Origin of the sequence: Ectobacillus ponti (genome assembly GCF_024294785.1) — a bacterium.
GTDB classification, from domain to species: Bacteria; Bacillota; Bacilli; order Bacillales; family Bacillaceae_G; genus Ectobacillus; species Ectobacillus ponti.
Window position 1 is genome coordinate 114378 of record NZ_JANCLT010000003.1, and the last position, 57671, is coordinate 172048.

The window sequence follows — 57671 nt, forward strand, 5'->3', positions numbered from 1 at the left end:
CGATGCAGCTGTGGAAACCTTCCAGGACTTGTCCAAAACAAGCCTCAGCCAGGTGAACCCGCCGGCGCTCGTGAAGCTTTTCTTATATACGCACCCTACAATTCTGGAGCGCATTGACTACTTGGATGGGAAGAAGTGAACATGGCTCAGGCAGATGAACTGTCTGAGCTTGCTTGTATGTGAAATTGTATAAAAATTCATTTTGGTTTATTGCTTGGAAGGATATTACATAGAACCCGTTGTACTCGTTATAAGAAAGAAGCCATTGCCATATAAATTTCCTGTAAGGATTACATAGCAGGAGCTAGTTGTGTTACACAAAATCACTGTGTTATTTTCTGTTAAAATTTTCTAAAAGGTCTTCCTTTTCAGAAAATTTGTTATATAATATGAACAGGTAAATGTTTACTGTTATAAAACAGTTGGGAGGGAGTTTATGACGACACAAACATCGGGCGTAACCATTCTGGGGCACGTCACAAAGGAGCAGGAAGGCATTCTGACACCGGAAGCACTTGCATTTTTAAAATCGCTTCATGATCAGTTTAACGGCCGGCGCCGGGAGCTGCTGCGGCAGCGGCGGGAGCGGCAGGAAGCAATCAATAGAGGGCAGCTGCCGCGCTTTCCAAAGGAAACAGCGCATATCCGGAGCAGTGAATGGACCATTGCGCCGCTTCCGGAGGACTTGCAGGACCGCCGTGTGGAAATTACGGGTCCGGTTGACCGCAAGATGGTCATTAATGCGCTGAATTCCGGCGCGAAGGTATTTATGGCAGACTTTGAGGATGCCAACTCTCCTCTGTGGGCAAACAACCTGGACGGACAAATCAATATGCGCGATGCCATCAGGAGAACGATCTCATTCACGGGGCCAAACGGCAAGGAATATAAGCTGAATGAGAAGACAGCGGTGCTGATGGTGCGTCCGCGCGGCTGGCATCTGAATGAAAAGCATGTGCAGGTGGATGGGGAGCAAATGTCAGGCGGCCTGTTCGATTTTGGCTTGTACTTTTTTCATAATGCCCATGAGCTGCTGAAGCGGGGCAGCGGCCCGTATTTTTATCTGCCAAAGCTGCAGAGCCATTTGGAGGCAAGACTGTGGAATGATGTGTTTGTCTATGCCCAGGAGGTGCTTGGCGTTCCAAGGGGCACCATTAAAGCGACGGTGCTGCTGGAAACGATTCATGCCGCCTTTGAAATGGATGAAATTTTGTACGAACTGCGCGAGCACTCTGCCGGCCTCAACTGCGGCCGCTGGGATTATATTTTCAGCTTCCTGAAAACGTTCCATAAGCGTGAGCAGTTCCTGCTGCCTGACCGGGCACAGGTGACCATGACCGTGCCGTTTATGCGGGCCTACTGTCTGCGCGTCATTCAAACGTGCCACCGCCGCAATGCGCCGGCCATGGGAGGCATGGCCGCCCAGATCCCAATTAAGAACGATCCGGAAGCAAATGCCATTGCTTTTGACAAGGTGCGGCAGGATAAGGAACGCGAAGCCATGGATGGCCATGACGGGACTTGGGTTGCCCATCCGGGTCTTGTGCCGGTTGCCATGGAAGTGTTCAACCGGGTGATGAAAACACCAAACCAGATTCATAGAAAACGGGAAGATGTGCACGTAACAGAGGAGGACCTTCTCACCGTTCCTGTGGGAACGATTACAGAGGAAGGCCTGCGGACAAATATTAATGTCGGCATTCAATATATTGAGTCCTGGCTGTGCGGCCGAGGGGCAGCGCCTATCCACAATTTGATGGAGGACGCAGCGACAGCCGAGATCTCCCGGACGCAAATATGGCAATGGGTGCGCCACCCTGAGGGCAGACTGACGGACGGACGGAAGGTGACGCTGGAGCTTGTGGCGCAGCTGCAGGATGAGGAAATGGAAAACATCCGGCGGGAGCTGGGCAGAGAGCGCTTTGCGCAGGGCCGCTTCCCGGAAGCTGCCTCCTTGTTTACAAAGCTGGTCCGGGAAGAGGAGTTTATGGAATTTTTAACAGTGCCGGGCTATGAGATTTTATAACGGCAGCATGCCGAATTTATAGATAAAGGGGATAGAAGCATGAGAGATGAGAGAGTACAGCAGCTGCAGGAAAGCTGGGAGCTGGATACACGCTGGAAGGGGATTGCACGGCCATACTCCGCGGAAGATGTTATTCGTCTGCGCGGTTCCATTGACATTGAATACACGCTGGCGCAGCGGGGTGCCGAGAAGCTGTGGAAGCAGCTGCATACAGAGGACTACATTAACGCGCTGGGCGCCTTGACGGGCAATCAGGCGATGCAGCAGGTAAAAGCGGGGCTGAAGGCGATTTATCTGAGCGGCTGGCAGGTGGCAGCCGACGCCAACCTGGCGGGCCATATGTATCCGGATCAAAGCTTGTACCCTGCCAACAGCGTGCCGGCAGTCGTCAAGCGCATTAACCAGACGCTGCAGCGCGCCGACCAGATACAGCATATGGAAGGAAGCGGCGACATTGATTACTTTGTGCCGATTGTTGCCGATGCGGAGGCTGGCTTCGGCGGACAACTGAACGTATTTGAGCTCATGAAGGGCATGATTGAAGCGGGTGCAGCCGGCGTGCATTTCGAGGATCAGCTGTCTTCTGAGAAGAAATGCGGCCATTTGGGCGGCAAGGTGCTGCTGCCGACGCAAACAGCGGTGCGCAACCTGATTGCCGCCCGCCTGGCAGCGGATGTTATGGGTGTGCCAACGTTGATTGTGGCCCGGACGGATGCGGATGCGGCTGATTTGATTACAAGCGATATTGACCCTGTTGATAAGCCGTTTATTACAGGAGAAAGAACAACAGAGGGCTTCTTCCGGACACGTGCGGGGCTCGACCAAGCAATCGCTCGGGGACTGGCATATGCCCCGTACGCGGATCTTGTATGGTGTGAAACATCAGAGCCGAACCTGGAGGATGCGAAGCGCTTTGCGGATGCCATCCATGCGAAGTTTCCGGGCAAGCTGCTTGCCTACAACTGCTCGCCTTCCTTCAACTGGAAGAAGAAGCTGGATGATGAAACAATCGCAAACTTCCAGCGGGAAATTGCCGCGTACGGCTACAAGTTCCAATTTGTCACGCTGGCAGGCTTCCACTCTCTGAACTATGGCATGTTTGAACTGGCGCGGGGCTACAAGGAGCGGGGCATGGCTGCCTACTCTGAGCTGCAGGAGGCCGAATTTGCAGCTGAGGCGCACGGCTATTCCGCGACGCGCCATCAGCGCGAGGTGGGCACCGGCTACTTTGACCAGGTGGCGCAGGTCGTGACAGGCGGAACATCTTCCACAACAGCATTGAAGGGTTCGACAGAAGAAGCGCAATTTACGAAATAAACTCCTACATGGGGGCTGGCCGTAAAGCATTCCTTTGCTTTGCGGCCAGCCTTTTCTTGTGGCTGTTTTGCACAGCTTATCAGTTTGCAAGCAGAGAACAAGCTTGGTTTGTCGGAATATGGACAGCAAATTTCTCGAAAACAGCCTGGTATGCATGAACTATCAGAATTTTATGTTAAACACTGTCGAAATAGAGAGAAAAGATAATTACGAAAATAAAGAAAATTTTCTCCATTTCTTAATTAAGAATGATATAATTCTCCATAAGAGGTCATCCTGGTGACCTCATCACTAAAGGAGGGATTGCTGATGAAATACTTACAGTTAGCTTCATACGTGATTCACGACAAGACCATGGTTATCATCCCGGTCGAGCATGAGGATGGGAAGCACCGCTGGTCTGTAGTTGAAGAAGCAGACCAAATGTTTGTGGTGCGGCAGACGCCGTTTGAAATTATGGATAGCAGCTGCCGTTATTACGGCTCCAGCTTCGAGGGCAGGAAGGAAGGCACCAAGGAACTGCTGCAGGAGACGCATAAGCTGAGTATCTGCGTCGACCCAATCAGCAGGCTCTATTTCTTTCCAACCACGTCTTATACAGGAAAAGAGTGCATTTGGGTTTCGCACAGCCATGTCGGAAGCTCTGCCAAGCATCCGCACAACAACGTCCGTGTAGTTTTCACGAATGGAAGGAAAATGCGCCTTCCCATTTCCAAGGGCAGCTTCGACAGACAATTTCATCGTGCAGGCAGTCTCCGTCACCGGATGGAAGGGAGAATGGATAAGACGAATGGCGGGTCTTATCATGTACCGGTTACGGATTCCTCTCCTAAGGCCAAGGTGAATGAAGTAATCAATCCGTACCTGATTGAGGAAGATCCTGAATAAGAAGAGACAACCCACCGGCACAGCGTGTGCCGGTTTTTTTGTCGAGATATAGGAATTTGGCTCAGACGGAAAGGAAATGCCGGGGCAATATGGAACATAAAGAAGGAGGAAACGGATTGGCGGCGCGATTGTTTAGAAAAAAGGAAATGCAATGGTACAATAACAAATAAGGAAATTAAGCGAGAAGGAGTACAGACAATACATATGGATATACAAACCTGGAAGGACTATTTCACGCTTGAGCATATTGAATATTTGCTGGAAAGCTACCGGGCCTTTGGTCCGCTCGCAGGAATCCTGCTGCCGCTGCTGGAGGCATTCGTGCCCATCCTGCCGCTCGTCGCTTTTATCATGGCCAACGCGGTGGCCTATGGCCTATGGGCGGGTTTTCTCTATTCCTGGATTGGCTCTGTGCTTGGGTCGCTGCTGTTGTTTTTTCTTGTTCGAAGGTTCGGGCAGCACAGGTTCTTCAAGTTTTTGAATCACCATCCAAAGGTAAGAAAGTCCATGGCCTGGATTGAGCGCAAGGGATTTGGCCCTATTTTTCTTTTATTTTGCCTTCCGTTTTCACCGTCGGCGCTCATCAATATCGTGGCCGGACTGTCACGGATCAGCCGCAAGCAGTTTACGTTGGCCCTTTCGCTTGGAAAGGTCGTGATGATTTTTGTCATCAGCTATATCGGATATGATATTTTGTCCTTCTTCCAAAAGCCATTGAAAAGCGCGGCTGTGGCTGCCATGGTATTTGTTCTTTGGTATATAGGGAAACGGATTGAAATCAAGCTGGAGCTTGGCAATTCGTAATTGCAAAACGGAAAACGAGTGTGAATGGGGGAGAGGGCTCGTGAGAAGGCTGTGGCAAACAGAGGGGATGCAATGGGTGAAAGCGGTGGGAATCGGCATCATTTTGGCGGCGTTCTTTCGCACCTTTTTCTTTTCCACCTATGTGGTGGAAGGGAAGTCTATGATGCCGACGCTGCAGGATGGAAATTTGCTTGTCATCAATAAAGTCGGCTATCGGCTTGGGGAATTGCACCGTTTTGATGTTGTTGTTTTTCATGCCAATGCGCAGGAAGATTATGTGAAGCGTGTAATTGGACTTCCAGGTGACAAAATTGAGTACAAACATGATAAACTATATATAAATGGACAGTTTGTCGAGGAGCCGTATTTGGAGGCGTATAAGCAGCAGCAAAGCGGCGCCCAATTAACAGGAGATTTTCAGCTGGAGGAATTGACAGGAAGAAGGCAGGTGCCGGCTGACAGTATATTTGTCCTCGGGGATAACCGTCTTGGCAGCTGGGACAGCCGCCACTTCGGCTTTGTAAAAATTGAACAGATTGTCGGAAAAGTTGATTTGCGCTATTGGCCGATCGGCGAGGTACGGCATGATTTTGAAATGAAGTAATTCAGCTTATGCTGGGTTACTTTCTTATTTACAAGGATAAGAGATTGCGAGAGAGGGTGATTGTATGTCATTGCGCTTTGTTCTGGGACGGGCCGGAAGCGGGAAGAGTGAGGCCTGTCTCCGTGAAATCCGGAGCGAGCTGAAGCAAAATCCGCGCGGGCGCGCCATTTTATATATTGTACCGGAGCAAATGACATTCCAAGCGCAGCGGGCGCTGCTTTCTGATGGTGTGGAGGGCTCGATCCGGGCGGATGTATTCAGCTTCCCCCGTCTTGCCTGGCGGGTGCTGGGAGAGGTTGGCGGCGGCAGCCGGATCCATATTGACGAGGCCGGTGTGCAGATGCTGCTGCGCCGCATCGTGGAGGCGCGAAAGGGAGAATTGCGCGTGTTTCAAAAGGCAGCGGAGCAGACGGGCTTTCTGGAGCAGCTGGGCAGCATGATCGCCGAGTTTAAGCGCCATCAGGTTACACCCCTGCAGCTGTACGGCCTTTGGCAGGAGGGGGAGACGCGCGGCAGCGGGTCGAAGGACCAGCTGCTGGCAAGCAAGCTGCATGATCTCCAGGTACTGTATGAGGATTTCGAGCGCTCCCTTGTGGGCAAATATTTGGACGGCGAGGATTATTTGAAGCTGCTGTGCGAACGGATGCCGCAATCACAGTATGTGCGGGATTCTGCTGTATATGTGGACGGGTTTCATACTTTCGTGCCGCAGGAGCTGGAGGTCATCCGGCAGCTCCTGCGCTGTGGAGCCGACGTGACCGTGGTTCTGACCATGGAAGAGCCGCAGCAGGTGGATGAGCTGGATGTATTCAGCAGCTCTACGCGCGCCTACTGGCAGCTGAGACAGATTGCCGAAGAGCTGCGGATTGAGGTGCAGGAGCCGATTCTCATGCGTGGGCAAGAGCGCTTTCAGAGCGCAGAGCTGGCGCATCTGGAGCAGCATTATGATTCCCGTCCGTACAAGCCGCTGTTCGGCGCACAGGAGATCCGCCTGTTTTCAGCCGCCAACCGGCGCGCCGAGGTGGAGGGGGCAGCCCGGGAAATCCGTGAGCTCGTCCGTGAGCAAGGCTACCGCTACCGGGATATTGCGGTAATGCTGCGCAACGGGACGAGCTATTACGATTTAATAAAAACAATCTTCCCGGATTATGACATCCCCTTCTTCATCGACGAAAAGCGGCCGATGGTGCATCACCCGCTGGTGGAGTTTATCCGCTCGGCGCTTGAGGTGGTCAACGGAAACTGGCGCTATGATGCAATATTCCGCTGTGTAAAGACGGAGCTCTTATATCCGCTGCAGGGCGACCGGCAGAAGCTGCGCGAGGAAATGGACCAATTCGAGAACTATTGCCTGGCCTACGGAGTACAGGGGAAAAGGTGGACATCCGGCGAGCGCTGGGTGTACCGCCGTTATCGTTCGCTGGAGGATGCCCACAGCGGCCAGACAGACAGCGAACGGGAGATGGAAGAGCTGCTGAACCGGCTGCGGACCATGATTGCCGAGCCGCTGCTGCGGCTGCAGGGACGTCTGCAGCGGGCGAAAAGTGTGCTGGGGATGTGCGAGGCTGTCTATCTGCTGCTGGAGGAGCTGCAGGTGCCGAAAAAGCTGGAGGCGCTGCGGGCGCAGGCGGAAGCAGAGGAGCGCTTCCTGTTTGCGAACGACCATGAGCAGGTATGGAGTGAGGTATTGGATCTCTTGGATAAGCTCGTGGAGCTGCTCGGGGAGGAGAAGCTGCCGCGCGATGTGTTTCTGCAGGTGATGGAGGCAGGTTTGGAGGCTTTGCAGTTTGCCAACATCCCGCCGTCGCTGGATCAGGTCATTATCGCCAACATCGACCGTTCCCGTTTGTCCGATATTCGGGCTGTCATCCTCATTGGCGCGAACGAAGGTGTGATTCCGGCTGTCGTCACGGAGGAAGGCATGCTGTCCGATGAGGAACGGGAGCTGCTGCTTCAAAATGGCGTGGAGCTGGCGGCGACAAGCCGGCAAAAGCTGCTCGATGAGCAGTTTGTCATCTACCAGACCTTAACAAGGGCTTCCGACAAATTGTATGTATCCTGCCCATTGGCGGATGAGGAAGGCAAAACGCTGATGCCTTCCAGTTTGTTCAAGAAGCTGAAGGGGCTGTTCCCGGGTGTGCAGGAAGCCTTCCTGACAAACGATGTGAACGATTTGCCGCCGGCGAAGCAGCTTTCATATGTGACAACACCGGCTGTGACGCTGTCAAGCCTGACGCAGCAGCTGCAGACGTGGAAGCGGTACGGCTATGATTTGAACCTGTCCTTCTGGTGGGACGTTTACAATTTCTACGCAGAAGCGCCGGAATGGCGGGAAGCCGGCAAGCGTGTGCTCGGCAGCCTGTTCTATGAAAACCGCGCCCGCCGCCTGCGTCCGGAGGTCAGCCGGGAGCTGTACGGCGATGTGATTAAGGGGAGCGTGTCGCGCATGGAGCTGTTCCAGCGCTGCTCCTACGCCCACTTTATGCGGCACGGTCTGCAGCTGCGCGAGCGTGACATTTTCAAGCTGGATGCGCCTGATATTGGAGAGTTGTTCCACGCTGCCTTGAAAAATATTGCGGACTGGCTCATTGCCCAAAACAGAAGCTGGGCGGATTTGTCAAGGAGCGAGTGCGAGCATTTGTCGCTGCGGGCGATGGAAGAGCTGGCGCCGCTTTTGCAGAAGGAAATCCTGATGAGCTCCAACCGCCATCACTATCTGAAGCGGAAGCTGCAGCAAATTATTTTCCGGGCTTCCGTCATCCTCAGCGAGCACGCGAAGGCAAGCGGCTTCGTGCCGGTTGAGCTGGAGGTGCCGTTCGGCATGAACAGCCAGGGCGCGCTGCCGCCGCTGCAGATGCAGCTGGAAAACGGCGCCAAGATGGAGGTCATCGGCCGGATTGACCGGGTGGATAAGGCGGAAAGCGAACAGGGTACGTTCCTTCGCATCATTGACTATAAATCCAGTGCCAAAACGCTGGACCTGACGGAAGTGTATTATGGCATGGCGCTGCAAATGCTGACCTATTTGGATGTGGTGATTGAGAATGCCAAGAAATGGGTCGGCAGCAAGGAGGCTTCTCCTGCGGGCGTGCTGTATTTCCACATTCATAATCCGATGGTATCGCTGAAGAAGAGCTTGAGCGATGCGGAGATTGAACAGGAAATTTTAAAGAAATTCAAGATGAAGGGGCTTCTCCTTGGCGATGCGGATGTGGCCCGGATGATGGACGTGAACCTGAAGGAGGGTGTCACCTCCAGCATCATCCCGGCCGGCCTGAAAACGGACGGCAGCTTCTACGGCCAGCGCTCCTCCATTGCGAGCGCGCAGGAGTTTACTGTGCTGAAGCAGCATGTGCGCCGCACTTTTGAGACGATCGGAACGAATATTACAGAAGGCGTAATTGATATTGCGCCGTATAAAATGAAAGAACAAAAAGCGTGTACGTTCTGCAGCTACCGGGCAGTGTGCCAGTTCGATGAAGCATTGCCGGAGAATGAGTATCGGACGCTGAAGGCATTGAAGGAAGCAGAAGCTTTGCAGCGGATGCGGGAGGGGGTTGAGCAATGATTGAAAAGCCGCAAAACAGTCAATGGACCGATGACCAGTGGAAGGCCATTGTGGCCGGCGGCCGGGACATCCTTGTCGCGGCGGCGGCCGGGTCGGGGAAAACGGCCGTGCTGGTCGAGCGTATGATTAAAAAAATTATCAATCCGGAGCAGCCCGTGGATGTGGACCGTTTGCTGGTTGTCACCTTCACAAACGCTTCGGCGCAGGAAATGAAAAACCGGATTGGCGAAGCGCTGGAGAAGGAGTTGGCAGAGCAGCCTGCCTCGCCGCACCTGCGCAAGCAGCTGAGCCTGCTGAACAAGGCGGCCATTTCAACCATCCACTCCTTCTGCCTGCAGGTCATCCGCACATATTATTACATGTTGGATATTGACCCGGGCTTCCGGATTGCGAACGAAACAGAAATTGATCTATTGAAGGAAGAAGTGCTGGAGGACATTCTGGAGGAGGAGTACGGCCTGGAAGGCAATACTGCCTTCTTCGATCTTGTGGACCGCTACACGAGCGACCGCCACGATGATGACCTGCAGGAGATGCTTTTGAAGCTGCACACAGAATCGCGGGCACATCCGAATCCTGATCGCTGGCTCGATCAGCTTGTGGCGCTGTACGATGTGGAAGGAAAGAGCCTGGATGACCTGCCGTACACGCGTTTTCTGTTGGAAAGTGCTTCTCTGCAGCTGGAGGCGGCCAAGCAATATTTGCAGCGCGGCTTGCAGGTGGCGGAGCAGCCGGATGGGCCGGCGCCGCTGGCGGACACTTTTACCGGGGACTTGGCACAGCTGGATGTGCTGTTGCAGGCTATCCATACCTCATGGGAAGCAGCGCGCGAGGCGGTGAACAGCCTGAAATGGGACAAAGCCAAAACAGTCCGCAAGGGAACTTGCGATGAAAAGCTGTCGGAGGAAGCGAAGAAGCTGCGCGACAAGGCGAAGAAGGAGATCGCCAAGCTGCAGGAGGAGCTGTTCCAGCGCTCTGCGGAGTCATACCTCCAGGATTTGCGCACCATGCAGCCGGTGCTGGCGAAGCTGGTCAGTCTCGTGAAGGAGTTTTCCGTCCGCTTCCAGCAGCTTAAGCGCAATAAAAGCATGGTGGATTTTACGGACCTGGAGCACTTCTGCCTGGCGGTGCTCGGGGAAGAACAGGATGGACAGCTGCAGCCGTCGCCGGTGGCGCTGCAATACCGCGACCGCTTTGCCGAGGTGCTGATTGATGAATATCAGGATGTCAACTTTGTGCAGGAGTCCATTTTGCGCCTTGTGACAAAGGGCGCGGAGGAGTCCGGCAACCTGTTCATGGTGGGCGACGTGAAGCAGTCCATCTATAAATTCCGTCTTGCCGAACCGGGCCTGTTTCTCGGCAAGTACAAGCGGTTCCAGCCGGACGGCCTGAACGGCGGCATGCGCATTGATCTGGCGAAGAACTTCCGCAGCCGGCAGGAGGTGCTGGCGGGGACGAACTTCATCTTCAAGCAAATCATGGGCGAGCGGGTTGGAGATATTGACTACGACTATGATGCTGAGCTGAAGCTTGGCGCAGCCTATCCGGAGGGGCCGAGCGCCGCGGAGCTTCTGCTGGTGAACCGCAGCAGCGACGAACCGGCGGTGGCGGAAGAGGGCGAAGAAGCCGTGCAGGAGGATATGGACCTGGAAACCGTGCAGCTGGAAGCGCGTCTCATTGGCCGCCGCATCAAGGAAATGGTGGAGTCCGGCTACGAGGTGTACGACCGGAAGCAAAACAATATGCGGCCGGTATCCTACCGGGACTTTGTCATTCTCCTGCGCTCCATGCCATGGGCGCCGCAAATTATGGAAGAGCTGAAGCTGATGGGCATTCCGGTGTATGCGGACCTGTCCACGGGCTACTTTGAAGCGACCGAGGTTACCGTAATGCTGAATGTGCTGCGGACCATTGACAACCCGGCGCAGGACATTCCGTTGGCATCTGTGCTCCGTTCCCCCATTGTCGGGCTGACGGATGAGGAATTGGCTGTGCTGCGCACCCGCGCGAAGAAGGGCTCCTTCTATCAGGTGGCAAGCGGCTTCCTTCAGCAGCCGGACGGAGAGCGTGAACTGCAGGAGAAGCTGTCCTGGTTCTTCCGGCATCTGCAGGAATGGCGCCAATTTGCCACGGAGCAGCCATTGTCCGACCTCATCTGGCGCATCTATCGCCAGACCGGCTATTATGACTTTGTCGGCGGTCTGCCGGGCGGCAAGCAGCGGCAGGCGAACCTGCGCGTGCTGTACGACCGGGCGCGGCAGTATGAAGCCACCTCCTTCCGCGGCCTGTTCCGCTTCCTGCGCTTCATCGAGCGCATTCTGGAACGCGGCGACGATATGGGCACTGCGCGGGCACTTGGCGAACAGGAGGACGTGGTTCGGCTGATGACTATCCACAAAAGCAAAGGGCTGGAATTTCCAGTCGTGTTTGTGGCCGGATTGGGGCGCCAATTCAATACAAGGGATCTATCCAAGCCGTTTCTGCTGCATAAGGACCTTGGCTTTGGTTCACAGTATATTGACCCGCAAAAGCGCATCAAATATACGATGCTGCCGCAGCTGGCGATCAAGCGAAAGATGCGGATGGAAATGATTGCCGAGGAAATGCGCGTATTGTACGTGGCGCTGACGCGGGCAAAGGAAAAGCTCATTCTGGTCGGCTCCGTAAAGCAGGCTGCCGATGCCCTGAAGAAATGGGGGGCGGAGCGCGGACATGGCGACTGGCTGCTGCCTGACTATGTGCGGGCGCAGGCGGCATGCTATCTGGACTGGATCGGGCCGGCGCTTTTGCGCCACGGGTCCAGCGCGGAGTTGGCGGATTGCACAGATGCGCCTGCCCATATTCGCGATTATGATGTGTCCTGGCGCATGGAGGTTGTCGAGGCTGCCGGCCTGCAGGGAGCAGAGCAGCTGCAGGAGGAGAAGCAGGAGCTGCTGGCAGCGCTGAAGGAGCTCCGCCCGGTCGCGGCGGCGACAGAATGGAAGGAAGCTGTGGAGGAACGGCTGCATTGGCAATACCGTTACCAAGCGTCCGCCTCGCACCGTGCCAAGCAGTCTGTCACAGAGATTAAGCGGAATACATTTATTGATGAGTCTGACAGCACCATTGTGAAGCCATTTCAGGCGCCCATTGAAAAGCGTCCGCGTTTTATGGAGCGAAAAGGGCTCACCTCCGCGGAGCGCGGCACCGCGATGCACGCGCTGATGCAGCATATTGATATCAGCCGCCCGGTTGATGAGACGGCTGTGCGGGAGCAGATTGCCGAGATGGTGAACAAGGAGCTGCTGACCTTTGACCAGTCGCAGAGCGTGGAGCCGAAGGATGTGGTTGCGTTCTTTGAAACAGAGCTCGGACAGCGTATTCTGCAGGCGCCCGTTGTGAGGCGGGAAGTGCCGTTTACCATGATGCTGCCGGCAAGCCGCGCCTATCAAAAGGACTGGCGGCAGGAGCAGGAGGACCTTGTGCTGGTGCAGGGGGTTGTGGATTGCATGCTGGAGGAAGAGGATGGCATCGTGCTCATTGACTTCAAAACAGACCGCGTCACGGACCGGTTCCCGGGAGGCTTCGAGGAGGCGCGCCCGGTGCTGGCCAAACGCTACGAAGTGCAGCTGGACTTGTACAGCCAGGCGCTCTATCAAAGCTTGCAGAAAAAGGTAAAGGCAAAGTATCTATACTTCTTTGATGGTTCCCACATACTACCCTTACAAGGAGAGATAAGTGAGTGAGTGCAATGGGAAAAAAGCTGGTGGGAACGTGCGAGCTGTGCGGCCGGGAGGATTTGGAGCTGACAGTGCACCATCTGACGCCAAAGGAACTGGGCGGCACCTTTATGCCAACGGCCAATTTGTGCATTCCGTGCCATAAGCAGATCCACGCTTTATATACAAACACAGAGCTGGCCGTCCGCCTGGATACGGTGGAGCTGCTGAAGGATGATCCGAAAATTGCGGCCTATATCAAATGGGTGCAGAAGCAGCCTTCCTCGAAGCAGGTGCGCACGCGGAAATCAAATGAACGAAAGCAAAAGGGAAGATAAACAAGAAGACGCCAAGCCGGCGTCTTCTCTCGTTTTATAGGGTGGCAGTCTGGTTCTGATCTGCTACATCCGGATCCAAAGTATTGGTCGCATTCACACCATTGAATGTGCTGACAACAAGACCGACATTGGATGCGCCGGAGCCATTAAATGCTTTGGCATTTTCCTTCGGCGACACATTATAGAAGTCGCCGAGATTGAAGGAGCCGTTGCTGTTTTGGACTAATACGCTTCCCACAAAGGATGGCATGGGTTCTCACCTGCTTCTGTAAGGATTATGGGTAGTTGCATTATATGCGGGAGCGGGCACGGATGCTTCCTCGGTTTCATCCTCGGCCATATATTGCCGGATTTGATGAATGCGGGAGTTGCTTTGCCCATACTCTACAGAGCCAATATGAATGACCGCGGAGTTTTCAGTGCTGGAAAATTCAAGCGAGCCCACATGGAGAAACGGATTGACGTTCACGACGTTCATCCGGACATCGGTCACCCGTTTGGGGACGGTGAGGTCCGTATCTGTAAAAACATCGAAATCGCTGAACTCAATCTCATTTCCCCTGTAAATCGGCAGCTCACGCTGGACAGCGATAGCCCGGCTGCGAAGCAGCAGGAAATTTGTATCGCCAATTTGAAGCGTGCTTCCAAGGCCTATGGAAAGCAAGGTAATATTGCCGACAACTGAAACGTGGCGCTGCATCATGTCCTCTCCTTATCCCGGTGTGGCCGGCAGGTCAAATACAATAGGCACGAATGGGCCTGTGCCGATGGACTCAGGCGGTGTGTCGAGAATGGAGGACATGACAAGAAAGTTGGCATCTCCCACGATGAAAAGAGCAGCTGCGGATACCCCGATGGCTCTAATGCTGCCAATTTTAATTTCGTGATTGACCACTGTATAGTTCAAGTGCGGTCACTCCTTTCGCATATTATGGGGAACATGCTGGATGAAAGCCAGGAACGCCTTATCAATATCCAGCTTCATCTGCTGGATGATGTACTCCTTCAGGTGCGCCGGATTCCGCGTGATTTCCGGATAAGGCTGCACCTGTGACAGATAGTAAGGCAGCCGGTGCTCAATCTGCTTTTTAATATCATCAATCATCATCTGCCGGTACATATCATCCAAGACGGTCCGCTGTTCTCCCTCGAGCTGGAGAATGCGGCCGTAGGCCTCTTCATCTAAGTAACGTTGGACAACCTGGATAATGTCCTGATAAAAATCCGGATTCACTTCAATTTCCGGATTGACCTGCAGCTGCTCGGTCGCTATGTCAAAATCTTCAATGGCCGGGTCTCCGCCTCCCTGGAAGGGGGTGAGCCCGATTGTCAAGGTGCCGTTCAGATTCTCCACCTTCAGCTGATCAAATTTATACTCTACTCTTCCAATGGAAGCAGGCGGGTTGCGTCTGAAATCCTCGAGCTCGGCTGTCAGCCGCCCGACTGTGGCCTCCAGCTCCAGAAGCCGCTGCTGTTGCTGCTGGAGGGTGTGCTGCAGCTGCTGCAAATACGCATATACGTCTTGATTCATATTGGAGACCTCCTTAACAGGGAGTATAGATCAAAGGCCCTATCTATTTTCCGGCTGCGGCGGCACCTCGTTGCTTGTCGGGTTGCCGGCTGCGATGGAGGAAATGATTTGTCCCTTTGCCTTCAATGGCCGTGCCGGCTCCGTAAACCCTCCTGTATTGGAGAATTTGGACAAGGCCTTAATGGAGCCGGAGCTGCCGATTTGGAATACGGATGAAGTGGTGACGCTTCCGACACGCAGGTTATGGATGATGATGCTTTGATGAACATAAAAATTCAAGCTATGCACCCCCATTTAGTAGTTATTGAAGATTGGCTGATCCACCACATCATTATCATTGACGCTTGTAGTATTTTGGTAGTTGTATACAGAAACAACTTCACCTACGTTAAAGGAACCGGCGCCGGCAAAGGTTCTCGCCTGACTGATCGGACGGATGGCGAATACATCGCCAATATGAAAGACGCCGCTGGATCCGATATTGACAATGGTGACACTTCCTACGACAGCTGGCATATGGGCAAACACCTTTCATGATACAGATTCTTATATACATTCTATGGACGTTTGCCCCGGAATGTGCCAGTAAAATAAAGAAAAGTGTAACCAGTAGGTTCTCCCTGGCAGATGGCTGGCTGCTGAAGCCGGACATCAAGAAAAGCGGAAGGCCGCCTCCAGCTCCCTATATGAAAGCACGAAAAAGACGCACCTCCGGGAAGTGCGCCTTACATGCTTTGGTGATCGATGTTGTCGTGCAGTTGCAATAGCAAGATAACGTTCAACAGCCTGTCCAGCTCTTGGCTGCAGGTAACAGTCTGTTTGGCTGTCATCCCATATCGTTCAGCCAAGTATCTCATTTTTTTACGCTTTTTTTCAATGGCTTGTTCGAACATAGGCTTTGCTCCATCTCTTTAATAATTTGTAAAGAGTACAACACCGTTACCCTTTCTTTAGTTCATATTATACAGAAATGACATAAAAAAGAAATGCTTTCGATAAAAGAAGTGGAATTTCTACAAGCTTTCCCAATATATTATCCTGTATGCGACAGGAAAGGGAGAAGTTTGTATAATTTCGGCGGATGAAGAAGGAATTTTCCCGCATACTCCGAATTACAATGTACAGTAACGGTTTTCGCGGGGGAGTGGGACGATGAAGTTTGTAACGGCGAAGCATGCGGAACGGGTATTCGTGGGACTGGCAGATGAACAGCGGCAGCTTGTCATCCATTTGCGGGAGGCGCAAAAGGCCATGAGCGGCAAAGCAAAGCTGCCGATTACCATGATTGAGTGCTTGGAGAAGGGGGAAGCGTTTGTCCGCGAGGCTGCCCAGATTTGGAGCTGGGCTTTGGAACAGGACGAGCCTGCAGGAAGCTATGCTCTGGCAGAGGTAAAGCTGCTGGCGCCCATTCCGCGGCCGCGCAAAAACATTGTATGTGTCGGCAAAAATTATCGGGAGCATGTGATGGAAATGAGCAGCACCGGTCAAGTGCCGGAGCATCTCATTTTTTTCACGAAAGCGCCGGCCACGGTCATTGGGCAGGAGGAGTGTATTCATAGCTACTCACATTTGACGAATGAACTGGATTATGAAGGCGAGCTTGCTGTCGTGATCGGGAAAAAGGGAAAAGGAATTCGTCCCGAGGAAGCGGGCGCATACATTTTTGGCTACACGATTGTTAATGATGTCACAGCCCGTGATGTACAAAGCAGGCACAAGCAATTCTTCCTCGGCAAGAGCTTTGACACCTTTTGCCCGATGGGGCCGTTCCTGGTGCATCATTCTGCCATTCGGGATGCGGGGCAGCTGGCAATTGAAACGAAGGTGAACGGGGAAATCAGGCAGTCCTCTGATACCTCCCAGATGCTGTTTTCCATTGCTGATATTATTTCTGTATTGAGCCAAGGCATGACTTTGGAGCCTGGCGATGTCATTGCCACCGGCACGCCGGCAGGGGTTGCCAAGGGCATGAAGCCGCCGCGCTTCCTCAAAAGCGGGGACCGGGTGGAGGTTACGGTAGAAGGCATTGGAACGCTGTGCAATACAGTGAAGTAGATGGGTGGGCACGCGTATGCGTGCTTTTTCGTTTTTGTTCACAAAATTGTCCCAAATCAAAAGTGGAAAAAAACGAATCATTTCGTGAAAGCGCCTGCCCATGGTATGATGGGACAAGGAGAAATCCCAAGACTTATAAGGAGGTATTTTCCGCCTATGACACACGCTCACATTACAGCCTGGGTGATCGGGCTGATCCTGTTCTTTGTGGCGCGCGCTATGTACAGCAACCGCAATGGCAAAGCGAAAATGCTGCATATGATCGTTCGCTTACTGTATATTCTCATTATTGCGACCGGTTTGATGCTGTATATGAATGTTTCCAAGTATTTGACAGGCAATATGCATATGTGGTACGGCCTGAAGTCTCTTGCGGGTATTTTGGTAATTGGCGGCATGGAAATGGTGCTTATCCGTACGAGAAAAGGCAAGAGCCTCGCACCTGTTTGGCTTTTGCTGGCAGTAGGCTTCGTTGCAGCAGTCTTCCTTGGACTGAGCCTGCCGCAGGGCTTCCAGATTTTCCATCCGTTTGGATGAAAAAGAACCGCTTGCTGAACTGTTCCTTCCTGGTACAGTCCGGCAGCGGTTCTTTTTTAGTTTGGTGTCCATGACTTGCGTGTGCCGTCTGCCCGTACCAGCTGAAATTCGTCTTTGCCATTCTGTTTGTCCCGAATGAAGAAATGATGCAGAGAACAAATCCGGTCGCCATTATCATAGATGACAAAGTTTACCCCTTGCCGTGTGCGGTTGCCGGGCTGAAAGAATAAACTGTTATGACAGTAAATACAATCATAAAGGGAGTAATCGAACTCCTGCAGCAGGCTGCTTAGGCCTAAGAAGGCCTCTTCCGAAAGCTCCTTCAGCAGCTCTTCATACACGAGCGGCAGTTTCTTGCGGACGCGGACCAATTCCCCGTCCTGCAGCACATGCGGCTCATTTTCAATTTTCAGCGTGTTTTGCTCGTAGAAGCGGGCGGGCAGCCAGTGGTTGTTGTATAAAATTTCAAATGTATCATCTATGACATCTGACAGCAGCGCTGCTTCATCAGTCTCTTCATCAAAGAAAATCCATTCCTCATTCATGTATTCAACGCTGCCGATTGTATGGGCGCGCGCCTGGTTTCGCAGGATGCTGTAGCGGTTTTGCATATTGTCCTCCTTGTAATGTGCCGTTGGTTTTGTATGAAATGGAGCAGGGCAGCCGTCCGCCAGGGAGACCCCGGCCCCATAAAAAGCAAAAAAGCGCTTTTTAGGGTCCGGAACCTCCCTTCGGTGAGCTGAACGAGCCGGTTTCGCTTTTCTAGTTATAGACACAGCTTGGGAGATTTATAACTGAGATGCACCGGGGACAGTGGGCGGGCATAGAATGAAACCAACTTGCAATAGTTGCGAAGTTATCGGAGCTTAGACAGAGGAGATGATTGCTATGTGTGGAATTACAGGATGGGCGGATTTCCGGCGCTCACTGCTTGAGGAGAAGGAAACCGTCGCAGCAATGGCGGAAACCTTGGCCAAGCGGGGACCAGATGATACAAATGTGTGGACAACAAAGCATGCGGCTTTTGGACATAAACGGCTTGTGGTGGTGGATCCGGTTGGCGGAAGACAGCCGATGACCCGCGCTAAGCATGAGAATACTTATACGATTTGCTACAACGGTGAGCTATATAATACAGAAGATATTCGCAAAGTGCTGCTGCAAAAGGGATATACGTTCCAGGGGCATTCTGATACAGAGGTGCTTCTTACCTCTTATATAGAGTGGGGGGAGGACTGTGTCGAGCATCTGAACGGCATTTTTGCGTTTGCCGTATGGGATGAGCAAAAGGAAAAGCTGTTCATTGCCCGTGACCGCCTTGGCGTAAAGCCGCTTTTTTACAAGGAGGATGACGGCCGCCTGTTATTTGGCTCTGAATTGAAGGCGATCCTAAAGCATCCCGATGTAGAGGCGGCAGTTACTTATGAGGGGCTCGCAGAGGTATTCGGCCTAGGACCGTCAAGAAGTCCAGGGCATGGTGTGTTTGCCGGCGTGCAGGAGCTTCGGCCTGCTCATGCGCTGACATTCACAAAGGACGGCCTGAAGGTATGGCGCTACTGGAACGTGAAAAGCATGCCGCATACGGACAGCTTTGAGGAAACGGTACAGAAGGTGCGTTTTCTCTTACAGGACGCCATCACACGACAGCTCGTATCTGATGTGCCGCTTTGCACCTTTTTGTCTGGCGGCGTAGATTCCAGTGCCATCACAGCCTTCGCTGCCATGGCGTATCAGAATGACAACAAGCCGGCGCTGCACACTTATTCCATCGATTATGAGGACAACGATAAATATTTCCAATCCAATGCCTTCCAGCCAAACTCCGACGCGCCGTTCATTGACCTCATGAGCCAGACATTCGGCACCCAGCATCATCGCTGTGTCATCTCCAATGAAATGCTGGCAGAGCATCTGCGAGAAGCGGTCATTGTCCGTGATCTGCCTGGTATGGCCGATGTGGATTCCTCGCTGCTTTGGTTCTGCCGTGAAATTAAAAAAGACTTTGTTGTGAGCTTATCCGGCGAGTGCGCCGACGAAATTTTCGGCGGCTATCCATGGTTTTACCGCACGGATGCGATGCAATCCAATAATTTTCCGTGGATGCGCTCCACTGCAGCACGCGAAGGCCTGCTGAAGCAGGAGTGGCGCGAAAAGCTGAAGCTGCGTGAGTATGTGCAGCAGCGCTATGACGAAACGGTGCTGGAAACACCGGTGCTGGAGGGAGAGAGCGAAGCGGATGCAAAGCGCCGTGAGCTGTTCTACCTGAACATGGTCTGGTTCATGACGACCCTTTTGGACCGGAAAGACCGGATGAGCATGGGGGCGAGCCTTGAGGTGCGTGTTCCGTTTGCAGACCACCGCCTGGTCGAGTATGTGTGGAACATTCCATGGGAAATGAAGATGCACGAAGGGCGTGAGAAGGGTCTGCTGCGCAAGGCGCTGGAGGATGTGCTGCCGCATGATATTCTCTATCGGAAGAAGAGCCCGTATCCAAAAACGCACAATCCGCATTATACGAAAGCTGTTACAGGCTGGCTGAGCGAGCTGCTGCAGGAGAAGGACTCCATGCTGCATGTGTTCTTTGACCAGTCGCAGCTGCAGGAGCTGATTACGACAGAGGGCAAGGTGTTCACGGTGCCTTGGTACGGACAGCTGATGACGGGACCGCAGCTGCTGGCCCATTTGGCGCAAATTCATGTATGGTTTAAAGAGTACGGCATTCAAATTCGCGAGTAAGACAGCCCAAGCCGGGGCTGTCTTTTTTTGTGTTCGAACCATTGTCCGATATTTAATATTACTTCTATCTCTTTTCCTATGAAAATGGAAATATATTTAAGAAATGGACAAGATGCATTTTCATTGAGTTACCGAATAGGATTATATATAATGTTTGTATAAGTAATGTATAACTAAAGTTATACAATAAAATGGACGGGAGATTGAAGCGATGAGCAAAAAGGTGGTTGTAATTGGAGCAGGGCCTGGCGGCTTGGCGGCATCCATGCTGCTGGCAGCGAAGGGCTATGAGGTGGATGTGTACGAGAAGCAGCCATATATTGGCGGGCGGAATGGAGCTTTACGGCTTGGCGGGTACACCTTCGATATTGGCCCGACCTTCCTCAGCATGCCGCAGCTGGTGAGTGAATTGTTTGAGATGGCGGGACGGCGCACAGAGGATTATTTGGATATGCGCGAGCTGACAGAAATGTATGAGCTCATTTTTGATGATATGCGCCTGAGGATGACGCGTGATGAAGAAGCCATGGAGCAGCGGATTGCGGAGCATTTTCCCGGCAATGAGACAGGATATCGAAAGTTTATGGCGGAAAATGAGAAGAAGCTGGCGATGATGACGCCGATTCTGCAAAATCCGATGGACAAGTGGAGCGACTACCTCAGCCGGCGCGTGCTGAAGGCTCTGCCGCATCTCTCTCTTTCTAAAAGTCTGTACGATGTTCTATCAGACTATTTCACGGATGAGCGGCTGAAGCTGGCGTTTACGTTCCAGGCAAAATATTTGGGCATGTCGCCGTGGGAGTGCCCGGGCGCCTTCTCCATCCTGTCTTATATGGAGCATGCGTATGGCATTTTCCATCCAATCGGCGGTGTCAATCAGCTGTCGCATGCCATGGCGCGGGTAACGGAGGAGCATGGCGGCCGCATTCATCTTGGAACTGGCGTGAAGCAGCTGCTGCTCGATGGCAGTGAGGTAAAGGGTGTCCTGCTGGAAAATGGCGGGCGTGTGCTGGCGGATGAGGTGGTCATCAATGCTGACTTCGCCCATGCGATGACAAAGCTGGTGGAGCCAGGTGTGCTGAAAAAGCACAGCCCGGAAAAGCTGAAGCGGAAGAAATATTCCTGCTCGACCTTTATGCTGTATCTTGGCTTAAACAAGCAGTACGACCTGCCGCACCATACGATTGTATTTGCAAAGGATTACAAGAAGAACGTGGAAGATATTACAAAAACTATGCTTTTGTCAGATGATCCTTCTATTTATGTGCAAAATGCCTGCGTAACGGACCCGACACTCGCGCCGGAAGGAAAATCGACGCTGTACATCCTGGCGCCGGTTCCGAACAATAGGAGCGGCATTGACTGGGAGGTGCAAAAGCGGGAGTTCCGCTCTCTTGTGCTGCGCACGCTGGCGGAAAAAGCCGGATTGACAGATTTGGAGGAGCATATTGAAGTCGAGCACATAATTACACCCAAAACCTGGGAAGAGGACCTGTATGTGTACGAGGGTGCCACCTTCAATCTCGGCCATCAGCTGACGCAAATGATGCATTTGCGGCCGCATAACCGGTTTGAAGAGCTGGAGAACTGCTGGCTCGTCGGCGGGGGCACGCATCCCGGCAGCGGACTTCCTACCATTCTTGAATCTGCAAAAATTACGACCCGCCTGATTGCCGAAGAGACAGTGAAGCAGGCGGTGATGCAGCCATGAACCGGATTGGAATGATTGGCGGCGGAGTTGGCGCCATGGTGGCTGCTCTGCTGCTGGCGCGTAAAGGCTATGAAATTACAATTTTTGAAAAGTCTTATAAGCTGGGCGGCCGTCTCTCCTTTGTGGAGCGGGATGGCTGCCGCATCGACGAGGGTCCGACCATTGTGCTGCTGCCGGATATGATCCGCGGCATTTTAGCGGAGGCAGGTGTGGCCAAGGAAGAGCTCGAATTGGTTTTATGTGATCCGCTATATACGATTCACTATCAGGACGGGACTACATATACCAAATATACGGATATGGAGCGGCAGCTGCAGGAGCTTGCGCGTGTGTTTCCCGGAGATGTAACAGGATTCCAGCGGTTCATGCAGGATATGCGCGTCCGTTTTACCACAGGAAAGCCGGCGTTTTTGGAGCGTTCCTTTTTACAGAAGCGGGACTTTTTCACCTATGAAAATGTGAAAACATTGATCCGCCTGCGCGCGTATCAGTCTACCAGAAAAATGATGGCCCACTATTTTCAGGATGAACGGCTGCAGGATGCCTATGCCCTGCAGACACTGTACATTGGCGGCAATCCGGGGGATACACCGGCTATTTACAGTCTCGTTTCCTTCAGTGAACATGAATATGGCATCTGGTATGTAAAAGGCGGCTATGCCAGCCTGGTGGAGCTGCTGCGGCGCAAGCTGGAGGAGTCCGGTGTCCGTATCATGTGTAACGCAGCTGTGACACGTGTGCCGATTGAAAATGGCAAGGCAGCCGGCTTGGAGGTAAATGGAGCGTTTCATCCGTTTGACGCGGTGCTGTTAAACGGAGACTATCCGACCATGCTGCCGCTGTTTGGCGAAGAGGCGAAGAAGAGCTATACTCCGTCCTCCGGCTGCGTGCTGCTGTATTTGGGGCTGGACCGGCTGTATGAGGAGGCGCAGGTGCATCAATTTTTCATGGGCCGCAGCATGGAGGAGCATATGAAGCAGGTGTTTCAGACGAAGGAAGTTCCGGCGGATCCATCCTTCTATGTGTTTCATCCGTCCCTGATTGATGAAACACTTGCCCCGCCGGGAAAAAGCGTCATGTATACACTGGTGCCGGTGCCGTCAGGAGAAATCGATTGGTCGGCGCATCCGGAGTTTATCGAACAGATTTTGGACAGCATGGAGCAGCGCGGCTTTCCGGATCTGCGGCGGCACATCGAGTGGATGCAGGTGAAAACACCGCAGGAGGCCCAGCGGGAAGGAATGTTCGGCGGCGGCAGCTTCGGCATCGCGCCGATTCTGTTTCAGTCCGGGGCGTTCCGGCCGCAGGCCAAGCCGCTGCCGTACGAAAATGTATATGCTGCCGGGGCCTCCGTTCATCCCGGCGGCGGCATTCCCATTGTCATGCAAGGAGCAAAGCTGGCTGCAGAAGCCATTTTACAAAGCCGGATGCGGCAAAAAGGAGAGGAACCGCTTGATTCCATTGGAGTACGCTTATCGTGAATGCCAGCAGGTGATTATGGAGCATTCGAAGACATTCTATAAAGCCTTTTCCCTGCTGCCAAGGGAGAAAAGAAATGCAGTTTGGGCTGTATATACATTTTGCCGGACAGTGGACGATATTGTGGATGAAGGCCAGGATGCTTTAAGAGAGCTGGCTCAGTTTGAAGCGGAGTTCCGCGCCTTTTTGTCCGGCAGCTTCAGCAGGGGAAATGCGATGTGGGTCGCGCTGGAGGATGTGTTCCGCCGCTTTGAGATGGACCCGCAGCCATTTTGGGAAATGATTGCCGGCCAGCGGATGGATTTGGTGAAAATGAGATATGAAGCCTATGAAGAGCTGCTGGATTACAGCTACCATGTGGCCAGCACGGTCGGGCTCATGCTGCTGCCGATTCTGGCGCCCAAGCAGGCGGTGCAGCTGAAGCCGGGGGCGATTGCGCTCGGGTTGGCCATGCAGATTACGAACATCCTGCGCGACATCGGCGAGGATTGGGAGCGCGGGCGGATTTATGTGCCGGCCGAGCTGCTGGAGCTGCATGGATACACTGCCGGGAGCCTGCAGGCAGGGGAGGTAAATACAGCCTTTATCACGTTGTGGGAGGACTTGGCAAGGCGGGCAGAGGTGCTGTATGAGGAAGCGCTGGCGAGTATGCATCTGTATCCGCTCACTTCCCGTTTGCCGGTGGAAGGGGCGGCCCGTCTGTACCGCGCAATTTTGCCGGAAATCCGGAAACAGGGATACACGGTATTCGGGCAGAAGCATTATGTAACAGATGAAGCGAAGCAGGAAATTCTTGCGCTGATGAAGGAGAAGGAACGGGAAGTCATTTAAGTCCGGACAATTGTCCGGACTTTTCCCATGGTTTCTGGATAACGCGACAGTCTATTGGCTGAGCAAGCTATGAATCTTTTGCAGATTCGACTTAAAGTAAGTGGCAAAATACCAGTCCCGGTAGGCTTTTGGCACTGCAATTCCATCTATGCCGCCTTTGCTGCGGATTGCTTCCGCCACCAGTGCCGTAATCTCGCGTATGTAGCCCTTAATCTCGTGAAGCTCCCGCACGGAGCACACTTCGCCATGCCCCGGTATGATCGTTTCAATGTCGAGCTGTTCGACCTGTTCCAAAATGTGAAGCCATTCCTGCGGGTTGGCATGCAGCAGGACAGGATGATGCTTGGCAAGCACCAAATCACCCATGACAGCCACTTTTTCCTCAGGGAGATACACAAATGCATCGCTCTGCGTATGTCCTCCTCCGTATGTAAGAACCTCTGCAGTCCGCTTGCTGCCGTGAAGGCTGAGCTTCTGTTCAAAGGTTACGTTCGGCAGTGTATAGACGAGATCAGGAAGCATATCCATGTACTGAAGGTCGCTGGCATGCTCCCATTGCATTTCCTGCTTCAGCCTTTCATCTGTTTCCTTTTGTATACTGCCTTGGAGCCCATCCAGTGCTTGATATACAGCATCCGGATCCGCCAGCTGGTTCTGCAATCGCTGCCTGCCGAATGTACGCATGATCTCCCGTGCAGCAGATGTGGAAATGATTTGCGCCTTCGGAACAAATACTTGATTGCCGCTTGTATGGTCACTGTGCCAATGCGTGTTGACCACATAGGAAGCTGCCTTGCCGGTAAGGCGGATGGCCGCTTCCTGCAGCTCTTCTGCCGCCCCGATCGTGGTGAAGGTGTCAACAATCAATGTCTCCTCCCCCAGGTCAATGATGGCCGCGTTCCCCACTGATCCTGTGCCGGGGATGGAAATGGCCGCAAATACACCGTCAGCAGCCTCGGTCAGCCGGAAATGCCCGTATTCTATAAGTGTGACGGCTTGTTTATTCATCCCTTACCCCCCTTTATATAGAAATCACATTTTTATCATAGCATTAAAAAAGAAGGAGATACATATATTTTCCAATTAACTGTTTGCTGGAATTCTTTGGAGGATTCCTTATCTTTTCTTTGCTTGAATACAGGATTTCCCATCACCTGCAGGGAATTCATACAGTAAAAAACGATTAAGGGGGAATGAGGATGAGTGTGACGCTACAGCCGGTATGGCCAGAGCAGGCCGAGCTGCTGAAAAACCTATATTCGTTATATCTGCATGAACTGTCAGCCTATACAGACTCCTTATTTATGAATGAGCAGGGTCTGTTCGAGTTTGGCGGCTTTTGCCTCATTGGCGAAAAATCGGAGCTGCAGCCGTACCTGATTCAGTATGAGGGACGCTGCGTCGGCTTTTTGCTGGTGGCCCTGCCGCCGTTCACAAAGCCGGGCACAGACTACTGTCTCAATGACCTGTTCATGCTGCGCGCATACCGCGGCAAAGGCATCGCCCACCAGGCGGTGAAGGAGCTGTTCAAGAAGAAAAGCGGCACCTTCTGCGTCATGCAGCTGCAGGCGAATGAGCGGGCCGTGCAGTTTTGGCGGTCCGTCTACGACCGGAACCGGATTCTGTATGAGGAAGAAAACAGGGAAATTGACAATGAGCTTTGCGTGGTGCAGACATTTTCCGTATAAAGCGAAGCAGCGCCGGAATGAACCGGCGCTTTTTGCCGTGGCTACTTGCCTCGGGGCGGGCGCAGGTCGGATAGGGTGACGGCAACATAGAGGATCGTAATGACAGCGAACAGAATGCTCAGGGCTGTTTGTCCTTGTGTAAATTTCAAAATCGTGTTGCCGGTAAACAATACGATGAAGAGAACAGTTGAAAATACAGAAAGCTTGCTTCGTTTGATTTCTGCCATAGTGATTCCTCCAATATAGTTTGACACGGGCAAGGACGCAAAAAAGACCCTTACCAGTGCTGGTAAAGGTCTTGCTAAACACAAAGTGTGCCAGCAAAGCCGATGGGACGTGCCCATGTCATGACGACTTTGCTTCGGATAGGTCCGACGCTACTCCCCTTTAGATACATCCATTCTAGCATATCAGGAGAGAATGTACAGGAGAAATCAGAATATTTTTCCCGCAATTGCTTCTCCCACATTCAGCCCGCTGATCGTCACCATGGGCGAACCGCCGCCGGGATGGGTCGTGCCGCCGACAAAGTACAGGTTGCGGATGTCCTGTGAGCGGTTGAATGGCCGCAGGAAGGCATTCGCGCGCTTGTTGGAGGAAATGCCGTACAGCGCGCCTTTGTGGGCGCCGAACATGCTTTCAATGTCAGGCGGCGCAATGATTTTCTCGGTTACGAGATGCTCCCGAATGCGGATGCCTTTGCTCTCCAGAATGTCATAGATATGCTCCTTATACTGCTCTGCCTGCCCGTGCACCTGCCGCTTTTTCGTGGAAGGCGCGTTCACCAGAATGAATAGGTTATCGCCATCCGGCGAAACAGACGGATCTGTATAGGAGGAATTGCAGACATAGATGGTTGGATGTTCGGCGTAGCCGCCATTTGCAAACAGCTCGGTAAACTCCCGCTGGTAGTCATCTGAGAAGAAGACATTATGGTGCAGCAGGCCCTCGTTGCGGATCTTCAGGCCGGCCAGCACGACAAATGCGGAAATAGAAGGCTCATACCCAGCCGCCTTGGCATTGGAAAAGTGCGGGCGGTATTCTTCCTCCACGAGCTCCGGATAGGCACGGAGCAGGTCGGCATTCATGACAACCACATCCGCCCGCAGTGTCTCCCCGTCCGCAGTCACGACCCCGGTTGCTTGTCCGTTTTCCGTGAGAACAGAGCGGACCTCGGTATCCGGGCGCAGATCGGCCCCGAGCTTTCGGGCCACCTCCGCATAGGCTGCCGCAATCCGGGCGTTGCCTCCTTTTACATAATACACACCTTCCGACAGCTCCAAGTGGGCAATCATGGCAAATGTGGCCGGTGCGGCATACGGAGAAGATCCGATATAGGTGGCATAGCGGTTCATCGCCTGCAGCAGGTTTTCGTTCCGGAAATACTTTCGGAAGAAGGCATCCAGTGACTGCAGCGGCCGCACCTGCAGCAGCGCCTTGCCGAGCGACGGCGAGAGATAGTCCCGCCAGGAGGTGAAGAGGCGTGGCAGGAAGTGTGCCTCCGACAGTTCGTACAAGCGCTGCACCTCCTGCAAAAAGGCATCATAGGACTTTGCGGCAAACGGATCGCAGCCAGCCAACTGCCGCAGCATGTCCTCACGGCTGCTAGTGAAATCGAAATGGCTGCCATCTGAAAATATGTTGCGGGTATGGACAGAGAGACGCTGCAGCTCGAAATAGTCCTCCGCGCGTTCGCCGGTTTGCTCAATGACGCGCTTGAAAATATGCGGCATGGTAATGGTGTTTGGGCCAAAATCAAAATAATGGCTGCCGAGCTGCACCGGCATGAGCTTGCCGCCAAAGTGGCTGTTTTTCTCGAGTATGGTCACCTGGAGCCCGCGGTGCTGCAGCGTAATGGCGGCAGCCAAACCGCCGAGGCCGCCGCCGATGACAATTGCTTGTTTCATGAGTACGTCCGTCCCTTCCAATAGTAGCTTTTTTTCAGCAGTGCCAAATACATGGAGTAATTCATGATGGCAATGAGAGCGATGATGGCCAGCGGCTGGGACAGGAAGAGCCAAAGCTGCTGCCGCGTATCATAATCAATATACAGCCGCTGCAGCCACAGCAGCAGCGCCGGCAGCAGGAGCAGCGGCCCGTACAGAAGACTGAGTGGCAACAGTGCAAACGGCAGCAGGTACAAAAGCACGTAAAAGCATGTCATGCCAATCACCAGCGGCACAGACCGGCCGAGGCCGGTGAAAATGTTTTTGGCAAAGCCTTCCCAGGCCTCCCGGTTTGTCTCGTACATATAACAGGATACATGCGAGGTAACGTTTGCCAAAAGCACCCGGTGCCCTTGCTCCTTCATCCGACGGGCCATGTGCACATCCTCCACAAGAGAGGCATGCACGGCGCGGTGTCCGCCGATTTCTTCATAGGCCTGCCGTTCAAACAGCATGAAGGCCCCGTGCGCCGCCGTTGCGCTTTTCCATAAGGTGTGGTTGGCCAGCAGCACCGGCAAATGCGTGTAGATGACAAAGTGCTGCATCGGCACAAGCAGGCGGCCAAGCAGCGTGTCCACCGGAAACGCGGGAAATCCGGTCAGCAGCTTGGCCTGGCGCGCCTGCAGCAGGGAAAGCGCCTGCTCGATGGTGTCCGGCTGCAGCCGAATGTCGGCATCCAAAAACAACAGGTATTCTCCGTTTGCATGTGTGCTCAGCTGATGGCAGGCATGCACCTTGCCGACCCATTGCTTCGGCAGCGGCCCGCCCTGAATGAGGCGAAAGCGCGGGTCGTGGAGGGAGGTCTGCTGTAAAATGTGCCACGTATCATCCGTAGATTGGTCATCGAGGATGATGCACTCAAAATTATGATAGCGCAGCTGCTGGATGGTTTGAATCAGCGCGGCCGCGTTGCGTGCCTCATTGCGCATCGGCACGAGAATCGTAACAAGCGGCTGCTCCCGCAGGCTGCGCCGCCCCAAAGCCGGCAGAAAGAGAGAATTGCAGACCGTCCAGATCAGCAGAAAGAGAGAACTGCCAAGAAGCAGCCAAAAGAGAAGGCTCATGACTCCCACTTCCAATCCTGCAAGGGGATAAAAGCTTCCATGTTTTCTGCCACGACCGCACGGCGCACATCATCCAGCCCTGCGGTAAAAGCCTCCTCTGCGAGCTTGGCCCGTTCCGCCCGTGAGCTGCCTGCCGGCAGGGAAAGAGGCTGGCCGATTTTGACAAACAGCTCCGGCCTTTGCTGATGGAGGAAGGAATAATAGAGTGCAATCGGAATAACAGGGATATTCGTCGCCTTTTCCGCCAAATAGAGGAAGCCCGGCAGGAAGCCAAGCGGCCGCAGCTCCAGATGCATTTCATCTCCCTGTGGAAACATCCAGATGCTGCCGCCTTCCTGCAGCCGCTTCACGCTGTATTGCAGGGACTGCAGCACATCCTTTGGATTGTCACGGTTCACCGAAAATGCACCGAGCCGCCGGAACAGCGGATATTGCCGCAGGCCTGTTTCGTGCATCATATAGTAGCTGCTGTGTCCGAACAGCAAGCGGTTCAGATGGAAGCAGACAAGGCCGTCCCACCAGGAGCTGTGGTTCAGGATGAACAGGGCGGATGGGGGAGGGGCAGCCAGTGAATCCCGGTGCACCCAAATGCCGGCAAAGCTGCGCGCAAACAGCCGGCGGTTATACTGATGAAAGCAAAATTGAAACAGCCGCGACGGTGCTGCTGGAATCATGATGTCACTCTCCGTCTCCACAGGTAGTGGGATATGATAATAAGAAGGCCCATGCCGGTCATGGCAACAGCCAAATACATGTGCGCCAGCGATGCCAGCAGCATGAACATGGCAAGAATGAGCAGATACAGAAGGATCATGCGCTTGTGCCACACAGGATGGTCCTCCGTCCGGCCGTTTTGCAAATAGCGGTACAAAAACAGATGGAGCACAGCCGCCACGAGGAACCAGCCGACAAAGTTTTGCGCAGGGATGCCGTAATAGGCCCCGCTGTCCTGCCAAACCCAATAGTTTTTGACTTTAAAAGAAACAGGATCAAGCACAAGATCCATTACCACAGCAATGATGCCTCCGTATACCGCGTGCAACAGCAGCCCCGGCGGCCGAATGACCTGCAGGAGGGCATGCGAGGTGCTCATGACGAGCAGCCAGGCAAAGCCGATGGTAAAGGGTACGCCAAACAGCAGCAGTCCAAAATCTGTCGTATATACATATTTTCCAAAAATCAAGCCGTGTGTGGTGCCCAGGTACTCGGTGTACATCGACACGGTGAAAATGACAAGTGACGCAAGCAATCCTTTTCGTGTGCCGTAGGACTGGCAGAAATAAATCACGCCAAGCGATCCGGCCAGCATAAGAAAGACGACATTGGCCCATTCCAGCCAGGGCGGCAGCGCGTCCAAGCTTAATAGAATGACGCCGCATATATACCAAACTATAAAAAATTGAAATACTCTTGATTCCCACATATGTTTTCACCCACCTTTATTATAAGGGTGTTTACAACCTTTTTTCAATTTTTGTATAAGTATATGTATAAGAGGCGAAGGGCTTCTTGTTTCAAGTATAGTAGACAGGCAGCATCCGTATAACGTTTCACCGGCAAAAAAAGCTGAGCAGGGACAGCCCGCGCTCAGCTTTTCTATTATGCTTCGTCATTCTGTAAGGCATCGCAGCCTTCCTCGCCGGTGCGGATCTTAATCGCATTGGCAATTTCATAGATAAAGATTTTGCCGTCACCCGGCTTGCCGGTGCGCAGCACCCGTTTGGCCACATCCACCACACTTTGGACCGGAACCTTGCAGACGACGATTTCTATTTTAATGCGTTCGTGCATATCAATCTGCCTTGCGGTGCCGCGGTAAATTTGCGTAAGACCCTTTTGCAGGCCGCAGCCAAGCACATTGGAGACCGTAATGCCGCTTACGCCGATTTTGGCCAGCTCTGCTTTCAGCTCATCAAACTTTGTCGGACGGGTAATAATTTCAATCTTTGTCAGCTTGTCGCTCATCTCGCCACTCCTCTCTTACAGGCTTTCGTGATACGCTTTCTCGCCGTGCATCGTAATGTCCAGGCCAAGCACTTCTTCCTCTTCATTTGCCCGCACTGCCATGAACAGGCTGATTCCCTTGATGATTACGAAGGTTGCCAGCGCCACGAAGGCGTACGTTGCACAGATGGCAATCAATTGCTTGCCGAGCAGCGCGGCATCACCGTAGAATAAGCCGTCAGCACCAGCGCTGTTGACCGATTTGGTGGCGAACAGGCCTGTCGCAATCCCGCCCCAAGTGCCGCCGACTCCGTGGCAGCCAAAGGCATCGAGTGCATCATCATAGCCGAACTTGCGCTTCAGGAAGAAGACGGCGAAGTAGCAGATGGCGCCTCCCAGCAGGCCGATGGCGATAGCAGAAAGCGGAGTGACAAAGCCGCAGGCCGGCGTGATGGAAACAAGGCCGGCAACAGCGCCGCTGACAGCGCCTAGCATGGTTGGCTTCTTCGTTATGATCCATTCGCAGACAACCCAGGAGATGGCGGCAACCGCGGCGGCGGTGTTTGTGTTAATGAAGGCAGTTAAAGCTACGTCATTCAAGGTCAAGGCACTGCCGACGTTAAAACCGAACCAGCCGAACCAGAGGAGAGCTGCGCCAAGGACGGTAAACGGCAGATTATGCGGGGCGGACAGCTGTGCATCCTTTCGTTTTCCCAGGAAGAGAGCGAGTACAAGGCCGGCAACACCGGAGGAAATGTGGACGACGTTGCCGCCGGCAAAGTCCAATGCGCCCAGCTCACGGATCCAGCCGCCGACTGCCCATACCCAATGAGCCAGCGGCGCATAGACAAGGAGTGCCCAAACAATCATAAATACGAGGAAGGCGGAAAACTTCATCCGTTCCGCGAAAGCGCCGGAAATGAGCGCCGGTGTCAGAACAGCAAACATCAGCTGGAACATCATGAACAGGTTGTGCGGTACAGTCGCACTGTAGTCCGGATTTGGCTCGAAGGAGACCCCTTGTAATCCGGCCCAATCCAGGCTGCCGATCAAGCCGTGCCATGTCGGACCAAAGGCCAATGAGTAGCCGACTAAAATCCAAAGGACGGAGATGACGGCCATGGCCGCATAGCTGTGCATCGTGGTGCTCAAGACATTTTTGCTTTTGACCATGCCCCCATAAAACAATGCCAGACCTGGTGTCATGATCATAACCATGACTGTAGATACGAATAGAAACACTGCATCTCCCATATTGATTCCTTCCATGCTTCATTCCCCCATTTCTTTTTCCCATGTACAAGTGCCAAAGCCTTATGTTAGTTTTTATAACATAATACGTTATGTTTAACATGTTATTCGCTGGTTTTACATTTTGCAAGTGATTATTTCCAGAAAAAGTATAAAAAATAGGGTGTAAGCGTTATTAAGTGTGAGGATAGTTAACATGAAATGCGGTGATGAAGGAATGAAAAAATCAGTCTGAGGCTCAGACTGATTCGGAAAGAGATTTTGGTGCCACGAAGGATTTTGTTTCCCAGACACGGGAACGCCAACGCCAAAGCATCAGCAGGCCGCGGAGCCATTCGTCCGCGATGAAGCCGATCCAAATGCCGGCGAGGCCGAGATGGAAATGAATGCCGAACAGATAGGCAAGCGGGATGCTGACACCCCACATCGAGAGAATGCCCATGTAGACAGGAAACTTCACATCTCCAGCTGCCCGCAGCGCGGAAATGACCACGAGATTGAAGGCCCGGCCCGGCTCCAGGATCATTGTCAGCAGGACCAGCGTGGCCCCTGTTTGGATGATGCTCGCATTGTCGGTGAACAGAGAGAACAGCGAGTTACGGAACAGGGAGAATACGCCGGCCATGCAGGCTGCCACCAGAATAGACATTTTCAAGCCGCGCAGGCAGCTGTGGTAGGCCTCTTTGTAGCGTCCGGCGCCGACAAGCTGGCCGACAATGATTTGCTGGCCCTGGCCGATTGCGAGGCCGAACAGGTAAATGAACATCGTCAGGTTCTGGGCGTACACCTTTGTTGTCAGCGCTTGTGTGCCGAGCATGGTGATGAAGAAGGTGATGACCACCTGTGAGGCATTATAGGAAAGATTCTCTCCGGCTGCCGGAACGCCGATTCGCAACAGGTTGCGCAAATGATGCTTTGGAAACGGCGTCAGCGAGACGGCCCGGAACATGTTGCCGGTCCGTTTGAACAGGAGTGAAAATACGATTGCCAAACCGATGGCCCGGCTGATGCTGGTGGACCACGCTACACCGGCTTCGCCCGGAATATCCCATGGCCCGAAGATGACGAAATAGTTTCCTGTCACATTCAAAATGTTCATCAGGATGGTGACAAACATCGTATCGCGCGTGTAGCCGTAGCTCCGCAGGATGGCGCTCACCGTCATGATGATGGCCTGCACGAACGAGAAAATGCCGACAACGGAAAGGAATGCTTCCGCGCGGGGCATGAGATCATGATTGATTCCCATGGCGCCCAGAATTGGCTTTGATAGGAAAAAGACGAATAAACTGATGAAGAGACCGAATGCAGCATTAGCAATGAGGGAAACAACCGCCACCTCTTTTGCAGTCGGCTCCTCCTTCGCCCCCATGTGCTGCGCCACAAGAATGGCGGTGCCGGCTGCGACAAAACCGAACATGACGATGGTGATATTCAGCACCTGGTTGGCGACGCCGACAGCCGCGACCGAGTCGTCAGAGTATTGGCTGAGCATCAGGGTATCAGCATTGCCCATGAGCATATATAGCAGTACTTCTATGAAAATAGGCCAAGTAATCTTAAAAAGAGATAAGGATGGCGCACTTTTCTGTGTCAATCAGACAACCTCCTTTTCAAAAAGCGACATTTGAACCATAATTAGTTTACAGAGCATTACGTATAATAAAAAGAGAGTGAAGCGAAATAAATTGGATAAAACCGACTTATGGAGAGGGCGGATTTTATGATAGCGTTTTCGGTGCCGCCACTCCCCGTGTTTATTACAGGCGGACGCGGCGTATTTCAAAAAGGGAAAAAGCACTTTCATCGGGTGTATACGGTATACGACATGCTGTATGTGCAGCATGGTACGTTATTCATGCGGGAGGGGGAGGAAGAGTTCGCTGTGGGGGCTGGGGGATACTTGATTCTCAAGCCGGGCCTCGAGCATCACGGATTCCGCCCGTGTGAAGAGGATACCCATTATTTTTGGCTGCATTTTACCGGAATGGAGGCGGACGTCCCGGCAAAAGAGCACCTGCAGTGGACGGATATTTTGGTGAAAACAGAAACCTTTACCGAACCGGCCCAGTACCTGCTCCGCATCCCGCAATATGGGCGGCTGCAGAACCGGGAGTCGGGCGAACGGCTCATGGAGGAGCTGCTTGGGCTGAATGAGGCGATTTCTGTAGAGGAAAAGCTGCAGCAGCCCCTGCAATTCTATAAGCTGCTTCTGTTTTTGCAGAAGGAGGCGCTGGCCATTCCGAGCGCGGCGGAAAAGGTGACGGAGCAGGTTGTCACCTATATCAAGAAGCATTATGCCGACAATATTCAAATTGCGGACATGGCGGAGGAATTGCACTATCATGCCGATTACCTGGCGCGCTGCATGCAAAAAACGATGGGAATCAGCCCGCTGCAGTATATGAATGAAGTGCGGCTGGCGCAAGCAAAGAAGCTGCTTGCGGGTACAAGCGCGAAGGTGAAGGAGATTGCCAAGCTGGTGGGGGTGCAGGATGAGGCGTATTTCTCCCGGCTGTTCCGCAAGCGTGAGGGAATGAGCGCGCAGGAATACCGGCGCGCCGTGCAGCGGGATATCCGGATAGGGGGCAGGGAAGACAGCTAATGCTGTCTTCTTTTCTGTACAGGGTCTGGAGAAGCATTGAAACGACCTTGGAGTAAATTGCTAAACTGGTGATTAGCGTCGCGCGGGATGGGTGAAAATAGGCTTTGTGCATTTGGATGAAGGGGGAGTTGAGAGGGAGCCGACTGCCGGCACCAATCCCTATGCAGGCATTGTGTTTGGAGAGCGAAGGAGTGTATCAACCTATGTTTGAAAATAAGGAGCAGTTTCAGGCTGCCTTCAAAAGACGGCTGGAGACATGGTTTGGCAAACGGTTTGAGGATTCCACCCTGCAGGAGCAGTACCATACGCTTGGCTATATGATCCGCGAGCATGTCAGTGGAGACTGGATTGCCAATAATGAAAAAATCCGCTCAGGCGGCAAAAAGCAGTTGTACTATCTGTCTATTGAGTTTCTCATCGGCCGGCTGCTTGGAAGCAATTTGCTGAATCTCGGAATCCGCGAGGTGGTGGATAAGGGGCTGCGCGACTTGGGCATTTCCCTGCCGGAGGTCGAAGAATTTGAGGATGATGCGGGCCTTGGAAACGGGGGCCTGGGCCGTTTGGCTGCCTGCTTCCTCGATTCGCTTGCTTCTCTTGATTATCCGGGGCACGGCTCCTGCATCCGCTATCGCCATGGATTATTCGAGCAGCGCATTGTGAACGGCTATCAGGTGGAATATCCGGACCAATGGCTGCTGCACGGGTATGTATGGGAGGTGCGCCGCCCGGATGAGAGTGTGGAAGTGAACTTCTGGGGCGAGGTGAAGACGGAGGAGATTGATGGCCGTCTTGGATTCCGCCATGTGAATGCCGAGACAGTGCTGGCGGTGCCGAGCGACATTCCGGTGGTCGGCTATGGCACGGAGACAGTCAATACCCTGCGGCTGTGGAATGCAGAGCCGAATCCGCGCCAAAGCGTGTTCCGGACAAACCTGATGGACTACCGGCGGGCCACAGACAGCATTACAGAGTTTCTGTACCCGGATGACACGCATGATGAAGGGAAAATATTGCGGCTGAAGCAGCAGTATTTCCTTGTGTCCGCCAGCCTGCACAGCATCATCCGCACCTATCTGAAGCAGCACCGGGGCATCCGGCAGCTGCATGAGCATGTGGCGATTCATATTAACGACACACATCCGGTGCTGGCCATTCCGGAGCTGATGCGCCTGCTGCTGGATGAGCATGGGCTCGGCTGGGATGAAGCCTGGGAGATTACGACGAAAACAATGTCCTACACGAACCATACGACGCTTTCCGAGGCCCTGGAAAAATGGCCGATCCGTCTGTTTCAGCCGCTGCTGCCGCGCATCTTCCTGATTGTACAGGAAATCAATGAGCGGTTCTGCCGGGCATTGTGGGAGCGCTATCCGGGAGATTGGCAGCGGATTGAGCATATGGCCATTGTGGCGCATGATGTGGTGAAAATGGCGCATCTGGCCATTGCGGGAACCTACAGCGTCAATGGCGTGGCGCCGCTGCATACGGAGATTTTAAAAAATCGGGAAATGAACTTGTTTTATCAGTACGAGCCGCACAAGTTCAACAATAAAACGAATGGCATCACCCACCGGCGCTGGCTTATGAAGGCCAATCCGCGTCTGGCGGAGACGATTACAGAGCTGATCGGGGATGGCTGGAAGCGGGATCCGGATCAGCTGCAGCAGCTGCAGGCCTATGTGGATGATGCCGGCTTGCAGGACCGCGCCTATACAATCAAGCAAATGCAAAAGCGGAAGCTTGCGGATTTCATTCAGCGCCGCTATGACATTGCGGTGGATGAGAACTCAGTTTTTGATGTGCAGATTAAACGGCTGCACGGGTACAAGCGGCAGCTGCTCAATGTGCTGCATATCATCTCGCTGTACAATCACCTGAAGGAGCATCCGAATTCCTGTCTGGATGTGCCGCGAACCTTCATCTTCGGGGCGAAGGCATCTCCGGGCTACTATGTGGCGAAAAAGGTGATCAAGCTGATCAATGCGGTGGCCGAGCGGGTGAATGGGGATCCGCGGACACGGGACATGCTGAAGGTAATTTTTATTGAAAACTATAACGTGTCGCTGGCCGAGCTTATTATCCCCGCTGCCAATGTCAGTGAACAGATTTCCACGGCATCGAAGGAAGCATCCGGCACCGGCAATATGAAGTTCATGCTCAACGGTGCACTGACAATCGGCACGATGGATGGCGCCAATGTCGATATTTTTGAACGTGTCGGCTACGATAATTTCTTCCTGTTCGGGCTGCGCTCGGAGGAAGTGCTGAGCTATTACCAGAACGGCGGCTACAATGCTTGGGAGTATTATCATAACAGCCCGGTGCTGCAGCAGATTATGAACCAGATCACGAACGGTTCCTTCGGCGGAACGGCCTATGAGTACGGTCCGATTTATGACTCACTGCTGACGGAAAATGATCCGTATTTTGTACTGCGTGATTTCCAAGCCTATAAGGAGGCGCAGGAGCGGGTGGCCATGTGCTACAGCAACCGCCCCGTCTGGCAGCGCATGAGTTTGGTGAACATTGCGAATGCCGGCTACTTTTCATCTGACCGGACGATTGAGGAGTATGTGAAGGACATTTGGCATTTGGAGAAGCTGTAAAGCGCAGAAAAAAAGAGGGGCAGATTTGCCCCTCTTGCTTATTTTACAGTTAATACTTGATACCCGTGAGGCGCGACAGTCAATGTGCTTCCTGTCGGCTTCTCGCCTGTGAACAGGTCGGATGCGCCGGCGAATGCCTCAGGAATAGTCACTGTTACCGGCTCATCGGAGTTGTTCAGTGTGAACAGCAGCGTTTCGCTTGCCGCTGTCTTGGTGTACATCACATAGTTTTTGCTGCTGTCAGCTGTTACGAAGCGGAAGGTGCCGCGGTTGCCGAAGGCTTCATTCTCCTTGCGCAGACGGATCAGGGAAGAGAGGAAGCCGAACATGTCACGGTCCTGCTTTTCCTGGTCCCAAATCATGCACTTGCGGCAGCCTGGATCCTGCTCGCCTGTCATGGCGATTTCGTCGCCATAATAGATGCAAGGTGTGCCGGAGGAGGACAGAAGGAACAGGAAGAGCTGCTTCATTTTGTCCTTGTTGTCATCACACACTGTCAGGATGCGCGGTGTATCGTGGCTTCCCAGCAGGTTGAAGGCAACCTCGGAAGCGTTCTCCGGGTACATAATCATCGCATCAGTTGTCCGGTAAGTGAACTCTTCAGCTGAGATTTCATCCTTCGCAAAGTATTGGATGGCCGCATGGGTGTAAGGGTAGTTCATTACGGCATCAAACTGGTCGCCCTGCAGCCAGGCCATGGAATCATGCCAGATTTCGCCGAGGATATAGACATCCTTTTTGATTGCTTTCACTTCTTTGCGGAATTCACGCCAGAAGTCATGGGATACCTCGTTGGCAACGTCCAGGCGCCAGCCGTCAATGTCAAACTCGCGCACCCAATAGCGTCCGACCTCCAACAAATATTCCCGGAGCTCCGGATTGGAGGTGTTCAGCTTCGGCATCATGTGGGTGAAGGCAAATGTGTCATAGTTCGGCATCGGCTCTGTTTGCACAGGATAGTCCCATACATAGAACCAATCCTTGTACTTGGACTTCTCTCCATTTTCCAAGACATCCTGGAATTGCGGGAAATAGAAGCCGCTGTGGTTGAATACAGCATCGAGCATGATTTTAATGCCGTTTTGATGGCACAGTTCGATCATGCGCTTGAAGGTCTCCTTATCGCCAAACTGCTCATCAATTTCCATATAATCAACCGTATCATATTTGTGGTTTGTTGTTGCCTTAAAGATCGGAGTGAAGTAAATTCCGGTTATGCCGAGCTCCGCCAGATGGTCGATATGGTCGATGACCCCTTGGAAGTCGCCGCCGAAGAAGTTGGTCGGCGTCGGTTCCGCGCTGCCCCATGGCAGGGCGCCCTTCGGATCATTGGAGGCATCGCCGTTTGCAAAGCGTTCCGGGAAAATCTGATACCAAACCGTGTCGCGCACCCAATCCGGAGCATCGAAAATGTCCTCTGCATTTAAATAAGGGAAGCAGAAGTAGGGGGCTGTATCCTTTTTAAAGATTTCCGTGAAGAATTCTTTCTCTGTATATACGAGTGTTTCTTTGCCGTCTGTCAGCTGGAATCCGTAGCGGAGGCGGCGGAAGTCCGGCTGAATCTCCGCATACCAGTAATCGAACAGGCCGGTTGTGCCAATTTTCTCCATCGGCTTTGTCTTGCATTGCCACTCGCCTTCTGCCCAATCATAGGGATCGCCATGGATGAGTGTGGCTTCTGTCGCGTCATCCTTTTTCGTGCGCAGGCGAATATGCAGTGTTTTTTTATCGTAGACGTAGGCATAGTTGGATTTCGGACGGTGGTAAATGGCTTCTCTTAGCATCCTTATTCCTCCATATATAGAAGATATAGAAAGGCAAACGATTGCCTTATCATGTTTTAGGTTAGTACCTCTGGTCGGGAAAGTCAATTATGAAAGCGCCAATTTTTGGGTAACGATTCCAGTTTTTTGGAAATGTCGTTCGCATTTAAGTAATATTTTGTCGGAATGTGTTCTCTAATCTGAAAAAAACACTTGAATAAAAAAGATTCATAGTTGTATAATAAGGTCATGAAAGGTGCAAACGTTTTCACTTGTTTTGCAATTTTTTTTGCACGGTGTGTGCAAACGTTTGAACATTTTAATCTCATTCACTCACATCATTAGGAGAGGGGTTTTACCTTATGAAGAAAGCAAAAGCGCTATCTCTAGTTGCAATTCCGGCTTTAGCGGCAGGAATGCTGGCTGGCTGCGGACCAAAGGACGAAGGCAATAAGACGGCAACTGACAACAAGAGTGCGAGCAGCTCCAAGGAATTGCTTGTTTGGGAAGACAAGGACAAGGTGAACGGCATTAAGGATGCAGTTGCACAGTTCGAGAAGGACAACAACATTAAGGTAAAAATTAAAGAGATCGGCACAACTGACCAGGTTAAGCAGCTCCGCCTTGATGGGCCGGCCGGCAAAGGCCCGGACGTAATCACGATCCCGCATGACCAAATCGGCGGCGCGGTAACAGAGGGCTTGCTTGCAGAACTGAAATCTGACAAGTCTGTGACAGACAAGTTCACAGAATCCTCCATCTCAGCTGAAACATTCCAGGGCAAGCTGTACGGCCTTCCAAAGGCAACAGAAACGCCTGTATTTATTTACAACAAAAAGCTGATGCCGCAGGATCAGGTTCCGAAAACATTGGAAGATCTGTATACCTTCTCCAAGGGCTTCACAAAAGACGGCAACTACGGCTTCCTGGCATTGTGGGATAACTTCTACTTTGCAGAAGGCATCATGGCAGGCTACGGCGGCTACGTATTCGAAAATAACAACGGCACACTGGATCCAACAAAGCTTGGCTTGAACAATGCCGGCTCCGTACAAGGTGCGGAATTTATCACAAAATGGTACAAGGAAGGCTTGTTCCCGAAAGGTATCATCGGCGAAAAGGGCGGCTCTCAGCTTGATGCGCTGTTCAACGAAGGCAAAGTTGCCGCTGTTATGAACGGACCATGGGCATTCCAAGGCTATGGCAACGCAAAGATCGATTACGGTGTAGCGCCAATGCCGAAGCTTGCGAACGGCCAGCCAGTAAAGACATTCATGGGCGTAAAAGGCTACCATGTAACGTCCTTCTCCAAGAAACAAGATTTGGCACAGAAGTTCATCGAGTTCATCACGAACGAAGAGAACTCCAAGAAGCGCTTTGAAGCAACAAAGGAAATTCCGCCTGTGAAGACAGTAATCGATTCTATTACTGACGAAGCTTCCAAGGCAGTTGCCGAGCAATCCAAGGTTGCAGTCCCAATGCCGAACATTCCGGAAATGGGCGAAGTATGGACACCGGCTGCAAGCGCGCTTCAGCTGATGATCAACAAGGGCACCGCTCCGCAAAAAGCGCTTGACGATGCTGTGAAGCAAATTGAGACAAACATTAAGACAAACCATAAAAAATAAGTAGACTCAACTGCATTTGTACCCCTTCGCATGGGAGGGGTACAAATACCTATTTATAGCGGGTGATGAGTAAGAGAAGGGGGAACCCAGAGAAATGGAAGGCATTGTACAACCAACTAACAGCTCAAAGCATGCAAAAACAGCGATGCTGCTGTCCATCATTCCCGGACTTGGCCAGCTGTATAACCGCCAGATCGTAAAAGGAATTGCACTGCTTGTATTGACCGCATCTTTCTTCATTGTATTTCAAGATTTGTTAAACATGGGCTTGTGGGGCATTGTGACACTCGGTACAGAAGTGCCGCGCGACCACTCTATATTCCTGCTGGTAAAAGGGATTCTGGCCGTCATTGTGCTGCTGTTCGGTCTCGGTGTTTACGCGTTCAACCTGCGTGATGCCTATGTGAATGGGAGAAAGCGCGATCACGGTGAACGGCTCAACTCGGTAAGAGAGCAGTTCCACAATTTGATGGATAATGGTTTCCCTTATTTGATGATTACTCCGGGATTCATTCTTCTTGTCTTCGTTGTTGTATTCCCGATCATCTTCGTAATCCTGCTTGGCTTCACAAACTATGATTTGTACCATTCCCCGCCGGCGAAGCTCGTTGACTGGGTTGGCTTGCAGAACTTTGTAGAAGTCTTTACACTTCCGCTGTGGCGCGATACCTTCATCAATGTGCTTGGATGGACATTGGCATGGACGTTTATCGCGACAACACTGCAGGTGGCGCTTGGTGTATTCCTGGCCATCTTGGTGAATCAGCCTGATTTAAAAGGGAAAGCGATCATCCGGACCATCTTCATTCTGCCTTGGGCTGTTCCGGCATTCGTATCCATTCTCGTGTTTGCAGGTATGTTTAACGAATCTTTTGGTGCAATTAACCTACAGGTTTTAAGTATGCTTGGAATCGATCCCAAGCCGTGGATGACCGATCCGCTGTACACACGGATCGCCGTCATTCTCATTCAAATGTGGCTCGGCTTCCCATTCATCTTCTCCATGGTGACAGGGGTGCTGCAGGCCATTCCGGCTGACTTGTACGAAGCTGCGACAATCGACGGCGCTTCCGCATGGCAGAAGTTCACGAAGATTACGCTGCCGCTTGTTTTGTTTGCGACAGCGCCAATTATGATTACGCAGTATACCTTTAACTTCAATAACTTCAATATTATTTACTTGTTCAACGGCGGCGGACCGGCTGTGGAAAACCAAAACGCCGGCGGAACGGATATCCTGATTTCCTGGATTTACAGCCTGACGATGACATCTTCTCAATATGGAAAGGCGGCAGCCATCACGCTTCTTCTGTCTCTTGTCGTCATTACTGTGGCGCTGTGGCAGTTCCGCAGAACAAAATCATTCCAAGAAGAGGACATGATGTAAGATGAATTTAAAAACACAAAAAACAATTCGACTGACGCTTTCGTATCTTGTGGTTTTGGTGATGGCTGTTGTGATTTTTTATCCGCTGCTGTGGATTGTCGGTTCGTCCTTCAATCCAGGCGACAGCTTGTCCGGTTCTTCCATGATCCCGAAGCATGCAACGCTCGACCACTACCGGGATTTGTTTGACCAAAGCAAAAACAATTATTTGCTCTGGTACTGGAATACGCTGAAGATTTGTATTGCGACCATGTTCTTCTCTGTGCTGGCCATCAGCTTCACCGCGTATGCTTTTTCCCGCTACCGCTTTGTGGGGCGCAAAAACGGCTTGGTTACATTTTTGATTTTGCAGATGGTGCCGAACTTCTCGGCGTTGATTGCCCTGTTCGTATTGGGCCAATTAACAGGCTTGCTGGATACACATCTTGGTTTGATTCTCATCTATGTGGGCGGAGCCATTCCAATGAACACATGGCTTATGAAGGGATATTTGGATACCATTCCGAAGGAGCTTGATGAGTCAGCGCGCATTGACGGCGCAGGACATTTCCGGATTTTCTGGCAGATTGTCATGCCGCTGGCAAAGCCGATTATCGCCGTTGTTGCGTTGTTCAACTTCATCGGCCCATTCACTGACTTTATCCTGGCCAAGATTTTCATTCGCTCAGAAGAGAAATATACGTTGGCAATTGGACTGTATGATATGATTTCCAAAGAATTCGGAAATCAGTTCACAGAATTCGCTGCAGGGTCTGTCCTAATTGCCCTTCCAATTGCTATACTGTTCTTATCCCTGCAAAAGTACTTTGTCTCCGGTTTGACGGCAGGCGGTACGAAGGGGTAAGAAGACTGGGGAGGAGGAACGGAGATGCGCAAAGCTATAACGCTGCTGTTGCTGATTCCGTTTCTTCTTTTTTATGCACTTCCCGCAGAAGCTGCTGAAAAAGAAGAGAGACACTGGCAGGATGAATCCATCTATTTTATCATGGTGGACCGTTTTCAAAACGGCAATCCGGCAAATGACGGCAAGGATGCAGATCCGACAGATTTAAAGTCTTACACGGGGGGCGATCTGAAAGGGGTTACAGACCGTCTCGATTACATTCAGAAAATGGGGTTTACGGCCATCTGGCTGACGCCGGTCGTGGATAATGTCGACGGCGGGTATCACGGCTATTGGCCGAAGGATTTCAGCAAGGTGGACGAGCACTTCGGCACCATGGAGGATATGAAAAAGCTTGTGAAAGAGGCGCATAAGCGGAACATGAAGGTCATCTTGGATTATGTCGCCAACCACACCGGCCCGAACCATCCGTGGCTGAACGATCCGGCAAAGAAGGACTGGTTCCACCCGCAGCAGGACATTACAAACTGGGATGATCAGACGGAGCTGGAGAACAACTGGCTGTTCGGCCTCCCGGATTTGAACCATGAAAATCCTGATGTCCGAAAATTCTTAATTGACAATGCGAAATATTGGATTAAAGAGACTGGAGTGGATGGCTTCCGCCTGGATGCCATTAAGCATATTCCGAAGGATTTCCTGAAGGAATTCGTTTCGTCCATTAAAAAGGAGTATCCGAATTTCTTCTTCATCGGCGAGGTGCTTTCCGAGGATCCGAAATATGTGTCCGAATATAAGGATACAGGCATTGACGCCTTTTTGAATTACCCGTATTATAAGGAAATTACGGATGCCTTCAGCAAGCCCGGGGTGTCGCCGGATCGGCTGTATAATGAGTGGGAGCGCGATCAGCAGCTGTATCAGGACCCGTACATGCTTGGCACATTTATTGATAATCACGACCAGGTGCGCTTTACCCGCGTGGCACTGGAAAACAAGCAGTATCCGCCGAAGCGGCTGCGTATGGCTTTAACCTATCTCTTGACATCGCCCGGCATTCCCATCATGTACTATGGAACGGAAATTGCCCTTGATGGCGGCCCGGACCCGGACAACCGCCGGATCATGGACTTTAAAACAGATAAGGATTTTCAGGATTATATCTCGAAATTGGGCGAGCTGCGCCAACAGCTGCCGTCGCTTCGTCGCGGCACCTTTGAAATGCTGTATGATCAGGATGGCATGAGCGTGTTCAAGCGCACATATGAAAAGGAAACGACTGTCATCGCCATCAACAACACAACGGAGACGAAAAAGGTGACTTTATCGAGCGGGCAGTTGGCCGCAAATAAAGAGCTGCGTGGCCTTTTGTCAGATGACCTTGTACGCGAGGAGAATGGCTCCTATGCTCTCGTGCTGAAGCGGGAGACGGCAAATGTATATGCTTTGGCAGAGCGCACCGGCTTAAACTGGGGCTTCATCGGCGCCATCGCCGGCGTATATGTGCTGTTTACCATTTTCCTGATTCTTGCGAGAAGGCGGCGCAAGAAGAATTAGGCGTGTATTTGGGGAATCCTATAAGCAAGCTGCATGGCAGATGTGGCAAAAAAGAAAACTTCATGCGGCATAAGCGAAGGCGTATGCTCTTGATGATATAATAGAAGCACTTGGAGCAATCCGGGAAAGGATGGTGTGTATGGCTGTAACGATTAAAGACGTGGCCAGACAGGCAAATGTTGCACCGTCCACGGTATCTCGCGTTATCGCCGACAGCCCGAGAATCAGTGAAAAAACAAAGAAGCGCGTTCGCCGGATCATGGATGAGCTTGGCTATCATCCGAACATGAATGCCCGCAGCCTGGCGAACCAGACGACGCAGGCACTCGGGGTCATTATGCCGAGCTCTGCGAACAAATCGTTTCAGAATCCGTTTTTCCCTGAGGTAATCCGTGGCATCAGCTCCTTTTCACACATTAAAGATTATTCTTTATATATGTCAACAGGGGAAACGGAGCAGGAAATCTTTGAAGGCGTTGTCAAGATGGTGCAGGGAAAACGAGTGGACGGCATTGTGCTGTTGTATTCACGTGTTGATGACCCAGTGACAAAGTATTTAGTGGAACAGGAATTCCCATTTGTATTAATCGGCAAGCCGCATCATATAAGTGAAGACATCACGTATATTGATAATGACAACTACTCGGCCGGGAGAGAGGTCACTGAATACCTCATTTCCCTGGGCCACCGGCAAATTGCGTTCATTGGCGGCAGCCCTGACCTGATGGTAACAAAGGAACGGCTTGCCGGATACCGTGAGGCGCTGAAGCTGGCGGACTTGCCGCTTCCCGACGATTATATCTTTTATATGGAATTTGATCGGGAAGGCGGCCAGCAGGCGGTTGAGCAGCTGATGTCCATGCCGGAACCGCCGACAGCAATTGTGGTGACAGACGACCTGATGGCGCTCGGCGTGCTGAGCACGCTGGCCGAAAGCGGGCATATGGTGCCGGATGAGGTATCGGTCGCCAGCTTCAACAATGTTATTTTTTCAGAGCTGGCATCGCCGCCGCTGACTTCGGTGGACGTGCGCATTTTCCAGCTTGGCTATGAGGCTGCGAAAAGCCTGATTGAACGGGTGGAGCAGCCGCATTTCGCCCCGAAAAGCATTATCGTGCCGTACAAAATTGTGAGACGGCAAACCTGCAAGCAAATTGTGAAGGATCAGCTATGCACTTCTTGAGCATAGCTGGTTTACATAAAAGCGCAACCGATTGCATTATCATATTATGAGAACAGGGTGTGAGAACATGAAGCGTTTATTTCAAGTGAATGAATGGAAGATTGTTGAGACAGAGCTGCACACAGAAGAATTCCGCCTCGCGGAAAGCATGACGAGCTTGGGCAACGGCCGTATGGGGATGCGCGGCAACTTTGAAGAGCTGTATTCCGGCGATTTCCATCGCGGCTCCTATATCGCGGGGGTGTGGTTCCCGGATAAAACACGTGTGGGCTGGTGGAAAAACGGCTATCCAGACTACTTCGGCAAAGTCATCAACTCAGTGAACTATATCGGCATCCGCGTCTTTTTGGATGGCGAGGAAATTGATTTGTACACGGCAAATGTAACAGCATACTACCGCGAACTTGATATGCAGCATGGTGTTTTGACACGCAGGTTCACAATTGAGCACGGCGGCAGAGAAACAGATGTGGAGGCTGTCCGCTTCCTGTCTGTCGCAGACCCGGAGCTTGCGGTGATCAAGTATACCGTCACACCAAAGAATTACAGCGGCAAAATTAAGTTCGTCCCGTATCTGGACGGCGATGTGCGCAATGAAGACTCCAACTATGATGAGGACTTCTGGACAGAGGTAAGCAAGGAGGCCGGCGAATACAGCGGCTCCATTGTCATGCGCACGAAGGAGAATCCGTTCGGCACGCCTACATTTGAAGTGGCGGCAGCCATGAAAATTGCGGTGGACGGCAAGGTTGTCGACCTGGAAGTAAACAATGAGCATGAATACGTGGAAAATGTGATTGATGTGAAGGCGGAAAGCGGCAGCCCGGTGACGCTGTACAAATACGTGGCTGTCACAACAGACCGCGACTATGCCCGCAATGAGCTGCTTGACAAGGCAGCAGAGGTGCTGGCGCGCAGTGAAGAGAAAGGCTATGAAGCGCTGCTTGCCGAGCACCGCCAAGGCTGGCTCTCCCGTTGGGAAATCGCGGATGTGGAAGTCAAGGGTGACGCAGAAGCGCAGCAGGGCATCCGCTTCAACCTGTTCCAGCTGTTCTCCACGTACTACGGCGAGGACGCGCGTCTCAACATCGGGCCAAAGGGCTTCACAGGCGAAAAGTACGGCGGTGCGACATATTGGGATACGGAAGCGTACGCGCTGCCGTTGTACCTCGGCACAGCCAATCCGGAGGTGGCGCGCAACCTGTTGATTTACCGCCACACCCAGCTGCCGGAAGCGCATATCAATGCCGGCAAGCAAGGCCTGAAGGGCGCCCTGTATCCGATGGTAACCTTCACAGGCATCGAGTGCCATAATGAGTGGGAAATCACCTTTGAAGAAATTCACCGCAACGGCGCAATTGCTTACGCGGTATACAACTATGTCAACTATACAGGCGACAAGGCTTATCTGCATGAGTATGGCATCGACGTGCTGACAGGCATCTCCCGCTTCTGGGCGGACCGTGTGCACTACAACAAGAAGAAGGACCAGTACATGATGCACGGTGTCACAGGCCCGAACGAGTATGAAAATAACGTCAACAACAACTGGTATACAAACACGATGGCGGCCTGGACGCTGGAGTATACGCTGCAGACCGTGGAACATCTCAAGGCGAACGGGCACAGCGACCGCGTAGCCGGACTCCATATTACGGAGGAAGAGCTGGCGAAGTGGCGTGAAATTGTGGAGAAGATGTACTATCCATATGACGAAGAGCTGCGTGTGTTCGTCCAGCACGATACGTTCCTGGATAAGGATTTGCGCACAGTGGACACACTCGCGCCGGAGGACCGTCCATTGAACCAGAAATGGTCCTGGGACAAAATTTTGCGCAGCTGCTTTATCAAGCAGGCGGACGTCCTGCAGGGCATGTACTTCCTGAACGACCGTTTCACAACGGAAGAGAAGCGCCGCAACTTCGAGTTCTATGAACCGATGACCGTACATGAGTCCAGCCTGTCCCCATCCGTCCATGCAATTCTCGCGGCGGAGCTCGGGATGGAGGAAAAGGCGTACGAAATGTATAATCGCACAGCGCGCCTGGATTTGGATAACTACAACAACGATACAGAAGACGGCTTGCACATCACAAGCATGACAGGCGCATGGCTTGGCATTGTCCAAGGCTTTGCCGGCATGCGCACAGCGAACGAGTCCCTGTCCTTCAGCCCGTTCATTCCGTCTGCCTGGGACAGCTTCTCCTTCAAGATTGTGTACCGCAATCACAACTTCAAGGTGGATGTCACACAGGAGGCTGTTGCACTGACGCAGTTTGGCGGCAGTGATCTGCAGGTGAAGGTGTATGAGGAGACTGTTACGCTGCCTGAGAACGGCACGGTATCGGTGGCATTGCGCAAGTAAGGTTTGGGAGAGCGCCGGATGAATCCGGCGCTTTTTGCTGTGTCGGGAGCCTGTACTTACGAAGCCTTTTGAATGGCTTGCTTCAGCTCTTGAACATTTTCCTTATTGACTTCGTACAGAATCTCCAAGCCATCTCGCGTCCCTTGCACCAAGCCTGCAGATTTTAATTTGGAAATATGTTGGCTTGCCGTAGATTGCGGGATATCCAGTGTCGCATGAATGGTTGATACATTCATTTTTTCGTTTTGAAACAGCAGGCTCATAATTTGCAGTCGTGTCGGGTGCGACAAGACGCGCAATTGATCTGCGACCTCTTCAAATCGCTCCTTTGAAATTGCCAGCATGTTCATCCCTCCACTTTTTATAGGTTTATTAGCTCAGGAATATAATATCAAAATAAAATGATTGATTTGTGATTGTTATTTCTTTGTAATGGGACTGTAACGGCATTGGCAAGAGGAATCGCATTCTTGTTACAGAGAAGGGGCATCTGAAATATGCAGATGCCCCTTGTATGTATCAGCGGTAATTAATAAATTGCAGTTCGATTGGCAGATCTGCCCCGCGCACGGCAGCGATAATCGCCTGCAGGTCGTCGCGGTTCTTGCCTGTTACGCGCACCTGGTCATCCTGCACCTGGCTTTTCACCTTGAGCTTCGTGTCCTTAATGATTGTGTTGATTTTCTTCGCCAATTCCTTGTCGATGCCTTGCTTCAGCGTGACGCGCTGGCGTACGGTACCGCCGGATGCGCCTTCCACCTTGCCGTATTCCAGGTTCTTAATCGGCACGTTGCGCTTGGCCAGCTTGCTGATCAGCACATCTGCCAGTTGATTCAGCTTGAACTCATCATCGGAAATGAGCACAATTTCTTCCTTCTCCAGCTTGATGTCGCTTTTGCTTCCCTTAAAGTCATAGCGCGTCCCAATTTCCTTCAGCGCGAGGTTGATTGCGTTTGTCACCTCGGGCATTTCCACTTTGGATACAATATCAAAAGAGCTTTCCTTTGACATACATTCCACCTCCAAAAAACAATGTCTATTCCTATTATATTAAAACTTGGCAAAATGGACAAATATGGACAGGAACATGCTATAATGGAGAGCATTGCTTGGATACACTAAAGATATCTTTTACATAGAGAGGGTTTACGAAATGACATTACAGCTTGGAACAATTGAACAGGTGCGCGTGCTGCGCCAGACGGACATCGGCTATATGGTTGGAACAGAGGAAGAGGAAGTGCTGCTGCACAATAATGAAGTGGCAGGGGAAATTGAGGTGGATGACGAGATTGACGTGTTCATCTATTCTGATAATCAGAACCGGATTACGGCTACCATGAAAACACCGGCAATCACGACAGAGGACTTCGGCTGGGTGAGCGTGGTCTCTGTGATGAAAAATCTCGGCGTATTTGTAAACATCGGCATTGCGAAGGACATTCTCGTGCCGGAGGATGAGCTGCCGGGCTTCTACGGTGTGTGGCCGGAGGAAGGGGACGAGCTGTACTGCATCCTGAAAGCGACGCGGAATGATCGCCTCATTGCGAAGCTGGCGCGCCAGGAGGATATGGAGGAGCTGGCGGTGGATGCGACAGAGTCCATGTTCAATAAAAACGTGGCCGGCCGCGTGTACCGCTCACTGCGGGTGGGCTCCTTCATCCTGACAGATGAGCACTTCCTTGGCTTTGTCCATGAGTCGGAGCGCCGGGAAGAGCCGCGCCTGGGCCAGCGCGTGGAGGGCCGCATCATTGCGGTGAAGGAAGACGGCACGATCAACGTGTCACTCCTGCCGCGCAAGCAGGAGGGCATGGAAGAGGATGCCGAGCGCATTTACGAGTATATGGAAGGCCGCGGCGGCGCGATGCCGTTTGGCGATAAGACGGGCGCTGAGGATATTAAGGAACGCTTTAACATGAGCAAGGGAGCCTTCAAGCGGGCGCTTGGCAAGCTGATGAAGGACGGCAAGGTGTATCAAGAGGAAGGCTGGACATATTTTGTGCGTGAGGAGAAGGCTTCTGAGTAATCAGAGGCTTTTTTTTGCGGTGTGAAACAATTGTGTGCGGGATGGAACAAAAGAAGCGGAAGTGAAAGAGATTGCTTCGGGGGCTTTGGTGTAATTGGAACAATCTTCCTGAAAAATGAAACAATCTTTTTAAGAAATGGAACAATGTTTTCAAAAAGTGAAACAATCCTCTTTAAAAATGAAACAATTCTCTCCAACGCATATCTCAGACAGTCTAAAAATGAGGAAAACAGGCAGGATTCCTGCCTGTTTTCTTAACGATGGTCTGTTTTCTTGGAGTAATCGTGCTTGCCTGCCTGATAATTTGCTTGCTCCTGCTGGTTTTTCAGCATACGTTCGGCATTATGGTCCTGTTTCTTCTTGTCGTTATCGCTTGTTTTTGGCATGATCGTATCCTCCTTCATGAAATGTGGGGCGGCCGGAGCCTCCCTTCGGTGGGCTGAACAGCCGGCTCCGCTTTTCTATGTTTATCGTCCCCGTTTCCGCACAGACTATGTGTAATACATCTTGAGGAAGGCGGGTGGCGGGATTGCGTCTACCAAAGTTGAATCCGGCAGAGCTGAGCAAGAAGATTGCCATTGTAGCGCTTGGGGGTGTGCTGAATGCCATTGGCATGAACCTGTTTCTGACCCCGGCCAACATCTACGCCAGCGGCTTTGCCGGGCTGTCGCAGCTGCTGTCGCATGTGATTGAAGATTACACGCCCTTCTTTGTTTCCACCGGGACGCTCTACATCTTATTTAATATCCCCGTGATCATTTTGGCCTGGCGCATGGTCGGCAAGGATTTCACCATCTTCAGCTTCATCAGTGTTGCCTTTATGACGCTGTTTTTGGAGCTTGTGCCCATTTATCGGATGTCGCATGATATCATTCTGAACGCGGTGTTCGGCGCGGTTGTCTCTGCATTTGGAACGGGGTTAACGCTGAAATGGGGAGCTTCCACCGGCGGCATGGACATCGTGGTGCTTATTCTGTCCCGGATAAAAGGAAAACCGCTCGGCACCTATTTTTTTGTATTTAACTCCCTGATTATCCTTGCAGCAGGAATTCTGTATGGCGGAGAAAAGGCATTATACACGCTGGTGGCTTTGTACGTATCCTCGCGTGTTATTGATGCCATCCATACAAGACACGTGAAAATTACTGCTTTTATTGTGACGAAAAAGGGGCCGGAAGTGCGAAAGGCCATTCATCAATGCCTCGTGCGCGGCATCACCACCTTGTCGGCAAAAGGGGGATTTACGGATGAGGTGAAGGACGTGCTGATGATTGTTATCACACGGTATGAGCTGTACCAGCTGAAGCGCGTGCTTACCGAGGTGGATTCGAGTGCGTTTGTGAACGTGCTGCATACGGAAGAAGTGATGGGGCTGTTTCGTAAGGATTGATTGGAAGAAAGCCGTCTCCAAAGCCTGGAGGCGGCTCTTCATTGTGCGGTCATCTTCACCTGCTGCAGAATCAGGCCGTCCCGCGGCACTGTCGGCATCCGGCTCAGACTGAAGCCAGTATTCTGCGGGCTAACAGCATAAGTGATGTGATGGAGCAGTACAGTAAAAGCTGCCCGCAGCAGCTCCATCGTCGCCTGTTCTCCGGCGCAGCGGTGCCCGAGCGCCTCACCGCCGCCGTGGGGAATGAATGCGAATATGCCGCCATGCCAATCCTGAAACCGTTCCGGCCGAAAGACATCAGGCTCTTCCCAAAGGCGGGGATCACGGTTTGTCCCATAAATATCGAGAAGGGTGCGGGTTCCTTTCGGAAAGGTGTAAGTGCGCCAAACAAAGGACCGGTGCACTTTTGCCCCGATAAAAGGACCGAATGGATAAAAGCGCCGCACCTCCTGGATGAACCAGTCGATGGACATGCCGCCGCCGAGCAGCTGCTCCCGGCAGCGCGGATGCTCATGCAGGGCCAGCGCCCCGAAGGCGACATAGATGGCAGCGGATGTAACCGTATGTAAAAAATTGTTCAGCTCGGCAGCGGCAATACGGCTGTCCAACAGCTTCCCATCCAAATCGCGGTGCCGGGCAATGCGGGCCAGAGCCAGCTCTTCATCAGTCTGCAGCTCACCGGACCGGACCTGCTTCACAAGGGAGACCAGCCAGCGATCCACTTTCCTGCGCGACCGCTTTCCTTCCCGGTAGCGGGGACCCGCAAAAGCACCTAACGCAGCCACAAGATCGCTGAAGGCTTCGGCCATGTCCGCCACATCCTGAAGCGGCACGCCGGTCCAGCGGCAGGCCACCCGGTAAAAAATTTTACGCGCTTCTGTAAACAGCACGATCTGCTCCTGCTGCTCCCAGGAAGACACAGTCCCCAGCCATTCCTCCCGGGCAATGTCTGAAAGCCGCTGCAGGTGCCCTGCATCCACGAGTGAAAGAAGCAACTGCTTGCGGTGCCGGTGTGCCGCGCTGTCCAGTGTTTGTACGGTGTGTTCCCCGACCATTGTTTTTTGCAGGCGCTTTGGAATGGCCCCCTTTCGCTGAAACTTGTCATCGTCATAGAACAGCCGGGCCGCTTCCTCGCCGCTCATGCAAATCACTTTTATGCCCAGAAAGCGTGTTTGAAACACATCTGTCCCATAGCGCCGGCAGCGGCTGGAGATGAACAGATAGCCTTCCCGCAGCAGATCCAAAGTATGGTCAAAGCCCTTGTCGCGGGGCATCGGCCGCATGTTTTCCATCCTTGCACCCTCCTGTTTGCGGAAAAAGAGGCTGGCATGTGCCAGCCTCTTCCTGCGTTACTGATTTTGGGACATATTTTGCAGCTGATCCTGCATCTCACGCAGCTGAATTTTCTCCGCGCTTGTAGAATGTACATATGCGGAAGAAAGCGCGTTTTTTGCCTTCTCGACCAATTCAGACTGCTCGGATGTGCTGCATTGCACCGCCTGCGACACCATATCTCTTGCTTGCTGGAATAATAGGTTGCCCATTATATACCTCCAAGTGGCGAGTTGTTGCGCTCTTTCTGTGCCTCTGCTTCGGCTAAAGTCATACGATAAGGGAATCGTGCATCATGAAGCGATACAGAATCGCTGCCTTGCTGGATCAGACGCTTGGATCGGTTCTTCTTACCCATTGTCATATTCCCCCTTTAGGTCTGCAGAACTGACACTTGCGGTGTCCTCTATAGTATGTACAGCAGGGGGGAAAGTATAGATGGAAAGGCGTTACAGGCGAAGCAAGTTCTCCAAGTAAACGGCCACTCCGTCATCTTGGTTGGAGAGGGTCACAGCGTTGGCGCGGCGCTTCAGCTCGTCAATACCGTTGCCCATGGCAATGCCGTGTCCGGCAAACTCAATCATTTCAAAGTCGTTATCCTCGTCGCCAAAGGCAACAACGCGCTCCTGTGGAATGCCATAGAAGTCGGCAACACGCTGCAGGCCGACTGCCTTGTTCATGCCGCTCTTGACAATCTCGACAATATGCCACGGCGCGGCCCAACGGCGGTGGTCAATGACTTCCGCATGCACATCGGTGAGATGCGCGCGGATGGACTCCACCTCATGCTCATGGGCATCAATCAGGAGGCACGTCGGCGCATCCTCAAGAAGATGGAGGAGATCGCCTGTATAGACCTTCGGCGAACCGAATTGGAAAATATGCCGCATGCCTTCGTCAATCTCCCGCACATACACATCGTCAATGACTTCCGCATATATGTTTTTCACGCCAAAATCGGCACAGGCGCGGATAATGGTGTGCGCGGTCTCCAGCTCAAGCGGTGTGTGGTACGTGCCCCAGGACGGATCAAGCGGGTGATGGATATAGGCGCCGTTAAAATTAATGATGGGTGTATCTAAGCCCATTTCTTGATAATACATATAGCTTGCGCGGTACGGGCGTCCCGTGGAGATGACGACATGGTGCCCGAGCTGCCGGGCCCTCGCAATTGTGTTCTTGGTCCGTTCAGAAATGGTTTTTTGGTCTGTGAGCAGGGTGCCGTCCAAATCTACGGCGATGAGGTATTTTTCCATGGTATCCCCTTTCTTACCTGTTTGTTCCTATCTTACGACTTTGCGAAAAAGCTGTCTATATTAGGCTGTCAAGCGCAATGGATAAAAATTCAAAAAACTGTTTCGGTTTTTTGGAGAAATTGTGAAATGGGTTACAATCTCCCAGTGAAGCTTTTATAATAAGCATTGTAATCTTCTCGTATAAGTTGTTTGACTCTCCTTTGTGGCTGGCCTCCTTGTGGGTCAGTTCTTTTTTTATGTATATGTGTAACATAAGCGAATATGATGAGCCTGTACAGGAGGGATCCGGATGAAGCAAAAGGTTGTTCTGCTTGGTTCAAATGTGATCGGAAAAGGAAATGAGGCGCTTGGCGAAGTGATTTTGGAGACATTTTTCACCCTGCTGAAGCAGCAGGAGCAGGTGCCGTATGCGGTATTTTGCATGAACAGTGGTGTGCTCGCCATGACAGAGCAGTCGCTTGTCCATGTGCATCTGCAGGAGCTGGAGAGACGCGGCACAAGAATGCTGGCATGTAAAACCTGTGCCGAGGCATATGAGGTAGCGGATGCTCTTGCGGTGGGCGAAATCGGCACCATGCAGGATTTTGTGAAGCTGGCAAGCGAGTTTGAGGTGCTGACGATTTCCTAAACATAACAGGGGAATGGAGGCGCAACCGGTACATACTATAGATGCAGCAACCATGAGAAGGGGGCCAACAGCATGGGACAAAATCATCAGTTCAAGCCTGGGCAAAAAGCGCCTAACAGTGGAGTATATGTGGAAATCGGCGAAACAGGAAGCGGCGTGCGCGACCCGAAATCCATCCGCCTGCATGCCGGGGACAGATTTCCGGAAACAACAAATGATGATCGTGTCTGGACGAAGAAACCAAAGTTCGGGCATTGAGAAGGGAGCTGTCCTCTGGTAAAGGGGGCAGCTTTTTTGTATAATATACATAAAGGTCAATAAAGGTCAAAAGGAGGCTTTCATATGGATTTGAATCGGATGACGGAAAAGCTGCAGCAGGCGATACTTGCGGCGCAATCGATGGCAGCCGCTCATTTCCACCAGGAGGTTGACAGCATCCATGTGCTGGCGGCGCTGCTGGAGCAGGAGGGCGGCCTCGCGGGACGAATTTTGCAGAAGCTGCAGGTGGATACAGAGCGCTTTTCACAGGAGGTGCAGCGGTTGCTTGGCAAGCGGCCGCAGGTGCGTGGCGGCGGTGCGGAAGCCGGCAAGGTATATGTGACTGCCGGCCTGCAGCAGCTGTTTGTCCGGGCGGAGGAGGAAGCGAAGCGGCTGAAGGATGATTACATGTCCGTGGAGCATATGCTGCTGGCGTTCACAGAGGAAAAGAGCGAGCTGGGCCGGCTGCTGGGGCAGTTCGGCGTACAGCGCGAACCGCTTTTGAAGGCATTACTGGAGGTAAGGGGGCATCAGCGCGTGACAAGCCAAAATCCGGAAGGAACCTATGAAGCATTACAGAAATACGGACGTGATCTTGTGGCAGAGGCGCGTCTCGGCAAGATTGATCCGGTGGTGGGGCGCGACAGCGAAATTCGCCGCGTCATCCGCATTTTGTCGCGGAAAACGAAAAACAATCCGGTGCTGATCGGGGAACCCGGCGTCGGCAAAACGGCGATTGTCGAGGGCTTGGCGCAGCGCATCGTGCGCAGAGATGTGCCGGAAGGCCTCAAGGATAAAACGATTTTTTCATTGGACATGAGCGCCCTTGTCGCCGGCGCGAAATTCCGCGGCGAGTTCGAGGAGCGGCTGCAGGCCGTGCTGAAGGAAATTAAAGAGAGCGAAGGGCGCATTCTTTTGTTCATTGACGAGCTGCATACGATTGTCGGCGCCGGGAAAGCGGAAGGGGCCATGGATGCCGGCAACATGCTGAAGCCGATGCTCGCGCGCGGCGAGCTGCACTGCATCGGTGCGACCACGCTGGATGAATACCGCAAGTATATTGAGAAGGACCCGGCGCTTGAACGCCGCTTTCAGCAGGTGCTGGTCGAGGAGCCGACGGTTCTGGATACGATCTCGATCCTGCGCGGCTTGAAGGAGCGCTTTGAAATCCACCATGGCGTGAACATTCATGACCGGGCGCTGGTGGCAGCCGCCACGCTGTCCGACCGTTACATTTCTGACCGCTTTCTGCCGGATAAGGCGATCGACCTTGTGGATGAGGCATGTGCGACAATCCGCACCGAAATTGACTCCATGCCGACAGAATTGGATGAAGTCATGCGCCGGATGATGCAGCTGGAAATTGAGGATGCCGCGCTGCGCAAGGAAACGGATGAGCGGAGCCGGGAGCGGCTGGCGGCCTTGCAGCGGGAGCTGGCGGATTTGAAAGAAACGACAGCAACGATGCGGGCGCAGTGGCAGAGTGAGAAGGAAGAGATTCAACGGGTGCGCGGCTTGCGTGAGCGGCTCGAACGCCTGCGCCATGAGCTGGAGAAAGCGGAGGGCGACTATGACCTGAACCGGGCGGCAGAGCTGCGCCACGGTCGCATTCCGGCGCTGGAAAAGGAGCTGAAGGCTGCAGAGGCGGAGACAGCTGCCAAGCAGCAGGAAGGGCGTTTATTGCGCGAGGAAGTGACGGAGGAGGAAATTGCCGGCATTGTGGCGCGCTGGACAGGCATTCCGATTACCAAGCTGGTAGAAGGCGAACGGGAAAAGCTGCTGCGGCTGGAAAGCATCCTGGCTGAGCGTGTCATCGGCCAGGAGGAGGCGGTGCAGCTTGTGTCTGATGCCGTCCTGCGGGCGCGCGCCGGCATTCAGGACCCGAACCGGCCAATCGGCTCCTTCCTCTTCCTCGGTCCGACCGGCGTCGGCAAGACAGAGCTGGCAAAAACATTGGCGCAGGCTCTGTTTGACAGTGAGGAGCAGATAATCCGGATTGATATGTCCGAGTACATGGAAAAGCACGCTGTATCACGCTTAATCGGGGCGCCTCCGGGCTACGTCGGCTATGAGGAAGGCGGACAGCTGACAGAAGCCGTGCGCCGCAAGCCGTATTCCGTCATTTTGCTCGATGAAGTTGAAAAAGCGCATCCGGAAGTATTCAACGTGCTGCTGCAGATGCTGGATGACGGACGGGTGACGGACTCCCAGGGCCGGACGGTCGATTTCAAAAATACCGTTGTCATTATGACCTCCAACATCGGCTCGCACTACCTGCTGGACGGCGTCGAGGCGGACGGCAGCATTGCCGAGTCTGCACGAAGCTCTGTCATGGCGCAGCTGCGCAGCCACTTCCGGCCGGAGTTTCTGAACCGGGTGGATGAGATCATCCTGTTCAAGCCGCTGACGCAAAGCGAAATTGTCGGCATCGTCGGCAAAATGGTGCGCGGCCTGCAGGAGCGGCTGGCGGAGCGGCAGATTCAGCTGCAGCTGACGGATGCGGCAAAGGCATTCCTCGCTTCGGCCGGCTTTGACCCGGCTTACGGGGCGCGCCCGCTGAAGCGCTACATCCAGCGCCACGTGGAAACGAAGCTGGCCCGGGCCATCATTGCCGGACACATTCACGATAACAGCACGGTAACAGTGGATGTCCGGGACGGAGAGCTTGTTGTGGTTTGACCCTGCCTCGGCAGGGTCTTTTTATGCCTGCATCTGCTACAATAGAGGACAGGCAAACACTGGGGGTGGGCGGATGAACGGGGAGCTTCGGCATCTGGGGGAGTATGAAAACGTGCTCGTCACGGATCAGCATGGCACCATTATTTTT

At 52.6% G+C, this 57671-nt stretch carries 55 protein-coding genes (2 of these 55 cut by a window edge); 30 read left to right on the top strand and 25 right to left on the bottom strand.

Annotation, left to right across the window (positions count from 1 at the left end; genetic code table 11):
* The 9 genes from NK662_RS06730 to hlpB form a co-directional block, all read left to right on the top strand.
* Nucleotides 1-139: the final stretch of a M48 family metallopeptidase gene (locus tag NK662_RS06730; protein WP_254758151.1), read on the top strand. 1112 nt of this gene lie to the left of the window's left edge; 139 of the gene's 1251 nt are visible here — the last part of the coding sequence; its start codon lies off the left edge, out of view; it ends in the stop codon at nucleotides 137-139.
* 297 nt (nucleotides 140-436) lie between these two features.
* Nucleotides 437-2026 (top strand): malate synthase A, encoded by a 1590-nt coding sequence (aceB, locus tag NK662_RS06735; protein ID WP_254758152.1) that lies wholly within the window; start codon nucleotides 437-439, stop codon nucleotides 2024-2026.
* Between the two features lie 39 nt (nucleotides 2027-2065).
* Entirely contained in the window at nucleotides 2066-3343 is a 1278-nt protein-coding gene (gene aceA / locus NK662_RS06740) for an isocitrate lyase (RefSeq protein ID WP_254758153.1), read from the top strand.
* Between the two features lie 309 nt (nucleotides 3344-3652).
* A complete protein-coding gene (locus NK662_RS06745) occupies nucleotides 3653-4231 on the top strand; it encodes a competence protein ComK (RefSeq protein ID WP_254758154.1) in 579 nt (192 codons plus the stop codon).
* 204 nt (nucleotides 4232-4435) lie between these two features.
* Nucleotides 4436-5035 carry a TVP38/TMEM64 family protein gene (locus tag NK662_RS06750; protein ID WP_254758155.1) on the top strand — a complete coding sequence of 200 codons (600 nt, stop codon included), beginning with the start codon at nucleotides 4436-4438 and terminating at the stop codon, nucleotides 5033-5035.
* Nucleotides 5036-5075: 40 nt separating this feature from the next.
* Nucleotides 5076-5639: a signal peptidase I gene (lepB, locus tag NK662_RS06755; protein ID WP_254758156.1), complete on the top strand. Its 564-nt coding sequence runs from the start codon at nucleotides 5076-5078 to the stop codon at nucleotides 5637-5639.
* Between the two features lie 64 nt (nucleotides 5640-5703).
* Nucleotides 5704-9207, top strand: coding sequence for a helicase-exonuclease AddAB subunit AddB (gene addB / locus NK662_RS06760; RefSeq protein ID WP_254758157.1), 3504 nt, complete (start codon nucleotides 5704-5706; stop codon nucleotides 9205-9207).
* Nucleotides 9204-12932, top strand: a complete 3729-nt coding sequence (addA, locus tag NK662_RS06765) for a helicase-exonuclease AddAB subunit AddA (RefSeq protein WP_254758159.1) — start codon at nucleotides 9204-9206, stop codon at nucleotides 12930-12932. The genes addB and addA overlap by 4 nt, the downstream gene beginning before the upstream one ends.
* Before the next feature lie 5 nt (nucleotides 12933-12937).
* The gene (gene hlpB / locus NK662_RS06770) at nucleotides 12938-13243 is read left to right on the top strand and encodes an HNH nuclease-like protein HlpB (protein WP_254758523.1); all 306 of its coding nucleotides are present in this window, start codon (nucleotides 12938-12940) and stop codon (nucleotides 13241-13243) included.
* A 34-nt stretch (nucleotides 13244-13277) separates the two neighbouring features.
* Here the strand turns inward: hlpB and NK662_RS06775 are convergent, their stop codons facing one another.
* The 7 genes from NK662_RS06775 to NK662_RS06805 form a co-directional block, all read right to left on the bottom strand.
* The gene (locus tag NK662_RS06775; protein WP_254758160.1) at nucleotides 13278-13493 is read right to left on the bottom strand and encodes a spore germination protein; all 216 of its coding nucleotides are present in this window, start codon (nucleotides 13491-13493) and stop codon (nucleotides 13278-13280) included.
* A 6-nt stretch (nucleotides 13494-13499) separates the two neighbouring features.
* The gene (locus tag NK662_RS06780; RefSeq protein ID WP_254758161.1) at nucleotides 13500-13943 is read right to left on the bottom strand and encodes a spore germination protein GerPE; all 444 of its coding nucleotides are present in this window, start codon (nucleotides 13941-13943) and stop codon (nucleotides 13500-13502) included.
* A 12-nt stretch (nucleotides 13944-13955) separates the two neighbouring features.
* A complete protein-coding gene (locus NK662_RS06785; RefSeq protein ID WP_254758162.1) occupies nucleotides 13956-14150 on the bottom strand; it encodes a spore germination protein GerPD in 195 nt (64 codons plus the stop codon).
* 6 nt (nucleotides 14151-14156) lie between these two features.
* Entirely contained in the window at nucleotides 14157-14774 is a 618-nt protein-coding gene (gene gerPC, locus NK662_RS06790; RefSeq protein ID WP_254758163.1) for a spore germination protein GerPC, read from the bottom strand.
* 39 nt (nucleotides 14775-14813) lie between these two features.
* Entirely contained in the window at nucleotides 14814-15053 is a 240-nt protein-coding gene (locus NK662_RS06795) for a spore germination protein GerPB (protein WP_254758164.1), read from the bottom strand.
* A gap of 15 nt (nucleotides 15054-15068) precedes the next feature.
* Nucleotides 15069-15290, bottom strand: a complete 222-nt coding sequence (locus NK662_RS06800; RefSeq protein WP_254758165.1) for a spore germination protein — start codon at nucleotides 15288-15290, stop codon at nucleotides 15069-15071.
* A gap of 209 nt (nucleotides 15291-15499) precedes the next feature.
* On the bottom strand, nucleotides 15500-15667 hold the full coding sequence (locus NK662_RS06805; RefSeq protein ID WP_254758166.1) for an aspartyl-phosphate phosphatase Spo0E family protein: 168 nt from the start codon (nucleotides 15665-15667) through the stop codon (nucleotides 15500-15502).
* Between the two features lie 259 nt (nucleotides 15668-15926).
* On the opposite strand from NK662_RS06805, the gene NK662_RS06810 reads away from it, so the two are divergent.
* Nucleotides 15927-16829, top strand: a complete 903-nt coding sequence (locus tag NK662_RS06810; RefSeq protein ID WP_254758167.1) for a fumarylacetoacetate hydrolase family protein — start codon at nucleotides 15927-15929, stop codon at nucleotides 16827-16829.
* A 156-nt stretch (nucleotides 16830-16985) separates the two neighbouring features.
* Nucleotides 16986-17366, top strand: a complete 381-nt coding sequence (locus NK662_RS06815) for a YisL family protein (RefSeq protein ID WP_254758168.1) — start codon at nucleotides 16986-16988, stop codon at nucleotides 17364-17366.
* 56 nt (nucleotides 17367-17422) lie between these two features.
* Here NK662_RS06815 and NK662_RS06820 read toward each other — a convergent pair whose 3' ends face one another.
* Nucleotides 17423-17977, bottom strand: a complete 555-nt coding sequence (locus NK662_RS06820) for a DUF2777 family protein (RefSeq protein ID WP_254758169.1) — start codon at nucleotides 17975-17977, stop codon at nucleotides 17423-17425.
* 277 nt (nucleotides 17978-18254) lie between these two features.
* Between NK662_RS06820 and asnB the strand changes: the two genes are divergently transcribed.
* The 4 genes from asnB (at nucleotide 18255) to NK662_RS06840 (ending at nucleotide 24123) form a co-directional block, all read left to right on the top strand.
* Complete coding sequence (gene asnB, locus NK662_RS06825; protein WP_254758170.1) at nucleotides 18255-20102, top strand: asparagine synthase (glutamine-hydrolyzing); 1848 nt, start codon at nucleotides 18255-18257, stop codon at nucleotides 20100-20102.
* A gap of 211 nt (nucleotides 20103-20313) precedes the next feature.
* Nucleotides 20314-21813: a phytoene desaturase family protein gene (locus NK662_RS06830; RefSeq protein ID WP_254758171.1), complete on the top strand. Its 1500-nt coding sequence runs from the start codon at nucleotides 20314-20316 to the stop codon at nucleotides 21811-21813.
* Nucleotides 21810-23294 carry a phytoene desaturase family protein gene (locus tag NK662_RS06835; protein WP_254758172.1) on the top strand — a complete coding sequence of 495 codons (1485 nt, stop codon included), beginning with the start codon at nucleotides 21810-21812 and terminating at the stop codon, nucleotides 23292-23294. The genes NK662_RS06830 and NK662_RS06835 overlap by 4 nt, the downstream gene beginning before the upstream one ends.
* Nucleotides 23266-24123, top strand: coding sequence for a phytoene/squalene synthase family protein (locus NK662_RS06840; RefSeq protein WP_438503598.1), 858 nt, complete (start codon nucleotides 23266-23268; stop codon nucleotides 24121-24123). Before NK662_RS06835 ends, NK662_RS06840 begins: the two co-directional genes overlap by 29 nt.
* Before the next feature lie 51 nt (nucleotides 24124-24174).
* Here NK662_RS06840 and NK662_RS06845 read toward each other — a convergent pair whose 3' ends face one another.
* On the bottom strand, nucleotides 24175-25131 hold the full coding sequence (locus tag NK662_RS06845; RefSeq protein ID WP_254758173.1) for an MBL fold metallo-hydrolase: 957 nt from the start codon (nucleotides 25129-25131) through the stop codon (nucleotides 24175-24177).
* A 191-nt stretch (nucleotides 25132-25322) separates the two neighbouring features.
* Here NK662_RS06845 and NK662_RS06850 point away from each other — a divergent pair, with 191 nt between their 5' ends.
* Entirely contained in the window at nucleotides 25323-25811 is a 489-nt protein-coding gene (locus tag NK662_RS06850) for a GNAT family N-acetyltransferase (RefSeq protein ID WP_254758174.1), read from the top strand.
* A 41-nt stretch (nucleotides 25812-25852) separates the two neighbouring features.
* Here the strand turns inward: NK662_RS06850 and NK662_RS06855 are convergent, their stop codons facing one another.
* The 8 genes from NK662_RS06855 to NK662_RS06890 form a co-directional block, all read right to left on the bottom strand.
* Complete coding sequence (locus tag NK662_RS06855) at nucleotides 25853-26038, bottom strand: hypothetical protein (RefSeq protein ID WP_254758175.1); 186 nt, start codon at nucleotides 26036-26038, stop codon at nucleotides 25853-25855.
* Nucleotides 26039-26245: 207 nt separating this feature from the next.
* Entirely contained in the window at nucleotides 26246-27718 is a 1473-nt protein-coding gene (locus tag NK662_RS06860) for a phytoene desaturase family protein (RefSeq protein ID WP_254758176.1), read from the bottom strand.
* Complete coding sequence (locus tag NK662_RS06865; protein WP_254758177.1) at nucleotides 27715-28821, bottom strand: glycosyltransferase family 2 protein; 1107 nt, start codon at nucleotides 28819-28821, stop codon at nucleotides 27715-27717. Before NK662_RS06865 ends, NK662_RS06860 begins: the two co-directional genes overlap by 4 nt.
* On the bottom strand, nucleotides 28818-29495 hold the full coding sequence (locus NK662_RS06870; protein WP_254758178.1) for a lysophospholipid acyltransferase family protein: 678 nt from the start codon (nucleotides 29493-29495) through the stop codon (nucleotides 28818-28820). The genes NK662_RS06865 and NK662_RS06870 overlap by 4 nt, the downstream gene beginning before the upstream one ends.
* Nucleotides 29492-30244: a carotenoid biosynthesis protein gene (locus tag NK662_RS06875; protein WP_254758179.1), complete on the bottom strand. Its 753-nt coding sequence runs from the start codon at nucleotides 30242-30244 to the stop codon at nucleotides 29492-29494. Before NK662_RS06875 ends, NK662_RS06870 begins: the two co-directional genes overlap by 4 nt.
* Nucleotides 30245-30420: 176 nt before the next feature.
* Nucleotides 30421-30786 (bottom strand): P-II family nitrogen regulator, encoded by a 366-nt coding sequence (locus tag NK662_RS06880; protein ID WP_254758180.1) that lies wholly within the window; start codon nucleotides 30784-30786, stop codon nucleotides 30421-30423.
* Nucleotides 30787-30801: 15 nt separating this feature from the next.
* On the bottom strand, nucleotides 30802-32025 hold the full coding sequence (locus NK662_RS06885; protein WP_254758525.1) for an ammonium transporter: 1224 nt from the start codon (nucleotides 32023-32025) through the stop codon (nucleotides 30802-30804).
* A 229-nt stretch (nucleotides 32026-32254) separates the two neighbouring features.
* Entirely contained in the window at nucleotides 32255-33613 is a 1359-nt protein-coding gene (locus NK662_RS06890) for an MATE family efflux transporter (RefSeq protein WP_254758181.1), read from the bottom strand.
* Nucleotides 33614-33739: 126 nt separating this feature from the next.
* Between NK662_RS06890 and NK662_RS06895 the strand changes: the two genes are divergently transcribed.
* Both NK662_RS06895 and NK662_RS06900 read left to right on the top strand, forming a co-directional pair.
* On the top strand, nucleotides 33740-34621 hold the full coding sequence (locus tag NK662_RS06895) for a helix-turn-helix transcriptional regulator (RefSeq protein WP_254758182.1): 882 nt from the start codon (nucleotides 33740-33742) through the stop codon (nucleotides 34619-34621).
* Nucleotides 34622-34824: 203 nt separating this feature from the next.
* Entirely contained in the window at nucleotides 34825-37227 is a 2403-nt protein-coding gene (locus NK662_RS06900) for a glycogen/starch/alpha-glucan phosphorylase (protein WP_254758183.1), read from the top strand.
* A gap of 38 nt (nucleotides 37228-37265) precedes the next feature.
* On the opposite strand, the gene NK662_RS06905 is transcribed toward NK662_RS06900, so the two are convergent.
* Nucleotides 37266-39011 (bottom strand): alpha-glycosidase, encoded by a 1746-nt coding sequence (locus NK662_RS06905; protein ID WP_254758184.1) that lies wholly within the window; start codon nucleotides 39009-39011, stop codon nucleotides 37266-37268.
* Nucleotides 39012-39352: 341 nt separating this feature from the next.
* On the opposite strand from NK662_RS06905, the gene NK662_RS06910 reads away from it, so the two are divergent.
* The 6 genes from NK662_RS06910 to NK662_RS06935 all read left to right on the top strand — a co-directional run bounded on the left by NK662_RS06910 (nucleotide 39353) and on the right by NK662_RS06935 (nucleotide 47954).
* Complete coding sequence (locus NK662_RS06910; protein WP_254758185.1) at nucleotides 39353-40618, top strand: sugar ABC transporter substrate-binding protein; 1266 nt, start codon at nucleotides 39353-39355, stop codon at nucleotides 40616-40618.
* 94 nt (nucleotides 40619-40712) lie between these two features.
* Entirely contained in the window at nucleotides 40713-42005 is a 1293-nt protein-coding gene (locus NK662_RS06915; protein ID WP_254758186.1) for a sugar ABC transporter permease, read from the top strand.
* 1 nt (nucleotide 42006) lies between these two features.
* Nucleotides 42007-42849, top strand: coding sequence for a sugar ABC transporter permease (locus NK662_RS06920; protein WP_254758187.1), 843 nt, complete (start codon nucleotides 42007-42009; stop codon nucleotides 42847-42849).
* 24 nt (nucleotides 42850-42873) lie between these two features.
* Complete coding sequence (locus NK662_RS06925) at nucleotides 42874-44406, top strand: alpha-amylase family glycosyl hydrolase (RefSeq protein ID WP_254758188.1); 1533 nt, start codon at nucleotides 42874-42876, stop codon at nucleotides 44404-44406.
* A 139-nt stretch (nucleotides 44407-44545) separates the two neighbouring features.
* Nucleotides 44546-45589, top strand: coding sequence for a LacI family DNA-binding transcriptional regulator (locus NK662_RS06930; RefSeq protein WP_254758189.1), 1044 nt, complete (start codon nucleotides 44546-44548; stop codon nucleotides 45587-45589).
* 67 nt (nucleotides 45590-45656) lie between these two features.
* Nucleotides 45657-47954 carry a glycoside hydrolase family 65 protein gene (locus NK662_RS06935; RefSeq protein WP_254758190.1) on the top strand — a complete coding sequence of 766 codons (2298 nt, stop codon included), beginning with the start codon at nucleotides 45657-45659 and terminating at the stop codon, nucleotides 47952-47954.
* 56 nt (nucleotides 47955-48010) lie between these two features.
* Here NK662_RS06935 and NK662_RS06940 read toward each other — a convergent pair whose 3' ends face one another.
* Complete coding sequence (locus tag NK662_RS06940) at nucleotides 48011-48298, bottom strand: ArsR/SmtB family transcription factor (RefSeq protein WP_438503599.1); 288 nt, start codon at nucleotides 48296-48298, stop codon at nucleotides 48011-48013.
* Between the two features lie 175 nt (nucleotides 48299-48473).
* Nucleotides 48474-48965: a YajQ family cyclic di-GMP-binding protein gene (locus NK662_RS06945; protein ID WP_254758191.1), complete on the bottom strand. Its 492-nt coding sequence runs from the start codon at nucleotides 48963-48965 to the stop codon at nucleotides 48474-48476.
* A gap of 142 nt (nucleotides 48966-49107) precedes the next feature.
* Between NK662_RS06945 and NK662_RS06950 the strand changes: the two genes are divergently transcribed.
* Nucleotides 49108-49980: a CvfB family protein gene (locus NK662_RS06950; RefSeq protein ID WP_254758192.1), complete on the top strand. Its 873-nt coding sequence runs from the start codon at nucleotides 49108-49110 to the stop codon at nucleotides 49978-49980.
* A gap of 254 nt (nucleotides 49981-50234) precedes the next feature.
* Here NK662_RS06950 and NK662_RS06955 read toward each other — a convergent pair whose 3' ends face one another.
* Complete coding sequence (locus tag NK662_RS06955) at nucleotides 50235-50366, bottom strand: DUF3941 domain-containing protein (protein WP_254758193.1); 132 nt, start codon at nucleotides 50364-50366, stop codon at nucleotides 50235-50237.
* 143 nt (nucleotides 50367-50509) lie between these two features.
* On the opposite strand from NK662_RS06955, the gene NK662_RS06960 reads away from it, so the two are divergent.
* On the top strand, nucleotides 50510-51370 hold the full coding sequence (locus NK662_RS06960; protein WP_254758194.1) for a YitT family protein: 861 nt from the start codon (nucleotides 50510-50512) through the stop codon (nucleotides 51368-51370).
* Between the two features lie 38 nt (nucleotides 51371-51408).
* Here NK662_RS06960 and NK662_RS06965 read toward each other — a convergent pair whose 3' ends face one another.
* The 4 genes from NK662_RS06965 to NK662_RS06980 all read right to left on the bottom strand — a co-directional run bounded on the left by NK662_RS06965 (nucleotide 51409) and on the right by NK662_RS06980 (nucleotide 53958).
* A complete protein-coding gene (locus NK662_RS06965; protein ID WP_254758195.1) occupies nucleotides 51409-52662 on the bottom strand; it encodes a cytochrome P450 in 1254 nt (417 codons plus the stop codon).
* Nucleotides 52663-52719: 57 nt separating this feature from the next.
* Entirely contained in the window at nucleotides 52720-52914 is a 195-nt protein-coding gene (locus NK662_RS06970; protein WP_254758196.1) for a DUF3813 domain-containing protein, read from the bottom strand.
* Nucleotides 52914-53060, bottom strand: a complete 147-nt coding sequence (locus NK662_RS06975) for a competence protein (RefSeq protein WP_254758197.1) — start codon at nucleotides 53058-53060, stop codon at nucleotides 52914-52916. Before NK662_RS06975 ends, NK662_RS06970 begins: the two co-directional genes overlap by 1 nt.
* A 91-nt stretch (nucleotides 53061-53151) precedes the next feature.
* The gene (locus NK662_RS06980; protein WP_254758198.1) at nucleotides 53152-53958 is read right to left on the bottom strand and encodes a Cof-type HAD-IIB family hydrolase; all 807 of its coding nucleotides are present in this window, start codon (nucleotides 53956-53958) and stop codon (nucleotides 53152-53154) included.
* A gap of 289 nt (nucleotides 53959-54247) precedes the next feature.
* On the opposite strand from NK662_RS06980, the gene NK662_RS06985 reads away from it, so the two are divergent.
* The 4 genes from NK662_RS06985 to NK662_RS07000 all read left to right on the top strand — a co-directional run.
* Nucleotides 54248-54586: a transcriptional regulator gene (locus NK662_RS06985; RefSeq protein WP_254758199.1), complete on the top strand. Its 339-nt coding sequence runs from the start codon at nucleotides 54248-54250 to the stop codon at nucleotides 54584-54586.
* Nucleotides 54587-54658: 72 nt separating this feature from the next.
* Nucleotides 54659-54844 carry a YjzC family protein gene (locus NK662_RS06990; protein WP_254758200.1) on the top strand — a complete coding sequence of 62 codons (186 nt, stop codon included), beginning with the start codon at nucleotides 54659-54661 and terminating at the stop codon, nucleotides 54842-54844.
* An 84-nt stretch (nucleotides 54845-54928) separates the two neighbouring features.
* On the top strand, nucleotides 54929-57523 hold the full coding sequence (gene clpB, locus NK662_RS06995) for an ATP-dependent chaperone ClpB (protein ID WP_254758201.1): 2595 nt from the start codon (nucleotides 54929-54931) through the stop codon (nucleotides 57521-57523).
* A gap of 73 nt (nucleotides 57524-57596) precedes the next feature.
* Nucleotides 57597-57671, top strand: the 5' end (the start) of a protein-coding gene (locus NK662_RS07000) for a sigma-54 interaction domain-containing protein (protein ID WP_254758202.1). The gene runs 1269 nt beyond the window's last position; only the first 75 of its 1344 coding nucleotides appear in the window; the start codon lies at nucleotides 57597-57599; its stop codon lies beyond the right edge, outside the window.

Bases quoted from the DNA above. Each gene is read 5' to 3' on its own strand.
- NK662_RS06950 (WP_254758192.1), top strand. From the start codon at position 49,108: ATGACATTACAGCTTGGAACAATTGAACAGGTGCGCGTGCTGCGCCAG.
- NK662_RS06745 (WP_254758154.1), top strand. From the start codon at position 3,653: ATGAAATACTTACAGTTAGCTTCATACGTGATTCACGACAAGACCATG.
- NK662_RS06805 (WP_254758166.1), bottom strand. From the start codon at position 15,667: ATGTTCGAACAAGCCATTGAAAAAAAGCGTAAAAAAATGAGATACTTG.
- NK662_RS06980 (WP_254758198.1), bottom strand. From the start codon at position 53,958: ATGGAAAAATACCTCATCGCCGTAGATTTGGACGGCACCCTGCTCACA.
- NK662_RS06750 (WP_254758155.1), top strand. From the start codon at position 4,436: ATGGATATACAAACCTGGAAGGACTATTTCACGCTTGAGCATATTGAA.
- NK662_RS06925 (WP_254758188.1), top strand. From the start codon at position 42,874: ATGCGCAAAGCTATAACGCTGCTGTTGCTGATTCCGTTTCTTCTTTTT.
- NK662_RS06895 (WP_254758182.1), top strand. From the start codon at position 33,740: ATGATAGCGTTTTCGGTGCCGCCACTCCCCGTGTTTATTACAGGCGGA.
- NK662_RS06860 (WP_254758176.1), bottom strand. From the start codon at position 27,718: ATGAAACAAGCAATTGTCATCGGCGGCGGCCTCGGCGGTTTGGCTGCC.
- NK662_RS06875 (WP_254758179.1), bottom strand. From the start codon at position 30,244: ATGTGGGAATCAAGAGTATTTCAATTTTTTATAGTTTGGTATATATGC.
- asnB (WP_254758170.1), top strand. From the start codon at position 18,255: ATGTGTGGAATTACAGGATGGGCGGATTTCCGGCGCTCACTGCTTGAG.
- NK662_RS06815 (WP_254758168.1), top strand. From the start codon at position 16,986: ATGACACACGCTCACATTACAGCCTGGGTGATCGGGCTGATCCTGTTC.
- NK662_RS06775 (WP_254758160.1), bottom strand. From the start codon at position 13,493: ATGCCATCCTTTGTGGGAAGCGTATTAGTCCAAAACAGCAACGGCTCC.
- NK662_RS06870 (WP_254758178.1), bottom strand. From the start codon at position 29,495: ATGATTCCAGCAGCACCGTCGCGGCTGTTTCAATTTTGCTTTCATCAG.
- NK662_RS06855 (WP_254758175.1), bottom strand. From the start codon at position 26,038: ATGGCAGAAATCAAACGAAGCAAGCTTTCTGTATTTTCAACTGTTCTC.
- NK662_RS06800 (WP_254758165.1), bottom strand. From the start codon at position 15,290: ATGCCAGCTGTCGTAGGAAGTGTCACCATTGTCAATATCGGATCCAGC.
- addA (WP_254758159.1), top strand. From the start codon at position 9,204: ATGATTGAAAAGCCGCAAAACAGTCAATGGACCGATGACCAGTGGAAG.
- gerPC (WP_254758163.1), bottom strand. From the start codon at position 14,774: ATGAATCAAGACGTATATGCGTATTTGCAGCAGCTGCAGCACACCCTC.
- NK662_RS06920 (WP_254758187.1), top strand. From the start codon at position 42,007: ATGAATTTAAAAACACAAAAAACAATTCGACTGACGCTTTCGTATCTT.
- NK662_RS06935 (WP_254758190.1), top strand. From the start codon at position 45,657: ATGAAGCGTTTATTTCAAGTGAATGAATGGAAGATTGTTGAGACAGAG.
- NK662_RS06880 (WP_254758180.1), bottom strand. From the start codon at position 30,786: ATGAGCGACAAGCTGACAAAGATTGAAATTATTACCCGTCCGACAAAG.
- NK662_RS06915 (WP_254758186.1), top strand. From the start codon at position 40,713: ATGGAAGGCATTGTACAACCAACTAACAGCTCAAAGCATGCAAAAACA.
- NK662_RS06850 (WP_254758174.1), top strand. From the start codon at position 25,323: ATGAGTGTGACGCTACAGCCGGTATGGCCAGAGCAGGCCGAGCTGCTG.
- NK662_RS06820 (WP_254758169.1), bottom strand. From the start codon at position 17,977: ATGCAAAACCGCTACAGCATCCTGCGAAACCAGGCGCGCGCCCATACA.
- NK662_RS06830 (WP_254758171.1), top strand. From the start codon at position 20,314: ATGAGCAAAAAGGTGGTTGTAATTGGAGCAGGGCCTGGCGGCTTGGCG.
- aceB (WP_254758152.1), top strand. From the start codon at position 437: ATGACGACACAAACATCGGGCGTAACCATTCTGGGGCACGTCACAAAG.
- addB (WP_254758157.1), top strand. From the start codon at position 5,704: ATGTCATTGCGCTTTGTTCTGGGACGGGCCGGAAGCGGGAAGAGTGAG.
- NK662_RS06940 (WP_438503599.1), bottom strand. From the start codon at position 48,298: ATGCTGGCAATTTCAAAGGAGCGATTTGAAGAGGTCGCAGATCAATTG.
- aceA (WP_254758153.1), top strand. From the start codon at position 2,066: ATGAGAGATGAGAGAGTACAGCAGCTGCAGGAAAGCTGGGAGCTGGAT.
- NK662_RS06900 (WP_254758183.1), top strand. From the start codon at position 34,825: ATGTTTGAAAATAAGGAGCAGTTTCAGGCTGCCTTCAAAAGACGGCTG.
- NK662_RS06985 (WP_254758199.1), top strand. From the start codon at position 54,248: ATGAAGCAAAAGGTTGTTCTGCTTGGTTCAAATGTGATCGGAAAAGGA.
- NK662_RS06910 (WP_254758185.1), top strand. From the start codon at position 39,353: ATGAAGAAAGCAAAAGCGCTATCTCTAGTTGCAATTCCGGCTTTAGCG.
- hlpB (WP_254758523.1), top strand. From the start codon at position 12,938: ATGGGAAAAAAGCTGGTGGGAACGTGCGAGCTGTGCGGCCGGGAGGAT.
- NK662_RS06930 (WP_254758189.1), top strand. From the start codon at position 44,546: ATGGCTGTAACGATTAAAGACGTGGCCAGACAGGCAAATGTTGCACCG.
- clpB (WP_254758201.1), top strand. From the start codon at position 54,929: ATGGATTTGAATCGGATGACGGAAAAGCTGCAGCAGGCGATACTTGCG.
- NK662_RS06945 (WP_254758191.1), bottom strand. From the start codon at position 48,965: ATGTCAAAGGAAAGCTCTTTTGATATTGTATCCAAAGTGGAAATGCCC.
- NK662_RS06865 (WP_254758177.1), bottom strand. From the start codon at position 28,821: ATGAGCCTTCTCTTTTGGCTGCTTCTTGGCAGTTCTCTCTTTCTGCTG.
- NK662_RS06990 (WP_254758200.1), top strand. From the start codon at position 54,659: ATGGGACAAAATCATCAGTTCAAGCCTGGGCAAAAAGCGCCTAACAGT.
- NK662_RS06835 (WP_254758172.1), top strand. From the start codon at position 21,810: ATGAACCGGATTGGAATGATTGGCGGCGGAGTTGGCGCCATGGTGGCT.
- NK662_RS06975 (WP_254758197.1), bottom strand. From the start codon at position 53,060: ATGGGTAAGAAGAACCGATCCAAGCGTCTGATCCAGCAAGGCAGCGAT.
- NK662_RS06810 (WP_254758167.1), top strand. From the start codon at position 15,927: ATGAAGTTTGTAACGGCGAAGCATGCGGAACGGGTATTCGTGGGACTG.
- NK662_RS06955 (WP_254758193.1), bottom strand. From the start codon at position 50,366: ATGCCAAAAACAAGCGATAACGACAAGAAGAAACAGGACCATAATGCC.
- NK662_RS06970 (WP_254758196.1), bottom strand. From the start codon at position 52,914: ATGGGCAACCTATTATTCCAGCAAGCAAGAGATATGGTGTCGCAGGCG.
- NK662_RS06845 (WP_254758173.1), bottom strand. From the start codon at position 25,131: ATGAATAAACAAGCCGTCACACTTATAGAATACGGGCATTTCCGGCTG.
- NK662_RS06780 (WP_254758161.1), bottom strand. From the start codon at position 13,943: ATGCAGCGCCACGTTTCAGTTGTCGGCAATATTACCTTGCTTTCCATA.
- NK662_RS06965 (WP_254758195.1), bottom strand. From the start codon at position 52,662: ATGGAAAACATGCGGCCGATGCCCCGCGACAAGGGCTTTGACCATACT.
- NK662_RS06905 (WP_254758184.1), bottom strand. From the start codon at position 39,011: ATGCTAAGAGAAGCCATTTACCACCGTCCGAAATCCAACTATGCCTAC.